This window comes from Enterovibrio gelatinilyticus (genome assembly GCF_028683095.1).
Taxonomy (GTDB): domain Bacteria; phylum Pseudomonadota; class Gammaproteobacteria; order Enterobacterales; family Vibrionaceae; genus Enterovibrio; species Enterovibrio gelatinilyticus.
Genome location: NZ_JAJUBC010000018.1, coordinates 1 through 57,671, shown reverse-complemented (window position 1 = coordinate 57,671; position 57,671 = coordinate 1). Strand labels below are relative to the sequence as shown.

Below are 57,671 nucleotides of genomic sequence, written 5' to 3'. Positions count from 1 at the left end.
TGGACTGTCGAAGAAGTACAGGCCCTTTTTGAAAAACCGTTTATGGATCTGATGTTTGAAGCACAACAGGTTCACCGACAGTATCAAGCGCTCAATCATGTTCAGGTCAGCACATTGTTGTCGATTAAAACTGGAGCTTGCCCTGAGGATTGCAAATACTGCCCTCAAAGCGCGCATTATCGCACTGATGTGGAAAAAGAGCGTCTGCTCGAAGTAGAACGTGTGCTTGATGCCGCAGAAAAAGCAAAACACTCTGGCGCGACACGTTTTTGCATGGGCGCGGCGTGGAAGAATCCGAAAGCTCGTGACATGCCTTACCTGAAAGAAATGATTCAAGGCGTGAAAGGCATGGGTCTTGAAACTTGCATGACACTTGGCATGTTGACGCCTGATCAAGCGGATGAATTGGCGGTAGCGGGTCTCGACTACTACAACCACAACCTTGATACCTCCCCAGAATACTATGGCAATGTGATTACAACTCGCACCTACCAAGACCGTTTAGATACGCTTTCACATGTTCGCGACGCGGGCATGAAAGTGTGTTCTGGCGGGATCATCGGATTGGGCGAAAATGCCCGCGATCGTGCAGGCCTGCTGGTGGAATTGGCTAATTTACCGCATCACCCTGAAAGTGTGCCAATTAACATGTTGGTTAAGGTGAAAGGCACGCCGTTAGAAGAAGTCGAAGATGTTGACCCGTTCGATTTCGTCCGCATTATTGCTGTTGCTCGCATCATCATGCCGGAATCTGCGGTTCGTTTATCGGCAGGGCGCGAAAATATGAATGAACAAATGCAAACGTTGTGCTTTATGGCGGGTGCTAATTCTATTTTCTACGGCTGTAAGCTGCTTACCACCCCTAACCCAGATGAAGATGCAGATATGCAATTGTTCAAAAAGCTGGGTATCAACCGTGAGCAGGCCGTACAAAAACCAGATGAAATTCAAGAAGAAGCGTTGCTATCTCAAGTGGCTGAACGCGTGGCTTCTCGTCCAAATAAAGACGATCTTTTCTACGAAGCCAACGTCTAAGAGCGCGTAAACCATTATGCGTCAAGACAGTCATCTACAACGACGTATCGAGCAAAAGCTCGATACGCGTCGCCAGCAGAAATTGCTCCGAAACGTCAGCGCTTTCCATCATCAAGATGGAAAGCTCTTTGACACCGATAACCAGCCTTACGTGAATTTCTCAGGCAATGACTATTTGGGGTTGGCGCACGATCCTTCCGTGATCAAAGCGTGGCAAGACGGTTTGGAGCAATTTGGTGCGGGCAGCACAGCATCACCATTAGTGACGGGGTTTACCCGCGCTCATCAACATCTAGAACATACGTTGTGCGATTGGTTGGGTTTTGAGCGTGCACTCTTGTTTAACAGCGGCTTTTCGGCTAATCAAGCGGTGATTTTTTCGTTGCTTGAGAAACAAGATGTTTTACTGCAAGACAAACTGAATCATGCGTCGTTGATGGAAGCTGGGATGCTGTGTGACGCAAAAATGCAGCGCTTTCCTCACAACAACATCAATAAACTCAAGTCACTGCTTCAGGCCAATGAGCAAACACCAGCGCGCTTTGTGGTGACAGAGGGTGTATTTAGCATGGATGGAGACTTGTCTCCGTTGGCAGAAATAAGAGCTGCATGCGATGAGCATGATGCGTGGTTAATGGTTGATGATGCACATGGTGTGGGTGTGTTGGGCGACGAAGGGCAAGGAAGTGCGCACCTTGCCAATGTGAAGCCTGATATTTTGGTTGTCACCTTTGGAAAGGCGTTTGGAATGATGGGTGCGGCAGTGTTGTGCAGTGAACAGGTCCATGATTACTTCACTCAATTTGCTCGGCATTACGTTTACTCAACCGCTATGCCGCCCGCTCAGGCACATGCGCTTTCTCATACTCTCTCGATGATTCGCACGCAATCTTGGCGTCGTGAAAAGCTATCTGCATTGTCTGATTGCTTTCACAACGAATTAAAAAACTGTACAGAGGTGGTAGACACCATAACGCCAATCAAACCTGTTGTACTTGGGGACGTCGAAAAAATGCAGTTGGTCGCATCCAATCTAAAAAAGGATGGATTTTTAACTGGGGCGATTCGTCCACCCACCGTACCCGTAAACACAGCACGTCTTCGAATCACTTTATCGGTAAATCAATCTGAAACGCAGGTAAAAGACCTCGCCGTTTTACTCCGTCGTTGTATTGAGGAGGGCGAATGAGCCAAGCAGTATCATTTCAACTCGAGGCTTCTCTCTTGGAGAGTGAAGAAAAATCCGCTATTAAAGACGCGTTCAGCCGCGCGGCCACGACCTACGATAAAAGTGCTGCTTTCCAGCGTCGAGTGGGTCATGAACTCATGGCTCAAGTATCGGAGTGGCAGAATAAGACTGTCCTCGATTTAGGCTGTGGGACGGGCTACTTCAGCGAAAAAATAGCGCTTAAAGGCGCTCATGTCATTGCGCTGGACCTATCAGAGAAAATGTTAGAACAGGCCAGAGTAAGGTGTGGCAATACGCTACAGTACCTTTCTGGTGATGCAGAATCACTTCCGCTTGCTGATGACAGTGTGGATTTGGTGTTCACATCTTTGGCTTTGCAATGGTGCAATGATCTTTCTGTTCCATTACGTGAAATGAGACGGGTCGTAAAACCTGGTGGGACTATATTGTTTTCGACCTTGCTTGACGGTTCGCTGTACGAACTGAAGCAAGCATGGTGTGAAATTGATGCGCGTCAACACGTGAATACTTTTCTAACGCCAAACCAGATAAATATTGCGCTTGCGCAAGCTGGCATCGTAAATCACCACATAGAATGCCAAACGTTAACGGAGAGATATCCGTCTGCACTGGCGCTAATGAAAGACCTCAAAGGTATTGGCGCAACACATTTATCAGAGGGTAGAGAGGCGGGATTGGTTGGCAAGCGAACCTTTATGGCACTAGAGAATGCATACAGACAATTTCAGTTAAGTGAAGGAATCGTACCCGCAACCTATCAAGTTTGCTTTGGAGCGATAAAGAATGACTAAAAGCTATTTCGTGACAGGCACAGACACTGAAGTAGGAAAGACTGTGGCTTCAATGGCCATCATGCAAGCAGTCGCGAAAGCAGGCTATAGCGTGGTTGGTTACAAACCCGTAGCAGCGGGCAGTAAAGAAACTGAAGATGGACCGATGAATTCAGATGCCATTCGTCTTCGTGAATGCACGACGGTTGATGTGGACTATGAAGAAGTTAATCCAAGCCTTTTGCATGCTGCCTGTTCACCGCATATTGCAGCAGAGCTAGAAAATACCACTGTGGATTTTGCTCAGTTGAGCCGAGGGTTGAAGAACATCCAAACCAAAGCTGATTTTACGTTAGTTGAAGGTGCGGGTGGCTGGCGAGTACCTGTGAGTTACGACAGCACGTTGGCAGATTGGGTTGGGCAAGAGAAATTGCCTGTTATTTTGGTTGTAGGGATAAAACTTGGTTGCTTGAACCATGCCTATTTAACGGCAGAAGCCGTTCGACGAGATGGGCTAGAAATTGTTGGATGGGTGGCTAACAGAGTCAATCCAGGAACAGAGCACTACAGCGACATTGTAAAGACATTGGAGCATCACTTGGGCGCTCCTAAATTGGGGGAGATCCCTTACATGCCTGCCATTAAGTCGAGAGATTTAAGCGGCTATATCGACATTAGTCCACTAGGATTGTCGCCTGTTTAAGTGTTCTCGCCAGGCTAAGGGCTGTTACCTGCTGTCAGCATGAAAAAAGCCAGCGTTAGCTGGCTTTTTAAACGTTCTAGTCAAAATTCCGATGACATTACACGTGGTAAGTCATGATCAATTTCGAATTATTTGTCTTCTGACAGCAGTCCCATCAAAGACTCCTGCACATCTGAAATTTGTTTAATCTTTTGGTTCTCGTCATCGGCGAGTCCTAGCTCAGCACAAGCTTCGTCGAAGCTCATCCCTAAGTGACAGCAAAGGATATCGATTGCGACGCGATAATTTTCTTTGTCAGCCATTGTTTTCTCTCCTTAGAAACGCACTCACTATGGAGCACTTAAACGCATCAAATGAGGCACTCACCTTTTGAACACACATTATTCTTGATTGGCTATTATTTCAACTCGACCAAAGTCTAATTTCGTCTTGAAACCTAGACCGTTCACTATCCTTTTTTAAAAATAGCATAAGCAGCCCGTTACAATAATTTACGTTTGAATTTGCTACGCAGGCTTGTTTTTCGACAGTTTGACCCTACTATCACACCCATAGCGCTTCAATCATTCGGAGACAAATTCAGTAATGAAACGCATATCTTTATTTTTGTTAACCAACCTAGCGGTTCTTTTCGTATTCAGCATTGTGCTGAATATCGTTTATGCCGTGACTGGCATGCAACCAGGCAGTTTGTCAGGTTTACTTGTGATGGCAGCTCTGTTTGGTTTCGGTGGCTCGTTGATTTCACTCTTTATGTCGAAATCAATGGCACTGCGCTCTGTAGGCGGTCAGGTCATCGAGCATCCACGCAATGAAACTGAGCATTGGTTGATGAACACAGTGAGTCGCCAAGCACAGACAGTAGGCATTGGTATGCCGACTGTGGCTATCTATTACTCAGATGATATCAACGCATTCGCAACGGGCGCCAAGCGCGATGACTCTCTGGTTGCTGTATCGAGTGGCTTGTTGGAAAACATGACACGCGATGAAGCAGAAGCAGTTCTCGCTCATGAAATTAGCCACATAGCAAATGGTGACATGATCACCATGACGTTAATGCAAGGTGTGGTGAATACCTTCGTTATCTTTATTTCTCGTTTGATTGCAGGTGCAATTAGCGGCATGAATAATAACGACGAAGAAGGGGAGAGCGGTGGTAGCTTTATCACTTACTTCCTTGTGTCATCAGCGCTAGAAATCGTTTTTGGTATGTTGGCGAGCATTCTGACCATGTGGTTTAGTCGTCATCGCGAATTCAAAGCGGACGCAGGATCTGCCCATTTGGTGGGTAAAGAGAAGATGATCGCGGCGCTAGAAAGGCTAAAAGTGAGCCATGAAAGCCGCTTAGAAGGTTCTATGATGGCGTTTGGTATCAATGGCAAAAAGTCTTTGAGCGAACTGTTCATGACTCACCCACCGCTGGATAAGCGCATTGATGCACTTCGTCGTGGTGAGCACTTGTAATTAGACTGTCTTAACGCTAATAAAACGCCTCCATTTACTGGGGGCGTTTGTATTTTTGTCTCGTCGAAAACTATATTGGACTAATGTTACTGATAACAAGATCGGATAATACCTTGATGTACGGGTATAAATCCTTAACAAATCAAAGAGGTAACAATGAATCCTGTAGGATGGTTTGAAATTGCTGTGACTGATATAGAGCGTGCGATTACGTTTTATGAAAATGCGCTTGGAGTGAGTCTGGCTCGCAAGGAAATGGGCGGCACACAGATGGCTTGGTTTCCTGTCGAAGAGGGCAACGCTTATGGTGCAACCGGGACGCTTATACAAAGTGCAGACTGTTCTCCTGGTTCTTCATCCACTGTGATCTATTTTAACGTTAATAGCATCGACGATGTGATAGCGCGTGTGGCAGAGAGCGCTGTTTTACACCCTAAAACCCAGATAGGCGATTCTGGGTTTTATGCGCATATAGAGGACAGTGAAGGTAACAGAGTGGGTATACACTGCCATTGATCTTTTGTTTGTAAAGTTAGGCAAACAAACATAATTGACAGCGAAAGCGCTGTCTTTTGGCGATCTCTGTAACAAATGAGCCTAATTATTGAGCGGTTTTCTCTGGGCACGCGTTAGCATTATCGGATAACGTTCAGTGTACAGATTTGCACGGTTATGCTTTTGCATATGGTGCATTGGCCAACAACCAGGGAGGGGCATGTTAAAAGTCATCAAGTTTTTTTTTACCGCTGTGATTTTGCTTGCTCTTCTCGCTACTGCGTTGGTTTACGGAGCACTTGCTCTCAGTCTTCCTGCATTAACCGGCGTGTCGACGGTTGATGTTCTCTCTGATACCACTTATTTACAACGTGATGACTTAGGCACGGCTATTGTTGTTGCCCAAAATCGAGCGGATGCATCTTATGCGTTGGGTTATGCACACGGCCAGGATCGCTTTTTCCAAATGGATTTGCTCAGGCGAAATGCGGCGGGGGAGTTATCTGAATTTTTTGGTATAGCGGCTCTTCCACGTGATGAATTAACGCGTTTTCATCTTTTTCGAAAACGCAGTCGTGACATTGTGAATCAATTACCTAGTCAGCATCGCCAACAGCTTGAAGCGTATGCGAAAGGGGTTAATGATGCGGTGTCTCATTCCACTTTCCCATCGTTTGAATATCTGGTCACCCAAACTGATCGTGAGCCATGGTTGCCTGAAGATTCACTGCTCGTAATATTTAGTATGTACCTTGATTTGCAAGGACGAAGCTTAAAGCGTGACCTTACCTTTGGTGTGATTGAGAACCATTTTGGACCCGAAATGGTGGCTTTTTTGTCACAGCCCAGTAAATACCAAGCCGCTTTAGATGGCAGTCGGTTCGAACTAAAAAAAGTCGACATTCCTTTACTACCAACTCAAAGCGTTAGTGCCGCACTGGTTCATGATATTGATGAGTCCCCGCTTGTTGGCAGTAACAACTGGGCCGTAGGAGGTTCGCTGACTCGTAATGGGCTAGCGATGCTATCTGATGATATGCATCTAGGTATTAATGTTCCCGTAATTTGGTATCGGGCCCAACTCAATTATCAACAAGACGGAAAACCTCTCCAAATAACAGGTGTCACATTGCCGGGTGCGCCCGCCGTAGTTGTCGGCGCGAATGGTCATATCGCATGGGGATTTACTAATGGGTATATGGATACGGCCGACTGGTATGAGTTGGGAGCCGAAGATAAAACCACTTTTGTCTTGGAAGATATTCCAACTAAGCAAGGTAACCATAAGTACCTCCTTGAAATGAGTGAAATTGGGCCTGTTACCATCTTGGGAGGGAAAAAATATGCACTGTCTTGGGTGGCTTATCAAAAGTATGCCGTTAATTTGAATCTGCTGAATTTAGAAACATCAGAAACGGTAGACGCGGCATTATCCGCGTGTAAAGACGCGGGTATACCCGTGCAAAACATGGTGGTGGCGGACAAAGAAGGCAACATTGGATGGCAAGCGACAGGTGCGATCCCTGACAGGCGTATGCCTGCACAAAGGCCACTACCTGCCTCCCAATATGATCTGGCATGGCATAACCAAGCGAAAGATGTCCCGTTTGTGGTGAACCCCAAACGCTCAATGGTTTGGACAGGAAATAGTCGAGTCGTTAGTACAAAACAAGATGCGCGATTTGGTAATGGAGGATATGCATTGGGGGCTCGCAGCGCTCAAATTAAGCAGCGTTTGTTTGAGAAAGATCTTTTTGACCCTGAAGATTTCTATCGCATTCAATTGGATAACGAAGCATATTTTCTTGACCGCTGGCATACCGTTTTACTGGCCGTGCTGCAAAAAGATACGGCTCGCTTTGCCGAAGATATTAAGGAGGTCGAGAATTGGCAACGCTGTGCATGTGCTGACTCTGTGGGTTATACCCTTGTAAGAAAATATCGAGATGCGTTAATGGATTCGCTTTTTGCGCCACTAGAAACGCAACTGGCAAAAAGTGATCTCAGCTTGGGTGTGTTAGAGCGGCAATTGGAGCCTGCACTCTGGCAGTTGGTTTCAGAAAAACCGGAAAGTTGGCTTCCCAATGGTCAGGGTGATTGGGACGTATTTTTTGCCGATACGTATGAGAAAATGCGCGACGATCTCATGCTGAAAATGACGGACCATGTTGACGGCTCCCTTCAGGCGCTTCGATGGGGCGATGTAAACCAGTTAAACGTTCAGCATCCATTTAGCCGACAAATTCCACTATTGAGCTCGTTATTGGATATGCCTAAAGCACCAGGGTTTGGTGATAGGTATATGCCAGCTGTCCAGGGCCAAAGTTTTGGCGCGTCGCAGCGGTTAATTGTTCAACCGGGAGACGAAGTTAATGGCATCCTGACGTTGCCTGGTGGTCAGAGTGGTCACCCTTTATCTCCTTTTTATCGTAAAGGATTCGATGAGTATATCGAGCAAGCGTCTACACCCTTGTTGCCCGCCCAGCCGATTTACCAAATTGTATTCACACGACATCAGTCATCAAGCATTGATCACTGAGCCTCAGATCCCTCCCTCTTAACGTCTAATATTCTCCTAGTAACAGAAAGCAAAAGTGCAAAGAGAGAAAAGGTATTGTTGCGAGTAGAATATAGGGAATAGCACACAAGTGTCTGATTAGTTAACACTAATCAATATAGATAATTAATATAAATATCATTGTGATGTGAAGGTTTTTGTATGTCCGTATCGACAGTGAGACACAAATATATGCACAAACATAAGTTGCTGTAAATAATCAATATATCAAGTAACGCAAAGATGAGATTGTCACTTTTTTTTAGAGGAGTGACCAATAACTCAGTCATTTTAATTCTTAAGAGTTTAAATTATGAATATTCTTGTTTGCGATTCGGGTGATTCAAAATTGATATTTGGTGCCAATACTAAGTCTCAAGAATGCCCAACCAAACTTCGGGTATTTGATATGCAATTTGACTCCTTTCAACACGCTTCTCGTTGGCTAGATCTTTCGACATTTGGTCCAAAGCCAGCACAAGCTGAAGCACTTAACAATAAATACGCTAAGGCCTGGTTTGACGAGCAAATCGCTCTTCCAATCAGTTCCCATGTGTCTCAATGTGAAAAGCAGTTTATTGCACAAGGCTTTGGCAAAAAACCGTCACGCTCAACACGTATTCGAGCTTGGTTAGATATCGCACTGTATGGTGAAGACCAGCTCAGGCAGCGCGTTGGCTATGCGTTAAGCCAAATTTTTGTAGCGTCAGATCAAGACGCAACCTTGATCAACCAATCAACCGCGGTCGCTAACTATAACGATTTACTGTGTCAGCACGCTTTTGGTAATTATCGCGAATTACTTAAAGCTGTTTCTTTGTCCCCCGTGATGGGTCAATACCTGACTATGGTAGGGAACAAGAAGGGTGACTCTGCAACGGGCAGACGGCCGGACGAGAATTATGCGCGTGAAATTCTACAGCTATTTTCGATAGGGCTTTATCAGCGCGAACTTGATGGTAGCTATGTTTTAGATGGCAGTGGTTCGCCGATGCCGTGTTATGACGAGAAGGATATTCAGGAACTGGCTCGCGTGATGACAGGTTGGAATTTTTCTGATTCTGAATTTATCTCGCCAATGATCAGTCATGAAAACGACCATGATCGCGGTGAAAAATTCATTCTAGGGCATCTCTTTCCGAAGAACATATCGGCAGTAAAGGAAATGGATATGGTGATGGACATTTTGCTTCATCATCCATCAACAGCCCCAAATATTTGCAGGAATATCATTCAAAGGTTGGTCACGTCTAATCCATCATCGGATTATGTTCGCCGAGTCTCCGAAACCTTTGTCGACAATGGAGCGGGTGAAGCCGGCGATTTAAAAGCCGTGATTTGGGCGGTGCTCACCGATGATGAAGTCTATACGGCACCTTCACAATCAATGAGTAAAGTCAGAGAGCCTTGGTTAACTCTTATTGCAGTATATCGTGCTCTTAACGCTCAACCGGGTGGCGGTAGCGAAGTTGTAGAAACAGATTTGGTGTATTTGAAAACCTGCAATCAATACCCACTTGGTTCCCCTTCCGTGTTTAATTTCTATTTGCCGGATTATGCGCCAAAGGGTGTGGTATCTAACAACAACTTGGTGGCGCCCGAACTACAAATCATTGATTGGGCGCACATTATCAATGTCCATAATTTCATATATGGAATATTAAGATTAAACCTTCAGGATGTGAAAAAGCCCTCAAACAAACAGCTGTATATCAATGTGGAAATTTTCAAGAGCCTTATTGTTGAAAAAGACATTGATGGATTCCTACAAGAAACGTCTTTGCGATTTTTTAATGGAAATATGCCAGAACCACTGAAACACGTTATTCGAGAACAATATAACGGGATGAATCTTGACCCAGGTAAATGGGTGCAACGTCTGTTATTCCTTGCATTGTCCTCACCATATTTTCATGTTCAGGAGAATCGCGCATGAAACTGACTCGACGCCACTTCATCAAAACGGTAGGCGCTGCAAGCGCCGCGGCTTCAGCTCCGTTCAGTTTTAGTACTTATGCAGAAAATGCCGACGACTACAAAGCCCTCGTATGTGTTTTCTTAAACGGGGGCAATGATTTTTTCCATCAAGTGCTGCCGCTAGATAGCTCAAACTACAACAAATTCGCTTCGTCACGTAAAGGCATTGCCGTTCCTCAGCAATCCGTATTGCCAACACACATTGTCGATAATCATGGCGTTGGCTTCGGTGTTCACAAAGCGCTGAAGCCACTAATTCCGCTCCTTGAAAAAGGGAAAGCGACGTTTGCCGTCAATGTTGGACCTTTGCTCGAACCTACGAATAAAAATGACATCGTGAGTGGTCAGGCATCATTACCGCCATATCTGTTTGCACATAATAAACAACAAGAGGTTTGGCAGCACAGTTGGTTTGGCGACCATTATGGTGATCACGGCTGGCTGGGCATGTCTATGGATGTCATCGCAGATGAAATGTCCAGCATGCCAAATTGCTTCTATTCGGGGCCAAATACATTGCTTGATGGTTTCAGTAACGACACCATGTTTCTAAATAGGAATGGTTTTGAAGAACTGAATGCACTCACGAGTGCAGTCGTTCGCCCTAGTTATGAATCAATGGCAACACAGCATTATGATTCACCTTTGGTCGCAGGCTACGCGGAAATGGTTAAGCAAGCCATGAGTGCGCAGGAACAAATGGCACCTGTCGTTGACTCGATTCCACAGGACACACGCATTCCGGCTTCTGGTCTTGGGTCGCAATTACGTGCGGTAAAGCAAATGATTGAAGCGGCACAGATGTTGGGACACAACCGACAAGTGTTCTATGTCTCTATTGGAGGCTTTGATACTCACGATAATCAGGTGAATCGACAAGATGAACTGATGAAAGAGTTTTCAGAAGCTATCGCGGGTTTCTATGAAGCACTAGAAGCTGAAGAGCTGACTGACAACGTGATGACATTTACCATGTCAGAATTCGGTCGAAGCATGCACGACAATGCGAGACAAGGCACTGATCATGGTTGGGGTGGTGGGCAGTATATATTTGGTGGTCACACTCACGGCGGACACTGTTTTGGTCATTACCCTGATTTCACTCGCAATGGTCAAGATGATAATGGAGACGGTAGGTTGATACCTGCCATTGCTCATGAGCAATATGCCGCTTATATGGTGCAATGGTTAGGGTTGAGCAACGGTGCTCTCAATACCGTATTTCCATCATTGTCAACGCTTGGTGGACCAATGAAAGTGCAGGGATTGTCTTAGGGCTTTTTGCCCCCAATGATTCACACTGCCCAGAAAGCCAGAGTTGATTTGCTCTGGTTTTTTGTCTTTGGCATTGTGCTCGGCATCTTGAGGTTGCTTAAGTATATTTCTAAGCCGTAAATAGATAAGTTATACGAGTGATGGTGGTGTGTGATTCACCATTGAATCGTTCATTAATCAATCAAGAAAACGGCAATGGCTAGAAGTTGGAAAAGAATTACCCTAATATTTTGTCCTCTTCACCAAGTAGTAAGGATAGTGGCATGAGTGAAAGCTGGGATGATATGGCAGTAGGATGGGACAGTAACAAAGCTGTTATTGCCTATTCGGACAAAGCCACCCACTCATTAGGTGAGGTATTAAAGACGAAAGGTCTCACGATTTTGGATTTTGGTTGTGGTACTGGGCTGATGACAGAAAAATTGTCACCAGACGCAGCGTCGATTACCGCCATCGATCCTGCTCGGAAGATGATCAGCGTGCTTAACGCTAAAGATTTACATAACGTGACAACCATCGTCGGCGTTGTTGATGAAGCTTTTGTCAGAGAGTGCCGTCAGGCTGGAAAACGTTTCGATTTAATTGTTGCGTCTTCTGCATTGGCATTTGTGGCTGACTATCCAGAAACGATTGCTTTGTTAGCTATGCTGTTGGCAGACAAAGGACTGTTAGTGCAATGGGATTGGGAAAAGAGCGAAGATGAAGGCGCCGGCTTTACGACGAGTGAGGTTCAACAGGCGTACAGTGAAGCAGGTTTGAATCTGATTTCGACCACAAACCCTTTCAGTATGGGTGACATGCGGGTGTTAATGGCTGTTGGTCAGCGTACCGATTAAACGAAAAAACCGCCTCAAAGGGCGGTTTTTTTTATGTCTTCTACAACATCGCGTTGTCATTGATTTATTAAGCGGCTTGCGCATTATCTTCAAACGGAACGCGATTTCCATTCCAGCTCAGTGCTAGGCCCAAGCCCACACTTGCAGCCGCGCCCATCATCACTGCAGATACTGTTAGCAGACCGCTGATAGCCAACGCAGACACAATGCCACTTGCAACAAAACAAATCATGGTTTGCAGGAAGTTAAGTAAACCTGCTGCTGTTGCGCTGCAGTGTTTGAACTCTTCCAGTGCTTTGTTAACAACGATTGGGTAAATAGCACCGTTTGCTGCTGCCAAAAAGCAGAATGGGATCAGTACAGGCCAAATGTTTGTTACATCAGTTTGCCAAGACACCACAAAAATAACGGCAACACTTGCGATGAACAAGCCAACAAACCAAGGCAAAATCGTTGCGCCATCAAATTTGTTTAGCAGGGCACGACAGCTATAACCACCAACAATAAAAGCGATAGTCTGTGGTACATAGCTCATACCAATGTCTGCGCCGCTGTAGCCCATTTCCGTCATGACAAACGGAGAACCCGTCAACCATGCAAAGAAAGCCGCTGAACAGCCAGCAAACACCAGCATGTTACCGATAAACTTGCGAGAGCTAACAATGTGCTTGTAGTCGCTGACGAGCTTTGTCGTGATCTTCTCGTCACTGTTGATGACAGGCGCACTTTCTTTTTGGCGTAAAGTGGCAACCACCAACAATGCACCAAGGCCAACCAAAACAATGAAAATGCTACGCCAGCCAAACTGTGCTTCAAGACCGGCACCCAATAATGGTGCAAGTGCTGGAGATAGGGCGACTAACGGCATAATGGTAGCGAAAACACGTTGAGACGTTTTGCTGTCGTAACGGTCGATCACCACGGCTTGCCAGATCACTGACGCACTGCATGCACCCAACGCTTGAACAAAACGTGCTGCAAGGAAAACTTCAATGCTATCAGCCATAAAGCAGGCAATAGTAGCCACGCTGAACAACGCCATGCCACCAACCAACACCTTGATACGACCAATGCGATCAGAGAGCGGTCCGTAAACGATTTGACCCAATGCCATGCCCAACAGGAACACGGTAAGTGACAGGCCAATCATAGATTGCGATGTGCCCATCTCAAGACGGATGTTTTCAAAAGCGGGTAGGTACATATCAGTTGCTAAAAAGCCGAGCATGCTCAGGGCCGCGAACCAAATCATTGTTGTCATTGGAACAGAGTTTTTCATTTCAGTTGTCCGTTCATGTTTCTTGGGTTTACTTTGTTTCGAAGTGTAACGGTAGCGAAAAGCGGTGTGAAACGTTAATATTTACACATTGCTATCAAAAAATTTGATTCGAATACTTGGCAAGCAATCTTTGTCAGTCTCAGTGGGATGTGAAAAGGTAAATATTATGTTTTCTTATCAAGATCTTCAGGTCGTCGATGCAGTAGCGCGCCGAGGGAGCTTTTCAGCAGCTGCCGAAGAATTGCACAAAGTACCGAGTGCCGTTAGCTACACCATTCGGCAAATGGAAGACAAACTTGCTGTGAATTTATTTGAGCGATTGCATCGCGCTGTCCGTTTGACGCCCGCTGGCGAATTTTTTGTGATTGAAGCGCGTGAATTAATGAAGCGTATGGAAGAAGTTCGAGAGCAGACTCAGCGTGTTGCCAATGGCTGGACGCGGAGTGTGTCGCTCGCGCTTGATAATGTGGTGCGTGAAGACCGCGTCGATTCATTGGTTCGCGATTTCTATGATGCATTCCCTGATGTTGAGCTTCTGCTAACGATGGAAGTGTTCAATGGGGTATGGGATGCCTTGGCTTATGACAGAGCAGACATTGCCATTGGAGCCACGGCTGCCGTGCCTGTTAGCGGTAACTTAAGCTATCGCGACATGGGTATTCTAACGTGGCGTTTTGTTGTCTCTAAAGATCACCCGTTAGCCAATATGAAAGAGCCACTCAAGAGTGACGTGCTTCTTACCTATCCAGCAATTTGTTTGGAAGATACCTCTCGCATACTCCCAAAACGTGCGACGTGGTTGCTGGATAACCAAAGGCGTTTAACTGTTCCTAATTGGCATAGTGCAATTCAGTGCTTTCGAAGCGGGTTAGGGATAGGAGCTATGCCATCTCATATGGCAGAACCTTACTTGGCTTCCGGCGAGTTGGTTGAGAAAACCTTGGTGGAACCGCCCGCTAAGAGTCCTTGTTGCATTGCTTGGCGTTCAGACAAAGAGAGCCCAGCAGTAAACTGGATCCTTGATTACCTTGGTGATGCAGATAAAGCGCATAAGGAGTGGCTTGAGTAGAATGCACTGCATTAGTATCTGTGAATCTGGTGATCATGCTTGACATTGTTACAGTCGGTCGCGTGTTTGAGTCATTAAAATTAGGGTCTGGCTAGTTGTTCGGGTAGTTTGCCTCATGATTGTCTCTAATAAAGAGTTTCACGCCTTGGTCGTTAATATCTACGAAGCGGCCGCAGAGCCTGATAAGTGGCCACAGCTTGCCGCAGCAATAGCGGAGTCAGTTGAAAGGTCGGCTTATAAAGATCTTGAGAATCAACCAGATAAACTGTACGGCAATATCTCTTCACCCCATCAGTCCTCCCAACTTGCGTCACTCCAGAAAACACTTCACCAGATTTCACCATTGGCATTACCTAGTGATCAGGAAGTGGTGGATTACAGTCAGCCGGAGTTTGATGCCATCCTGCTTCGATATTTTCAGAGCGCCATTGGTATCGCTCAAAAACTGAATGCGCAGGAAGCCTACCGTCAGGTAATGTCGTCAGTACTCGACCAGTTACCCATTGCATTAATGATAATTACGAGGGAGGGAGAGATTCTAGAAAGTAATGTTCTGGCCACAGAAATGCAACACTCAGAGAGTTTGTTGGCAGTCAGAGAAGGAAAAGTAGACATTCGTGATAGTGACAGCAGAGCCAACTTGTTCCGAGCAATACGGAATGTTGCAGCGGGTGTCAGTGAGAGCTCAAGCGAAGTATTAATGCTGGGTTCTCAGAGTCATCCTCTTGATAAATTGATGGTGCTACTTAGTGCAATTCAAGGGGCAAATGATGAAGGTGGCGCTCAAAATATCGCCCTGTTTCTTTCTAGCCCGAGGAACCAACCTGTATCAATACCCTTATCGATTGCCAAATACTACGGATTGACTAGAAAGGAGAGTGAAGTGGCCTCTTATTTGGTAAGAGGTTTCTCAGTAAAAGAAATCGCCGATGAAATATTTGTTTCAGAGCACACTGTCAGAAGTCACCTGAAAGCATTGCTGACGAAAACGGAAACACAGCGACAGACAGAATTGGTTCGCATGTTATTGGTGGGGCCGACCCCCCTTTTTGATGAAGTCACGCGTTTCGCCAGTGACAAAGAGCGATTCAACACTCAGGGCCTTAAAAAATTCTTAGTAGATAAAGAACGAGTGATTGCGTACCGAGAGTATGGTCCGGCAGATGGGCCTCCTTTACTCTATCTTCATTGTGTCATTGGCTCGGGTAATGAGCTGGAAATGATGCTAAGCGAGGCGGAAATGCAAGAGTTGGGATTTCGCATCATTGCGCCTGATCGCCCTGGATATGGCAAATCAAGCATGAGTAAGTCCATTTCTTTTGAAGCGTTTGCGCATGATCTGAACCGATTACTCGATCATCTCGGTATCCGCTCTGTTTCAATCTTAGGTTTCTCTATGGGCGCTTTGTATGGATGTGCTCTGGGCGTTTATTACCCGGGACGTGTTAATAAAATTGTCGCAGTCAGTGCAGGATTGGCATCGACGGAAAAAGAAGAGTTTGACCAAATGAATTCGTTGTGGCGAATGAGTAATTTAATGGCCAGGGATATTCCCAAAGCCTATCGCATCATTGCCAATTTAATGTTCATTGCTATTCGAAAGAACCCCGAAAAAGTTTACGAACTTATCGCGACAGATACTGTTGGTAGAGAGGCTGAACTCTTTGCAAACGAATGTTTCAAACAACGCTATTGCCAATATTTGGAATATTCTCTGCAGCAAGGCTTATATGCATTGTGTCGTGAGGTAGAGCAGCTGATGCGCGAATTGAATTTCGACCCATCGGAGATTGCTGCGCCCGTGGTGCTTTGGCATGGATCAAGTGACATGCATGTGCCCATTTCCGTTGCGAGACGTTTTGAGCAACGACTTCTTAATGTGGAGTTTCGTGTTGAGCATGGCGCTAGTCATTTCTTTATTTTCTACAAATTACGAGAGATTTTGGAGTTGGAGTTCAAATAGCACGCCAGTGAGGTAGATGGCGCCGATCAGTGCATCAGAATTAAGAACAGTGAGAGCGAAGAAGCAAGATCACCGAAAAATACCTCAAATGGGGGAGGTATTGAACCTTGTTCCTTAACACAGTGTTGTTTCCAGCTAATGGAAATCAAAATGCTGTTGTAAGGAGACGCAAAATGAAATTCGCGAATACACTGACTTTCAGTGTCATTGCAATACTTGTTCTTTCAGTATCAGGGTGTTCTGATAGTGATTCAGGCTCATCGAATTCACCACCCCAGTCCCCGAAACAGAACTCGGTAACAGGGAAAGTCGCTGACGGATATCTGCAAGGCGCCACAGTTTGTTTTGATATGAACCGTAACTTTGTTTGTGATGGAGATGAAACAACTGTTACGACCGACGAAAGTGGCAGCTATACGCTTTCGGTACCCGAAGATGTTAGCCAAACTTATCCTATCATTGCCACTGTGTCGCAAGCGACCATTGACCAAGATACAAATGCCCCCGTTCGCAACGCTTACACGCTGGTTTCGCCACCAGGAAGACACGCTTTTGTTAGCCCAATAACGACGTTGTTGGCTTTACAAAGTAACGGTTCGTCTGACGAAGCGCTGAGTCCTAGAGTCAGTTTTTTATTGAACCAACTTGGATTATCTTCTGATGTTGATCTGTTTGCTGACTACATCGAAAAGCGCGATGACGAAAGCTATCGAACCGTTCATCAAGCCGCTCAATTGGTAGCACGTGAACTTGGGGCAGCATTGACAACATTACACCAAGGCGAGCGCGGTGCCGTTGCATCCCCAGAGGAACTGACAGTTGTTACTGGAATATTGGCGACAGACCTAGATGACTACTATGAGCTCTTCACGCTGTCCGACGACGATTTTGATGCCGATGCATTTGCGCTGAGCCTAGAGGGAGAGTGGCAAGAATTCTATTCGGGCATTCGTGATGACTTTGACACCGTCCATAAGAGTATTGTGTCATACATTGGTAAGCCTATATTGATTGACGTAGGGGTGTATCGAGAGCGTACTGCAAATGGCGAAGTGACGGAAAAAATTGAAGTGCTTTTTGCTGCTGATGTTGCGCTAGGAAGGGACTACAACCTCATTGTAAGGTCGGGAAGCGGCTTAGAGCACAAGTTCTCACAAGCCGATATAAAGGAGCAATCCTCTTCTTATCTCTTATATTCCTTGTCATTTCCTGCGGGTGAAATTGCAGATGGTTACTATGATTTCTATCTCGAAAACAGCAATGACATGTCAGAGCAAACTGCCATTGCAAGCATCTATTTTTCGTCTAGCGAGTATTTTCCTGAAGCGCAAAAAGAAAATTGGTTACCCGATGGCAATTTACAGTTGGTTAAAACGCCTTATGGCGAGTCACAAATTAGCTTCCCGACGGTAAATGATGAACTATTTGTTCGGATCTCACTTCAAAATCCACAAGGAGACATGTATTACCAATCTGATTTTGAAAGGGGCATGTCTTTCTATCTTAAACCAACATCAGACGTCGATGTTGTGGCAGGTAGCACACTGGATGTAGAGGTATCAGACAGTGACGAACGGTTTGGGCGCACTTTTGTTTCTCACCTATATTCCGCTCCGATAGTCAACGCAACATCGCAATCAAGCGTGACGTTCTCCCGTATCTATAAACGTTGGCGTGAGCGGGACACTGAAACCACGTCCAGCTATGTCTGGCAGTTTAATGCGTCGCCAATGGTACAGGATGAAAAAGCATCGCCACTCGTCCCACTCGCTCGCAGTATCGAGATCGATTACTTCGATAGCATGGATCAGCAGTACAAACGAGCCACCATGCATGATTTGGACTACAACCAAATCATGGCGCTGGGTGATGATTACTATGTGGACGATGAAGAAAATGGATTGACCTTGTCGAACTCACTAGATGCAGAGCTTTATCAGGATCTTGAAGTGAATTTCCTCGATGCCTTCTATCAGTCCTCTAGCGAGATTCCATACGCCATGTACCGAATCCGTGTAGTTGATGGCCAAGGTGAAACATCGGATCACTATGACTACTTCCGCGGAGGAGAAAGCGGTTTTGATCAAATGATAGCCGAGAATATCAAACATTCTAAGAGTGATGATGGGGAATGGTTGATACTGGAAGCGCCCGATCTGGAGCTCTATGACGAGGTCTACTATCAGTTCAATCTTTATGTGAATTACACGAAAGATGGCGATAGCCGGGAATTGTTTGTTATCAATACACCGAGAACAGCATTGCACCGCGTTTTTTGGCGCTTTGACGATATTGATGCAGCAATGGCGAGCTTTGCCGACGAGTATGAACCTGACTCTGTCGAGTCAGTCGTTTTAAGAGCAAGTGCTTGGGATAGCAAGTCTAACTCCCTTATCGACACGCGTTCAGAGTCCAAATCCATCAACGTGTCGAATTTGTTTGATTTACAGGATCTCTAGATCTAAATCAGTAAAGTCGCGTTGTCTGCACAGCAATGTCTGCACAGTAATGTCAGCGCGCGCTTTACTACCGATAGTATTTCTTTTCACCAAATTGAAGTTATTCATGTGTATGGAGTAAGGTGATTTCGCATATTTGAATCAAATGTAAATCGTGTTTTTTAACCAGTATTTAAATTCAGGTTTTATTTTAATAATTAATTTAAAAAGGCTGGATTTCTATTTTAATCGCTAAGTTGTCCTATTACGTTTACACGAAAGTAACGTTCATCAATGTGTTAAGAATTTTTGATACGTTTCTACCAAGCGCCAGCATATCGAGCGTGTAGTATTTAATTGTCCGGACACTCTTCAATGCTTTATCAAGTCACGCCGTGCCAATGGTTTACCCTGCAAATACACCGAAGGATAGGAGGAACGGGATCATGTTGGAAATCAGACCGAACTGCGAGTGCTGCGATAAAGATCTACCGTCTGATTCAACCGAGGCGATGGTCTGTACCTACGAATGTACTTTCTGTGTTATATGTGTGGAGGACATTCTTTCTAACGTTTGTCCTAATTGCGGTGGTGGTTTTATGCTAAGGCCGGTGCGCCCCAAAACGGCGAGACGAGAAGGGGTGAGTATTCTTCACCAACCGCCATCGACCAATCGCATTCATACCCCTTACAGCATTGAAGAGCTAAAGGCTTTTGGTGAAACGCATAAGCTTATAAAACCTGAAAATCGCTAAATGGTTGGTCAATAGAAACGGTAAAAACAGGGAGTGTTAATATGGTTACGTGTTATCTCAGGTATGTCATCGATCCTGCGAAAACCGCAGAGTTTGAACAATACGCCAAGATGTGGATCCCTTTAGTGAACAAATTTGGCGGTAAGCACAACGGTTATTTTCTGCCATCTGAAGGGGCAAACAATATCGCTCTAGCGCTGTTTACATTTAAAAGCCTTGCTGAATACGAAGCTTACCGTAACAAATCCTTTGATGATGATGACTGTAAAGCTGCGTTTCAGTTCGCTCAAGAGACCAATTGCATTGTCAGTTACGAACGTAGTTTTTTTCGTCCCGTTTTTGAATGATCCGCCGTATGAAAGTAAAAAAGCAGCCTAATAAGGCTGCAAAATGTTGGACTCGGTGCCGCATGTCAAACGCAGTGTTGTTCTGCGGTTCTTGTTATAGTGTTCGCTTATCCGATTCCTCCCAGTGAGGATACGGTAGAAAGAAAACTTTTCGCGCCTAAAAAGATCGTAATCAGGCTGATTAGAATGCCAAAGGCGAGAGAAACCTTGCTGTTAACGTATTCACGCATGAACTTTGCTTGGCTCGTTATCATGACCAGTAAAATAACGGCAATGGGCAGGATAATGCCGTTCAATACCTGCGCGGAGATGATGACGAAAACAGGGTTTAAACCCGTCGCGGAAATGAAAATACCAAAAATCAAAATAGACAGATTGGTAAAGAAGAAACGCTTATCTGATTTGTCGTACTTCCAACCAAACAGGCCAGCCAGCACATACGAAGCGCCAAGCGGTGTCACAATAGCTGACGATAACCCCGCTGCAATCAACCCCACACTAAGAAACGGGCTCGCGAAATCGCCAAGTACGGGTTCGAGCGCTTTCGCCATTGACGCGATACTTTCTACTGACGTGCCCTTGATAACAGTACCTGCGGTGATCATGACAGCGGCAGTGATAAAGCCCCCCACGGTGATCGCGACGATGATATCGAGTTTGGACAACTCTAACTGATCGGTACTGGTAAACGCCTTTTTGGCATTAATGGCATGAACAAAGAAGTTGTAAGGCACAATCGTTGTACCAATCAACCCCAGAACCAAAAACATGCCGCCATCAGGAATAGAAGGAATAAGCCCGCTGGCAACGTCAGACCAGTTGGGACCAACCGCGAAGACAGCGACAAGAAACACGACCGCCATGGTGGCCACTAACACCATGAGTAGCTTTTCTATCAGCGCAAACGGGCCGAAGTTGATAAGCACCAAAATAGTAATGCCGACCAGTGGACCAAGTATTTGCGTAGACACGCCAGTGAGTGTCGATAACCCGGCGGCGGAGCCGGTGAGATCGCCGCCCATGTAAGCGATACAGCCAAGGGGAATGGCGACACCGACAAGGCCTCTCGCTAAGTTTTTAAGCGCATTGTTTTCGAAGGTTTTCGAAATGGCTTCAGACAAACCTTGTCGCGTGACGACCCCTAAACGTGCCGCCATTTCTTGTAAAACGATGGTCGCGACGATGGCAAAAAGGATGGTCCAGAGTAAGTCGTAGCCGAAGTCTGCGCCAGTTCGTGTTGCCGTGGTGATGGTGCCTGGGCCAATGAACGAGCCGGTGATGACAACCGCAGGGCCAATGGCTTTCACTTTATCTAAAAATGTGTATTTTGTTGCTGATGATGTGGTGTTTGAGGCCGACATATAATCCCTCCTTGGGCGTACTGCATATGTTCTCGCTAAAGTCTGGTGTCGCTTTTAGTAAGCGGACCCCTCTGGGTTATTGAGATCGTGTTTTTCGGTGCCTGAAAGGGGAGGGTTGAACACACTCACCAAAATCAGATCTTCTGATTGGCCTCCGCGCAAGAAGTGGGGGTCGTGTTGATCCAGCACATATATGTCACCCGTTTTGATTGGGTACACATTGCCATTCATGTCCTCAACTTCCCCAGTGCCTGCAATGCAGTAACATGCTTCAAGATGGTTTCGATAGTGCAGCTTAGATTCAGTGCCTGCGCGAACCACGGTGTGACAAACCGTAAAACCGACGCCGTCTTGCTGGGTCAAGAGTCGGTGGCTTGTACCGTTGCCCCAGTTCACAAATCTGTCTGTTGATTCAACGTCATTGAGTGATCGAATAAACATGGTGCCTCCAAGTGTTAGAAAATTTAGAAAGAAGACGTTCAGATGCTTTGTCACCATCGTTGAGATTGCGACACACCTGAGTGCATGAGGCTGCTAACCTTAGAGAAGATGATGAATTGAAGTGTCACACTGAACAATTGATCTAATTTCAACCAATCTGTTAGATATTCTCACAATGAAGTTACCGCCCTTATCTGCAATAAAAGCGTTTGAAGCCACCGCGAGGCACCTTTCTTTCTCTCGGGCTGCTGAAGAGTTGTTTGTCACTCATGCTGCCGTGAGCCATCAAATCAAAAACCTTGAAGAATGGTTTGGAACCAAATTGTTTGTTCGAGAGGGAAGGGGCATTCGTCTTTCTCGCTCCGGTGAGTTGCTGTATCGAAAGGTGTCGCCAGCATTGTTTGATATTGCCGATGCGTGTCGAACCGTGAAAATGTTGGTGAATAAGGAATCGCTCACCGTGGGCTGTATTCCGTCTATTGCGAATCGTTGGCTTGTGCCAAACCTGAATACATTTACTTCTTTTCGCCCTGATTTAGACGTGAAAATTGTGTATGCCACCGTTGATGACACATTAGAAGACAATGAGTTGGATGTGTTGATTACAACAGGGCAGGCAAAAGGGCATCACATTGTCTCGCGCTGGCTATTTTCACGTGCCAATAAGCCAGTATGCAGCAAAGCATTTCTTCAATCTCATGACCCATTGAATACCCCTCAACAATTGCTCACTGCGCCACTCATTCATGATGAGAATCGAAAAGGGTGGCAGGAATGGTTTGAAGCGGCAGGTGTCCCATGGAAAGCCACGGACAGTTGGCCGCTCTATCAAGATTTCAATTTACTCGCGACGGCAGTCATAGCAGGCCACGGCATTGCGCTTTGCCCTGTCGAGGTATTTCGTTTGGAAATTGAGCGAGGGGATTTGATTATCTTGTCTGATATTTCAACCAAAAATGATATGGGTTACTACGCTAGCTATAGAGAGAATACCAGTGATGTTGCCATTCATTTTGTTGAATGGTTTGCGCAGTTTGTTGCTGAACATTAAGGCGATAGTGAAAAAGGATCACGGAAAAAATGGAGAGCGATGCCAGCGAAGGGCAAGAATTGGGGTAGCATTTTGATAACTCATGGTTTGGGGCTTCGTTGTCAGAATCTGCCCGCATGACGCTCTACGGGCGATTGGTTTAGTCTCGAATACAGAGGTAAAATCGCCACGTGTGCGTGGCGTTTTTCAATGATCCCGCTGTGTATTGAGCTTCAGTAAATTTGTCATCAAGTCAGCACATAACTTAACCTAGTGTGCTGTTGTCTTAGTGCAGATACATCCTTTGCAATGTCTCTGTTATCTCTTCGTTCCAGCAAGCAGTCAGCGACTAGCGTCGCCACGACAGGCATGTCTTTCGCAGTGAATCCTGCTCTTACAATTTCAGGTGTTCCGAATCGCAACCCATTCATATCGCCATCTACAGGGGCAATGGGTAATCCAATACCACAGGTCAGAATGTTGGCCTTTCTCAGTTGTTTAGCCATTGTTTGTCCACCACCAAAGGGCGCGGCGATAATGGCAAATTGGTGGGAGAGAGAAGGTGTTTTTCTGTTTTTAGTCTCGACTTCAAATACGGGGAGTCCTTCATTTTGACAGGAGATAGCTAGAGCGTAGTTAGTGCTGATCATCGCCTCAGAATAGGATTCGCCATAGGTTTTCCAGTCGAGTAATGATACGGCAAGCGCAGCAGATTTTGCCGCATCAAAGTTGGCGGTCAGGCCGGGAAACGCGATGGTATCAATCTGTCCCATTAGCTCAGCATCATTAGAAACAATTAAGCCTCCAGGTGGCCCTCCAAGGCTTTTATAAGTGCTCATTGTTATCAAATGGGCGCCTTCTTTGAGCGGGTTAGGCCAGCTTTTTCCCGCAATAATCCCGCATTGGTGTGCAGCATCAAAAAGTACTTTTGCGCCAATTTCGTCAGCAATCTCGCGTATCTGAGCGATGGGGTGTGGCAACAAATTTAGGCTACCACCAATGGTGATCAGCTTGGGCTTCAATGCGTGGGCTTGTTTGCGTAATGCGTAAAGATCGACGGTGTAGTGCGCGGGATCTGCTGCCATTTCTACGATATTTAATCCGTACAAGCCTGCTGCGCCAGCATTGTGATGGGTAACATGCCCGCCAATCGATGCGGGTGGCACTAAGACGGTATCGCCAGCCTGACATGTCGCCATGAAGGCATATAAGTTTGCCATTGCACCTGATGCAACGCGGATTTCAGCGTATTTGGCGTCAAACACCTCACAAGCAAGTTGCGCCGCAACCAACTCTATTTGCTCAATGGCTTCGAGCCCCATTTCGTATTTGTCTCCGGGGTAGCCCAGAGAAGGTCGAGAGCCAATACCTGACGAGAGTAATGCTTCCGCTTTGGGATTCATGATGTTGGTAGCAGGGTTGAGGTTGATACATTGTTTTTCATGAATGGTGCGGCTTTCCTCAGCTAACGCGTAGATAGAAGAGACCAGTCCCTGACTGTCGGTCATATCGAATTGGCGAAGTGAGTGTTCGGCAAATTGATTGAGGGTGTCGTTTATCCAAGGTTTAGTGTGAAATGCCATTGGCTTTGTTCCTTGCTCTCGTTTTTTTGATATTTCTATCAAAACGCGTCAGCAGGTTTATCTCAAATGGATTATTTTTTGTATAAGGCATAATTTAATTTGGGCTAAATGATCATGCGTTCTCAACGTTTCCCCAACCTTCCGCCACTTGATTCACTGATTGCTTTTGAGTCAGCTGCCGAGCATGAAAGCTTCGCGAGAGCGGGTGAAGAGCTTTTTCTCACTGCTTCTGCAATTGCTTATCAAATCAAAAAACTCGAAAGTACCCTCGGTGAATCATTGTTTGCGCGACATGGGAAAGGTGTTTCTCTCACGCCAAAAGGCCAAGAATTTTTGCTGCTTGTTCGCGAGTCTCTCATCGGATTGGAAAGCCATGTAGATAGGATCAGGCATGGGCGGTTGTCGCCATTGAAACTCGCCACGCAACACGCATTTGCACAGCTTTGGCTCCAAAAAAGGCTAGGTGCATATCAACACAATTTTCCAGAACACGATTTGGAAATCACTGCAGTGTCGTCTATTTCAGGAAACCCCAAAGACACGGATATTGCGATAGGGTACTTTCACCACGATCCTGGTAAGCATTGGAAGTGCTTATGGAAAGAAACACTGCTCCCTGTTGCGTCAAATGGCTACCAATCAGATATTCCTGCTCTCTATCAAGATATGAATTGGCACGATGATTGGCGTTTTTGGCAGGACGAAAAAGTCTTCAAAAAGGGAATGGCGAAAATGCGTCGTTCCAGCCTCTATGCACTGATTTTGCAGTCAGTGTTAGATGGACATGGTGTGATGGTCGGACGAGTTTCTTTGATCCAAGAATACTTGAAAAGGGGAGAGCTCGTACCTTGGCCGACAAGCGACATTCAAGCGATTGAAAGTGGTGGTTACTACCTGTATCAATCTCCGTCTTGTGAAGATCATTTGGTCGCCAAGCATTTTTGTCAGTGGCTGATTGCGTTGTGTTCAGGCGAGGTGAATCGATAGTAAGAAAGCCATCAAGTTAGGATGGCTTTCGTCTATAAAACGTTAACTGACTCTGTCTAACTATCCGTTAGAAGTGAGCGGTGGCTTCACGTGCTTCTATTTCCATTGGTGCGTTGAAGTAACCGTACACATACATCTGCAATAAATACTGTCGCGTTTGCTCGGTTAGCCCTAGCTCTTCAGCTTGTTTTACATGAACGAATTCATGAGGAAGCAGGTCGCGCTGTGTTTTGTAACGGTGTTGAATCCACACACCATAACCATAGGTATAACCCGCCATATTAGGATTGGTGTATCCGACACTTTTCGCTACGCCAAGCAGTTCAGGGTCTGTTGGTGCAGGGAGTTTATCGACGTAATAGACTCTTACTTTCTCGGGATGCTGTACACCCATTTCTTTGGCAACAACAATCTGAGCCTCCGTTAGTGGAATGCCATTTTCCAGTGCTTCTTGCTGGGCTTCATGCACAAACTCACTTGCAGCAGGCATAAGCTGTTCCACGCCATCTATCAGTTTTTGTGGTGGGTTTGCATAAATCTCATCTCGATTTACACATCCGGTCAAAACGAGCAAACCCAGACAAAGGGAAAATACCTTCTTAATCATAACAATACCTCAGAAATCTAGTTTTAGTTCAGGCTAAAGTTATCATCATATTGCTGGGGAGGAGCGCTGTTGGAACGCTTCTTGGAGGCAAGGCGCAGTGAAAAATGGTTTCAATGAAACGTTTGATTGGCGTTCTTCAAATATTGGCTGGTCCGTAGGGGCGTTTGTATTGGGGATCTGGGGTTTTAAATCGAAAGCAGCCACTTCTCGACAGCGTCATGCTATGAAAAAGTGGCTGATGTTTGAGAGCCTAAGCCTTATTTTGTCGCAGACAAATCTTTATAAGCAGCTGGTACATTTAGCGCTGGGTGAACCCAATCGCGGAGTGCATAGCCTCTAAATTCTGGCATTTGAACTTTCGCAACGGTTTCTTCAAGGGTGAGGCCCTCATCAATTGCCGCTTGTACCTGCGTTTTTATCGTGTCGAGGTAATCAATGTGCCATTGAATATCATCCGGTGTCATTGGCGAACCGTGGCCCGGTACGACGGTTGCATCGTCTGGCAAAAATGCGCGTACTTTTTTGAGCGAGGCCAGTGTTTCAACCAAATGACCATCTAGCAACCAAGGCAGTGAAGGTTTGACGGTAATGATTGGGTTACCTGACCACATTGTTTTCGATTGCGGTTCCCAAACAAACAAGTCGCCGCCAGTTTGTGCGAAACCAAAGTCGATGATTTCAACAAGTTTGCCACCCAAATCTAAGGTGATGTTGCCGCCTGCACCCACAAGAATATCCGCATCAGTCGGCACGATATCTTCGATGCCGCGACCTTTGCCGAAGTTATGCATCATGAACTGCGTATCATGCTCGAAGTGGTTATCGATGTAATCTTGTGCCACTTCATGTTGGATGATCTTGGTGTCTTTGGGCAGATACATATTGCCGTATGAGTGGTCGCCATGGAAACTGGTATTCACAGCGTAAATAATAGGTTTGTTTGCTTCTTTTTCTACCATTCCTTGAACTTGCTTGTTCAAGCGTTCGTTAAGCATGGTGTCGATGATCAGCACGCCTTTATCACCCACGATAAATCCGCCGCTGGTGGCAACAGGTAATCCTTTTACCTCAAGCTCTTTCGCGTCAGACGGGTAGTAAGCGTATACGCCATTATCAAGTTTCTCGGCGATGAGCTGAACTTTGTTTGCATCCCAAACGGGTTCATTGGCGTTGGCGGTAAAACCGAAGAGCGAGGTTGTCGCGACAATCGAAGCCGCAATCATTGTTTTTTTCATGATGTGATCCTATCTCGTTAATTGCTTCCGTGAATTTCGCATTCACTGTACGAATGCTGGAGTGGATAATAAACTGCATCTGACGTAATTTAGTGTTCTCTGATTGAGAACAATCTAAATTGTAAGCATGAAATTGGTGGAGTGAATGGACAAATTCGCAAACATGGAAACGTTTGTACGTGTGGTTGATGTAGGAAGCATTAGCGGTGCCGCGGAGCGTATGAATTTGGCGAAGTCTGCAGTGAGTCGTCGCTTGAAAGAGCTAGAAAACCACCTCAATGCGCAGCTATTTCATCGCTCTACACGTAGCATGAAGCCCACAGAAACAGGGCTTGCCTTCTATGAACATTGCCAGCGCATATTGGAAGATATTCGTGAAGCAGAAGCGGCGACATCTCATGCCCATTGTGTATTGCAAGGCCCACTAAAAGTTGCCATGCCCTCTACGTTTGGTGTGTTGCACATGGGGTCTGCTGTGAATGACTTTTTAAAACTACACCCAAATGTTGAATTCGAACTCGACTTTAATGATCGGCAAGTCTCGTTGATTGACGATGGCTACGATCTTGCTATTCGTATCGCCGAGTTGCCAGATTCCACCTTATTGGCACGAAAAATTGCACCCATTAAGCATGTATTGTGTGCCAGCCCTGATTATTTGGCCCTGCATGGTACGCCTACCAAAGCGGAAGATCTGGCTGAGCATCAATGCCTCATTTATAGCCTGAGTAAAGATGTTGGCCATTGGCATATTGAAACCCCAGACGGCAAGTCTAAAAAAGTGAAGATAAACCCTGTGCTCAAATCCAGTAGCGGTGAATATCTGATCTCTGCTGCGGCAAATGGGCTGGGTATTGTTCATTTGCCAACGTTTGTCGCGCAAGAAAAAATCAATGACGGGTCGGTGGTTGAAGTCTTGCCTGGTTGCCGTTTCAGAACGATAAATGCCTATGCGGTTTATCCCCAAACACGTCATCTATCTAGACGTGTTAGAACATTTATTGATTTCCTCGTTGAACGTTTTGACGGCACACCTTATTGGGATAGAGCCACATGAAAACAAAGCGTTCGATGTTATCTAAATCAAATTTACGGCATATAAGATAAATCGGGTTCGATGTGAATGTGCACGGTATCGGTGTATCTACCGCCAGCCTTTCGCTCGGTATTGCCGATGATGATCTGAATCGGAAGTGGAGTACCATCAGTGGAATAGCTGCTCTTCCACTCATTGTTTGAGTCATCCAGCGCAATCTGCTCGTTAGCAATACGCATGGTGTAATCAAGATCCCATTTAGCGTTTTGAGATTGGTGCCTGAGTTTACCCTTGAATTGTGATTCAGCAGAGAGTGAATAGGGGGCGGTACTTTCCACCCAGAGGCGCGGTGCATAATTGATAATTTTGTTAGTTTTCAGCGATCCCAAATCAAGATTGTAGTGGCGCTGTGTTAAACCATAGAATTGTATTCTTGCACTGGGAAGCACGTTAGACGCAATGGGTAGAGTGATTTGGTCTAGTTCCATTATGCTGTTTATTGGAAATAGTGTCGCTTTCAGTAAACCACGGTATTTACCTGCTTCAAGCCATTGTGCATCAGGATAACGCAGCTCAAATATTGCTTCCGCCATGTTAGCGTCTAGCTGCATTCGCCACTTTCCTGCTATCAGGTTTCCAGTCTCAGCAAAGTATTCAAAGCGCATTTCCGCGTTTTTACTGCTTTTAAGCCATGTTGTTCCCTCATCCACTTCGATAACCACCTCCACAACACACCCCTCAGGGATATCTGACTGCAGATGATACTGTTTAATCAAAGGAAAACTGGAAGAGGAAAATACATCATAGGTGTTAGCGCTGAGCATGGGTTTCAAGTTAAGCAGAGAAGCGCTGCAACTGTCAGCTAAAGCTGTGGCGCTGAAAAACGTCATGAATAATGCAGGTAAGCTATTAATCCACATACAGTTCTCCTAGGCGAACAAACGTGTCACTACCGTTTGGAATGGTAATAGACAAAGTTTGCTCCGGATTGGTTTTGAGTACGACGTGGTAGTCTCCGGGGCGCAAGCCCGAAATGGCAAAGCGCCCTTGTCGGTTGGTGAAAAACTCCAAGGGTGCGGTCTCCTCATCGTCAAGGAAGTTTGCGACGCCAACAACCAAAGCGAGTGGTTCTGAGCGACTGACAGTGAGTAATGTTCCGATGGCGGTAATCACCGCATCGGAACCAATTTCCAATGCGTATCCTTGGCGGTAGCCGGGGTACAGTGCAAAACCACCTTCACCAAGATCATAGCCTGGCGGGAGATTTTCAACATCGTAGCTAATGAGTTGATCGCTATATGCAGCGAGATCGGATACCAGAACATTGTAAGGGGTGTCGATAAAGACCCTCGCAAATTGGTCATCTATAGAGGGGTCAACGGCGATGTCATTGTCATTGAGGTTGGCGTGTTTGCTTATTACGGCAAATGCTTCTCCCACTTTTCTCCCTACCGCGAATTCAGAACCGGAAAAAGCCAACGCACTTGAAACTTCAAAACGAGTATTGTGGCTTCTCATATTGTCGTCAAAATTACTCACTCTCGTCGCATGATCTGCACTTATCTGATAGCGATTTGCTGCATAGTCGATAGCGGCGTTGAGATTGGCATCTTGATTCTCAGATGTTTCGATTGAGGCGAAAGCGGAAATCCCGCCAGTGTTACCCACGCCGTTTTGATAGGTTAGGTCGAGCCCTGCTTGTCGGTTTTCCGTTTGTACCCGGCTAACTAGTCGAGTTGTGTTTCCTAGAGGCCAACTTAGCGTTAATGTGCCGGACACTTCATTATCACTGCTGTCAAAATGTTGGTAATCCACACGGGCGCTCCATGTGGCTTTGGTACTAAACAGAGGGCCAGATAGACTTGGGCTCGCTGACCAATAATTATTGCTCGCTGTGTTTCCTTCGCTATAGCTGGCTGAGAGAGAGGCTTTGTATCCAGAGGCTTCAGGAAATGAGGCAAAAAGCGACCAAAACGTGCCAACACTATTGAGTGGTGATTGATGGCTATCGATATCGTTGGCGGCAGAGAAATTGGGGCTTATCTGGTCATACAATAAACTGAATTGGCTAAGCCATGGATTGGATTCTGAGATGTTAGCGTCAAAAGCCACACGAAGGGCGTTGCCTGCCCCTAAAATAGGGTGCTTGCTTTGGCTCGCTTGAACTTCCGTCACGCCGAGACCGCTGGCGAACAGAATACTTCCACCGTACTGATACAAATCTTCTTGTTGTTGCCCGTTAATACCAAGCGTTAGCCATGGGAAAACGCCTAATTGAGCGTCACCCATGATGACTCGCTGTTCAGTGTTATAACGAAACTCGTCAAATTCAAAGGTACGTGGCGCACCAACCATCATGGTGTATTCATATTCGCCAGCTGCGAGTAATTGGTTACCCGTGGCCACTGAAAAATTGATTTCCTCTTGCTGTCCATTGGCGTCGGTGATGAGAAGAGAGATATTGTTAAGACCCTGAGCAATTGGAATGTCGTTTAAGCTATACGTCCCTGCGTTTAGGGTAAAACGTTGGACGATGACATCATCAATGACAACGTCGACACTAGACGTTCTTGTTAGTGTGAACGTTTGTGCGGCTTTGGGTCTCACGTTTTTTGTGGGAATGAGTGAGAAGTTGCGGGTGAAACCCAATCCGATAACGTCGATACCATCTTGAAAGAGCGTGCCATTGTTAAACATGTCACCCAATACCAAACGGGACCCCATGTCAGGGATATCCAGGTTAAGGCGTGTTCCTTCTCGTAGATAGTTAGGCGTTAATCCATCAATGTTGCTGTAGGACGACTCATATTCCAGAGATAACCTTTTGTAATTTAACGCCCCATCGAAACGGTGATTATAGTGGCTAAGGTTGTCAGATTTGCCTTCATAGGATTGGATCTGCGTATTGGATAGTGTCACATTAAGAAAACCATTAAAGGGTCTAGGTTGAATGTAATCGGTAAAAACGGGACGTCTGGCAATGGATATTTGCTGAGCGATCATTTTGTCAGGGGGAATGGTGAGCACGCACTCTAGACTCGAAAATTCAAAGGTTAACCCTAAACCTATGTATTCGAAATCTAGTGTCGATAAGGTATCTCCGTCGTTTCGGCGGGCTAATTCGTCGATATCGTGCTCACTAATCAGTGGCTTCAGCACAGCGATGGTAGATTGTTTATCAAGCAGAATGTCGTCATCGGCGGTGATGGTGATGTCTGTCTCGCCGATGACGCTATCACTCACACGAAGTAACGATGTCAGGGTGATATCGCGGCCAGTGGGATTAATTTTTTGTTGCGCTACGGCGACAGGTGCTCCCCATAAAGAGACGAACAAAAATACGGGAACTAAACGATGGAGCAGGGTGCTCACCGTGCCTCGCTGTCGTAATGACCAGAGTGGATCTCACTGGGTGTAGAAAGCTTGATCGTACTGTGTGGCGGTACGAAATGCTCACCAAAGACATTTTCGGGTTTATCAATACGTATATTGGGACTCTGCAGGAAGCGTATTCGACTCAGGAAGGTATAACGACTTCCGTGATTTGATAACGTTGTCACTCCGTCATCACTGACATCCAAAGATAAACGAGCGCTTTGCGAGCGAGTAGAAAGATGTACTAGAGCATTGTAGTGAATTTCAATAGCGACGCCTGAAGGTGAATCGCTCATATTGCTCTCAATCGGCGGCTGAGTGAACCGAACAAAATAGCTTTGTGATGTTGGCAGTGTGTCGTTTCCTAACCATTGGATACGGAAAATCTGAATGCCGCCAGCGGGCAATACGACTGCCGGTGGGAATACCATTAGCTCTGAGCCATCAGTTTCCATTGCATCATAACTACCGTCTGCGTCAAAGGTTAAACGCCTCAATGATGCTTCGATTGGAATACTAAATGTGTTGTGGTTTTCCAGTCGAATCTGCGCAGAACTTCGTGAAGATATAGACATTTCTAATACGGTGGGAGAAATCGTCAAACCTTTAGACACACTGATAGAGCCAATGAATAGGCAGGCAATGAATAACCATGTGACGGTCTTACCGTGAGCTTTCAGTGCTAAGTTCAATTGTTGTATTACTGGCATTGAAACCCTCTACTGGCTTCATCACAAATATACGCGTGGATTTTGGTAATACGAATGTGGATTGGATGTAGTCACCAATATCGATTCCTTCGATAACGTGAGTTTTTCCACCACTCTTTACTGTCCATTTCATTTCGTTGATTCGACCATAGTTAGTGCCAATATTTTCAACCTCAACTAGCCAGTCCTTGTTGTTTTTCGAGACGTTAGCGACTCTCAATTTGGCATCTGTATTATCGGGCTTAACATTCATTAAAGTGTCAAACCGCATTAGCAAGCCTACATTCATGACGTCATTTTCATTTCTCAGTACATTTAGCTGTCTGACTGAGATTCTATAGGCTTGAGATTCTGTAATATCCGGCGCGCCTAAATAACGAACTGTCACCGACTGAGATTTACCTGGGGCGATGATTGCAGTGACGGGAATAACAAGAAGATCATTGTCAGCAGGAGTCAGCGTCTCTTTTCCTTGTTTGTTCATTTTAAGTTTGAGTGGAAGTACCTCGACGGTAAGAGGGAAGTCATTGGTGTTGTCGATACGCATCGAGATCTGCGCACCTCTTCCAGTTGGCGTCATTTCTGCAATCATGGGCTGAACTTTGTAGGCGTAGGAAGGACTTCCTGCCAGTAAGCCGAATAATACTAGAACAGAACGGATCACTATCTGCATAGACATGGACCTCTTTTCGAAAAGAATGGGAGGCGAAACCTCCCATTCGAATTGACACGATTCGATGTACTTAGTTCTGCGCGATGGTAACTGTCAGTGTGTCAGTGTAATCACCGGCAAAAGTTGCATCGTCAAGAATCTCAATTTGTAGTGTCGATGGTACCCCTGCAGCGAGCGTTGCTCCGCTGAAGACACCAGCAGCTGTGCCGCCTGCACCTAAACTACTCGTATTTAGTGCGAACGCACCAAGAGCACCAGCGGTGAGAGTCGCTTTGTAGTCAACCACTTCTCCTGTTGCTTCAGCACTCGTAAGGCCGCCGTTGAGCGTAGCTAAGGTGATGACCGCACCTGATTTGTAGTTACATTTGACGTCAATCGGCAGTGCAGAGCTTGATAGGGATAAACCTTGATCGAGAGGGCCTGCGTTATAAGAGACCGTACTAAGGCCAGTGACTTCGCAAACAGGGTCTACGTTACCTGTGATGAGCAGTGAAATAGGATCTGCAGAAACGGAAGCTGCAAATGAGGCCGCGAAGAGTGTTGATAGAGTGATTGAACCGATACCTAACTTTGTCATGATAATATTGTCCTTTTATAATGGGTTAGCACCATTTATTTCTGTGAACACTTGAGAATGTTGCAACGCTATTAACTGCTTTTCGTTTGCAACCGTGGTGGATTAACAATACTGAGATATCAATAAATTCCACCGTTTATTGATGGGGATACGTCAATAGTTATGACGTCTTTATATTCTCCAGAGAATACGAAATCCTCCTCCATGATTATGCGAATTGAACCTTTGGCATTAAAAGGTATGTCATTGTTTCCTGTGACACGCTGAACCGACGATATGTCTTTACTGCTAAAGGTTTTGTTTATTCCAATACTTGAAACCAATAAGTGTAAAAAATACTCATTCGGTTGTTGTTGAAATTTGTCATCCAACACTAACCCACCAGATGAAGACCAAATTGAAATGGTAAGTGGTTGATTGCAATCTATTTCAAATGGTGTGCTATTACTGATTCGGTTCGAGATATTTAAAGTTCCACCCGAACTGAAGTCAATAAAGCAATATGTGTCGACCTCACCAAACATTGTCATGGAGACTGAGTCCATAGCAACGCTATTAAATGACAATAAGCATAGTAGAAAATTTGTTGCATAGGTTTTGACTGTGCTTTTTGTCAATTTAATGGCCTGTTTGGAAGTTAGAAATTCACCGTGCATTAGTGATGATAAATATTGAAATTAAAGAGTGTCGATTAAATTAGAACCAAATCGATATGTGATACTTATTTAAATCAAAAGTATCATTGAATATTTTTTAATCTCGTTTTTATTTTTTATGAGACAGCGATACTCTCATTGACTAAATAACAATGCACAATGTCTTGTGAATTAATCATTATGGCTAACCTGTTATTTTAATTGAATGGAGGGGGGTTATTCTGTATTAATTTACATTGTAGTTTATAAAATGGAACACCAAAATATATTTGGATTTCCATCTTCGGTTTTCAGTCATCGTTGGGGATGAGCTTCTAGCCGAGAGTTTCTGTGGGGTCATGCATTTGATTTCGGTTTTTATAAAGTGTGAGTGTTTATTTTTGAGAAACCATATAAATAATAGTGTTTATAATTTAATTATTTATTTTTCAATGTATTGCATTTAAATTTTGACGTGTCATCAGTTTCTTAGTTGCATTCGTGATTGAAATGTCATGTGCGATCTAAAACCTAGTCTTCATTAAGTTTCGTAAATTATATAACCTTCATTCTGAATTATGTCATCACTGTGTGTATTTTTTCTTCAGTGCACGAGGTGAATCCCCAACGTCTCTTGGTGCATTTTTCTATCTGACCAGAGAGCAATCACAGAAAAAATGCAGTGGGTAAGCATTTTCTCCGTGAGATTTAGGGGCAGCCGTATTGATCTTTAAAACAAGAAGGATTGCGCAGGTGATTAGATGTTCTGGAAGATGGGGGAGCGTCATAAAGATGTTGAACGCCCATATAACAGAATCTAGTAAGCAATATTATTTTCGGACCATCAACCTTACTTCATTAGTATTTGAATCGGTTAAGATCAGCATTGCTCTCTCTTGACCACAGCAGTTTTAAATAGGTTTCAGGGCTACTTTTGTAAACTTTCCAGTTATTGTAGGCAAAGTTCAATGCGATTCTCTCTTCCTCATTGTCATCAGCACTGCCAAAAGTATATACACTCTTCATGTAATTGATTTGCTCGTTAGGGCTTTCAGCATCGGCAATAGATGACGCAAAGGTTACAGCGGGTACCAATAGACTTACAGCAAAATCAAAACGATCGATCTTGGCATATTCGTCGTCAGATAATTCTGGGTTGTTGTCAAAATCATAGTTTTCGTAAGGGCGGTGATGATCATCCCAAGGGTAATCTTTATCTTCGGGCAGATGCGCTCACAGGTATACAAGCAATACTCAATGAATGGACTGCTGACAGGTTTATAGCGTCGTGACTTAAAATGGGTCGATGTTCGTGCTACATCAGTCTTTTTGACATTGGATGGTCTGTATTAAGCTGGAGTAAATCCCAACGGTTACCGTATAAATCTTCGAACACTGCCACTGTGCCATAGTCTTGCTCCGCTGGTGGTCGAACGAAATGGATGCCAATAGACACCATGCGCTCGTAATCCCGCCAAAAGTCATCAGTGTTTAAGAAAAGAAAGACGCGCCCGCCAGCTTGATTACCTATGAAATCTAACTGTTCTGGCTTGGAAGCCTTAGCCAGTAGTAATGCCACGCCTTGTGAATTGGGTGGAGCAACAATAACCCAACGTTTGTCCTGCTCTGGCTGATAAGTATCTTCGATAACTTCAAACTTCAGCTTGTTGACGTAAAAATCTAACGCCTCGTCGTAGTCTTTAACGACTAACGCAATATGAACAATATTTTGTTTCATTGGCTGACTGCCATGGGAAATGCGGGTGAATGAAAGAGCCTTCATCATTACGTCTCAGTCCCACAATAACAACCTTTTTCAGCCAATAATATGATCATCAGTAACATTAACAAGGAACGAGATTATCTATGTACGTGTTGTTGAAATTGGCGTTAACTAAGGTATGTTTCATTTCTTGTACTTCATGCAAATTTCATCTCAATACGCCTATTTTCATATGGTTGCTTCAATTTCAACGGGTAACCTGCACATCAAGTATGCGTTTTTAGTTTGTTTGGGTATTTGGACAGGCATGTTCAGTGACACGAAGCAAAGCGAAGCGAAGCGCAAAGAGACGAATGCGGACTGAAATGATGAATGAAAAGTTGAAACGACTGCTAGAGAACAAGAAAAACATCACCGCTATTGCATTGGTGTTGGGCTGTTTTGTTTTCATAGGAAGCTTGCTGCCCGAAGAGTTGACCTTACAACGTTGGGTGGCGGCGTTTTTTGCTGCAAATGCTCTGGTAGCAATGGCATTGGCTTTTGTGCTTTCGACCCGGCTGGAGATCCTTGAGACCATTTTCAGAGGGTTAGATCGCGTTTACAAAGTCCATCGATGGGCTGGAATGTGGGCAGTATTCTCTATCTTTATGCATTGGTGGTTGGTGCCGCAGTCTAACGCGCCACGTGACGATTCAAGTTTGATGGAAATTGGCTCTGATACAGGAGAATGGGCGACCTGGTTATTGCTCGGATTGGTGGTTATCAGTTTCATGCGGATTTTGCCTTACCACTTATGGAAATGGAGTCATCGCCTGATGGGTTTGGTGTTCTTTATTTCTGTTTTTCACTATCTGTTTGCGATACGTCCTTTTCAATTGTTCTCTCCAGCAGGCATCGCAATGAATCTCACGTCGATCGTGGGGTTTGTGGCGTGGTGGTATTACGCTTTCAGCAAGTCGACAAGTAAACATCATCTCGCTAAGGTGCAGAACGTTAAAAAAGAAAACGGTGTTGTGAGCTTTGAAGCCAAACCCATTCAAGGCCGACCGTCATGGAATGCAGGGCAGTTTGCCTTTATCTCGGTGCTTCACCACCAGAAAATAGGCGGTGAACCGCATCCGTTTACTATCGCGAGTAGCGACCACCAAGGCATTCCTCGTTTTTCGGTTGCAGGGCTTGGGGATTACACCAAAACCTTGTTCGATCATTTGAGCAACGGCGACATGTTACGCCTTGATTTACCTTATGGGCGCTTCAAACTGAATCGTCAGCCTTCTCCGCAAGTTTGGATGGGGTCAGGAATAGGTATCACGCCTTTCGTCGCCTGGCTCCAAGAGCTTAATGAAACCAGTTTATCTCGTTCAACATCTTGTCCAAATGTGGTGCTGTATTACTTGGTGAAAAATGCAGATGCCGCCATTTTTGCTGAGGAACTGCAGCAGTTAACTGAGAATCTTCCAACTGTGTCGCTGAAGGTCATCTTCTCGGCAGAGGGGCGTATTACGCCGGATCGAATTGCTGATGATCTAAACGGGAACGTTGAACGTGCAGAACTGTACTTTTGTGGTAACCCAGAAGTGCGAAAAATGATGCAAGAAGGACTAGAAGCGTTAGGAATGCCAAAGAACAATACGCATTATGAGTTGTTCGATTTTCGCGGTGCGATATAAAGCCCCCCCAAACCGAATGAGTGATCAGGGCTTTCTGGCCGGTTTTGCCAGTAAGCCCCATGGGCAATTCGACAATTACTGAGATGACACATTGACCGTTAGGCCATGCTTGAGTTCTTCACTGTCTGGCACTTCAAACCTCGGTTCCATAAAGTTGAACATCATGTCGGTCACTTCAAATGAATAAACTGCGGGGTCTTTTTCCATATTGCGTTTATTGACGCGAGTTTTACGGACGTCTGTAGGCGCATCCAAATAATGGACTTCAGCATCGATATTCAGTGCTTGGGCTTTTTTCACGAAAATCTCTCTTTGCGATTTGGCAGTAAAACCTAAATCCAACAGTACGTTTCCGTCTAGCGCCAATATTTGTTTACTGACTTCCCAAATCTGGTCGTAGCATCGGTTAACTCGCTCAATCATCCAAGCGTAATTCAGTGACGTCATATCTTTGGAGAACAAAGTTTGCATCCATGGATCAATCGAAAACTTCACGGCACCGATGTCTTTGCAAAGGCCAATTGAGTACGTTGTTTTCCCTGCTCCGGTGGGGCCGCACACTAAAATGAGTCTTGCCATTTACGTTATTCCTTTATTGTTTGTCGTCGCCGCTAACCGTTGGTCAAAGTTGTTTTTCCATCAGGACATCAATGATGGTTTCACCATTGAATTCTCCTGAAAGAAAATCCGAACCAAAGGTGAACCCGTGCTTAGTGTAGAAGGATATTGCCGCGTCATTTTTGTCCAAGACGTAAAGCGTAATGTTTTGAATATTTGAGGCTTTCGCCACGTCTTCAAGAGTCTCCATCAACAAAGAACCGACGCGTTTGCCGTAGATGCTGGGACAAAGGTAGAGCTTGCTGAGACCGAAAGTGTGCTTGTCTGTTTTACTTTGGCTGTATGACAAGAAACCCACGACTTGATTGTTTGCTTCTGCAACGAAGACGTTTTCTTTCTGGCTTTCCAGTATGTGTCGCCATTCATCGGTTCTTGTTTCTTCTGTATAGCCGCGGATATATGCGTCAGGCATCAAGCCCGAAAACGCAGTTTTCCATGAGTTAACATGTATTAAAGCAATGGCTTTAGCGTCTGTTAACTGCGCTTGTCGTATTCTGATTTCCATTCATTCCTCTTTGACACAGCGCCACATCTTCAGTTACTTGGTTTACGCTACTTGGGGATAAGGTTTATTCGTATCGCCGAAAACTAGCAGTGCTTTAGCATTTTTGTATGCGGAACCCCTGTACTGGCTGCGATGAAAGTGTCCCCAATTGTTTCGAACCCATATTTCTCGTACATCGGCACCGCATGCAATCGCGCGTTGAGACTGATTTCTTTTGCGTTGTGTTTCGCGGCTAACTGTATGAGCTCATTCAGCACTGCAGAACCCAAGCCTTTGCCTTGCATGTCAGGGCGAACCACCATTTGAGATATTTTAAATGCATGGGGTTGCTCTTCACTTAATCGACCGTAGGCAAGTAAACCTTCTTCATTCGTCATCGCCAAGTGAAAGCTTTGCGCTTCGAGCGAATCGAAGAGGATGCTTCGAGGTAGTTTCGGCTCACGGAAGAAAAGGTCATAACGGAGCGCTAAGGCATCTTGATATAGGTCATCCGTGGTTTGTAATTGAATCAATTCCATTTTCTCTCCGTCTTAAATTCATGCCTAGATGGGGGTGGTGTGATACTACAAATCAATAGTCTTCTCGGCCTTCCAGCTCACTAAAATCACTCATTATCCACTTCTGGTACGCCGGTCTTTGACGTTGTTCTTCCCAGTATCTTCATTAACAGACTCTCAATTGAAGTATGTGCTCATCTCTCTAGCGGTAACTATCGTTTTAGCGTACTGAGTTTGACGGTCTGCTTTCCATGCCTAAAAATGCGACGAAGAGAGTGTTTTGCTTATCGGGGAAAGGGGGGATGGGAGGCGTGATGTCGCATATTGACGCTTGTTCGGCGTTGACCGCTTACCGGAAGGTTATAGCGGTACATTTCCATTTAGAATCTGACTTCGGATACTTGCTAAGGTTTCTAAGACTTCGGCTCTTCCTCCGTGAGCGGCTTGAATGAGTTGTTCATTCACCCATCGAATATGCCGAGCTGTGTGAATTTTTGAATGAATTTGTCCTGTATTGATATTGCGCGTTTCAAATACATCGGAAAGCCAAACACCGTTTCTCTCAGAGTTAATACTAATATTAAACCGTTCTAGAATGTCCCTTGCTGGTTGTGCTTGCTGCATTCTCTTCGGGATTATGTGGTGGGCATGATGCCCAGGTGGCCTAGTTCCCATTGTCCGCTCTAGATTTCTAGCAAGCAGATTGGCATCACCTCGTACTGCAGTTCTCGGGATCGTTGTTCGACCGGGACCTACTGCATTCGTGCCTTCAGGTACAACGTCGGGGCGACGATGACCAGACTGCGCGTCGGCAAATTCTTCCAATATTTCAAGACGCCTTGCCTCATCACGGGTGAGTTCGGGCGGTGTTTCTGGCTCAGTGGTTCTTCTTCTGCGTGTTGATGATGATCCTGATGTACTGGATGACGATCCAGCTTCCTCTGCCACTTCTCGCGCTGCACGATTACCGCTGCCAAGTTGTGCTGAGTGTGCGGCCATTTGTGCACTTTGTTGAGCGAATGGCCCTAATCGACCCAGATCTAACGCTATGGCTCCGCCTCCACTCATTGCGGCTGCGCCTCGGCCTGAGGCTACTACAGCACGTGCAGGGAGAGGGGCTAATACGCTCGATGCTCTTGCAGGGGCAGCGGCTCCGCCTGCTCCCATTGTAGCGATGAAAATTTCAGCCTCACCAAACAGCCGTCCGATGTACCTTGCTTGTTCTTCCGGTGAAGCAGCCATAAAGGTGTTTAAGATCTGACGTCGATTCCGCCAGAATGACGCAATGGTTTGAGGCAATTCACCAATGCCACGAATAAAGCCGACAGGGTCTCTCACAAGATTAATCATGGATTCAGCCATCGCGACACCGGCCTGTCCCATTCCATGGAAGTAGGCGAAAATCTGATCGCGAATTTGACCTTCGGACAAATCTGTCCAGAAGCTTTGTCCGAAGGTTAATTCCTCGGGAGCCTCGAAATCGCGATAGTTTCGGGTACGGTTACGAAGAAGATAACGAAAGCGTCGTCCTCGAGAACCTTCAAGCTCATGGATCACGGCGGTAATACCACTGCGAAACTTGTAGCCACCAAACGCACCGGCAAAGTAGTGACGATTGTCTAGGGCACGGAGAAACAATTCGAATCGATAACGCGATGTGGCATAGCGTTCAATCGTCATCAGAATGACGGTTTCCTCTGTATCGCTCACGTGTGTTTCCTGAACCAAATCCATGATGCGCTGAATATCTCGCCGCATGGTTTCAGGGTTCGGTGTTTCTAGTCGTCTTCTTCTCGCTCTGCGCTCTTGTGGTGTGGGTTCTGGCTCGGGCTCTGAGGTCGTCATTCTTGCCAATGCTTCTGATGCCGTGTTTAGGTTTTCTTGTAATGCATCGCGATCGACCGAGCCCTCTGGAAAGTTCTCTATGTACACAACCAGTGCCTCTACCAATCGCTCGACAGTATCGACGTTCAGCCCTTCAAAGTCGGACGGTAAGAGTTGCTGTGTGAGTGATTTGTCGAAAATATCCGCTCGAAGGGTTGGCGGAGCGCCAGCTTGCCATTGCAGTACGTGAGAAAGTTCGTGGGCAAGGGTGACATTCGGCTGAGTATTCACTCGCGAGCCTAGCCAAATGTGGTTTTCAATCGCAAAGGCCTGTGCGCCCAAGGCGCGAGTGGTGAGATCTGACGTGTGGTCACGATGAATTTTCACGCTGCTTAGGTCTTTCCCCATACGAGACTCATAGAAGTTTTTTGTTGTTGGGGGAATTTCAATACCACCAGACGTTAATGACCCTACAGACATTTGACGACGCCTTGGTTCAGTCGGGTAGTGGGTATGGCTGTCGCTTGGCTTGCAGATGGGTGCCATTTGATGAGTGGTCTGAGCTATCTGATCAGCTTGGTGTTCATAGTCATACTTAGTGTTCCCCTGACCCAAAAAACGAGGTGATGCCGCAGACGTTCTGGGCGAATTCGGTAGTGACCTGCTTCTAATGATAGGGCGTTGTTTCGGCGTTAGGGGGCGAATATCTTGTGTTTGATAAGAAAGTGAACGCGAAGAGTGACTCCCTGCGATTATCGCAGGTTTCGTGGTCTCACGACCGTGTTGTTTCGATTGCGGTTTCGAATGTGGTTTTGGTTGAAAGGCTAACACCTAAAAGTCCAAAGCTGCGGGCGTTATACTAAGCGTATGCCATACGCTAAAAGGGCGTGTCTCATTTATCGGGTTTTAACATTCAGTGTTCTCTAAAATGGATGGCGATATAACTCCAATCCCCTATAGCAGGGGATTGTTGTCATATTAGAGAGACGATCAGGCTGAGTAAAAGAATTCAAAGTCATTGGCACTAACGTCAGTGGCGTCTATCCCTTTGAGAAGCACGTTGACGTGGTCAGCTGTTACTAATTCGTCCCAAACGGTGTATTCGCGGAACATCTGCACCAGAGTGTCACCTCCTTGTTGGGTGATGATGAAGTCATTGAAGTCCATTTGTTTGTGGAAGTAATCATCAAACGCGATTTTGTCTTCGCCGATGACGAAATCGGTGATGATGTCGGTTTCTACGCCGCTGGTGTAGTTGGCTCGTTCGTCACTCACCACGAAAGTATCGGCACCTTCACCGCCAGTGAGCGTATCTTCGCCAGCGTCGCCTTGAAGCCAATCATTGCCCTTGCCTCCTTCCAACGTATCATTGCCGCTACGGCCCATGAGTGTGTCGTTACCATCCCAACCGATGATGTGATTGGCGCTGTTTCGTCCGACGAGTGAAAAGTTGAATTGGTCACCAGAAATATCCGCCAGGTCGATGTTCTCGAGGGTCACTGTCACGTTCTGCGAAGCGTCTAGTAAGACCTCATCACCCACTTGCTCGAGAAAACTACTTGCTCGGAAAATGCCTTCGTCATCCAGGTATCTGGAAAGCGTGGTATTGTCTAGCACGTGCGTCATATTGATGGTGTCGCTACCTGCTTGAAAGTCAGTGATGGTGGCGTCGTAAATGATGTTTTGGTCAGCGTAGTTGTAGGCTCCAATTTCAAACGTATCTTCACCATCTCCTCCTGTTAGGGTGTGATTTCCTTGTTTTGTCACAAGAAGGTCGTTACCTGCACCACCGTCGAGTTCGTTGTAGCCACCTCCGGTATCGTAGATCTTGTCATCGCCATCGCCACCATAGAGCTTATCGCTGCCTGAGTTGCCCCATATTTGGTCGTTACCTGCACCACCAAAAACCGTGTCATTTCCACGTCCGCCATCGATAATGTCATCACCACCGTAGCCATGAATCGTGTCCTGGCCATCGCGCGCCTCTATTTCGTTAGCTGCATCGTTTCCTAAAATCTCCTCGCTCCCGGAATTGCCGATTATGCCGAAAGAGATTTGCTCGTTTGAGATAGAGGAAATATCGGTGTTTTTCAGTACGACCTGGAAATAATCACTAAATGTAAACACAGTCGAAGAGCCGACTTGCTCAGGCGTGATGGTAGACAGATCGATGCCTTTTCGGTCAAACGAATAGAAGTTGATCGTTAGCGTGTCTACGCCAGCAGAATAATCTTCGACTTGCGTAATTTGTGTGTCATGCGAATCGCCATATTTTTCGATGCCGAACCTTTCTGAGATGACAAAGGCATCATTTCCTTCACCACCTACGAGTATGTCGTTTCCGCCTGTGGACACTAAATAATCGTTGCCTGCGCCCCCATCCAAGTATTCGCTACTATGGGTGCCGCTCGATAAACGATTGTCCTGATGGTTACCGAACAGCTTTTCCCCTTGGCTATGACCCAATGAAATATCTTGTTTGTTTGCGGTGGCGTAGTGCCAGTTTTCTTCCAAGTGAGTTTGCCAACCCGCGAGCAGATCGCTGTAAGTCGCAGTGGCTGTAAAGGCGAATGCAGAAGCACTAAGGTCAGTGGCGTCGGTATTGTTTAGGGTGATGGTTGAACCGTCACTCAGGGTAATGCGTGTTGTGGCGCCATATTGCTCAATGGCAAGATCATCCATACTTTGCGCTAGGCGGGTATGAATGCTGATGGTATCGACACCTAGCTCAAAATCGACAATTCGATCATCGCCGATGACAGGGGTTTGCGTTGTGGTTGTTTGGTCGGCGCGAAAGAGAGAATGGCCGAAATGAAACGTATCGGCGCCGCTGCCACCAAACATAAGCTGATCACCGCTGTTTCCTGAAAGGTAATCATTGCCTGTACCACCATAAAGGCGGGAGTTGCCCCCAACGGAGCCATCTGCTTGTAAGACATCGTTACCAGCGCCGCCGCGCAGTGTGTCGTCACCTCCCAAGCTGATCAGGACATCGTCGCCACTGCCGCCGCGAAGTTGGTCATTGCCATGACCTTCAAGCCAGTCATTACCCGTGCCACCAATCCCAATGTCTGCCGATTCTGAGTTTGTTGAGATGATGTCATTACCGCCACCACCGATGGCGAGTTCAGTTTCGCTGATGGTATCTTGACCTGACGAGCCATAAGCGAGATCGTCGCCAGAGCCTCCAATCAATATGTTCGTGCCTTTGCTCGCATAGAGAATATCATTGCCTTGGTCACCAAAAAGCACGTTATCCCCGCCTTGCCCATCAAGACTGTCATTTCCTTTGCCGCCATAGAGCCTATCAGTGCCATTGCCACCAAAGAGTGAATCGTTCCCGTCTTCGCCAAGCAATCTGTCGTTACCGTCGCCGCCGTAGAGCGTATCGTTTCCGGTTCCACCTTGGAGGCGGTCATTTCCTGTGCCTCCATCGAGATGATCATTACCCGCTTCGCCTAAAAGTGAATCATTTCCATCATCACCCCATAAAGAATCATCGCCGTCGCCTCCTTCCAATAAATCGCCATCGGAACCGCCATGTAATTCATCTGCGCCTTCGCCGCCGTACATATCGTCATAACCGCCGCCGCCGTGCAGGATGTCATCGCCTTCATTTCCATAGAGGTCGTCGCTTCCTTCTTCACCATAAAGCGTGTCGTTGTCTTCACCGCCGTGCAGGTAGTCGGTTTCTGTACCACCATAGAGGGTATCGTCGCCAGCTTCGCCATAGAGTCTGTCATTGCCATAGTAGCCATACAGCTCATCGTTGCCATTGCCGCCGTAAAGAGAATCGCCGTAGTTATAAACGTCGGAGGGGGAGTTTTCGTCATCGCCATAGAGCTTGTCATTGCCGTCGCCGCCATACAGGTAATCTCGCCGATTTCCTCCATATAGCTCGTCATCTCCTCCGTATCCATAGAGCTTGTCATTGCCCCCTAAGGCAAGAATGCGATCGTTTCCCTCTGTTCCTTCTAAGGTGTCAGGTTGAATTGTTCCGATGATCTCGTTGAACGATGCGCTTGTCGTGCTCACTGACGTTGAATGTGTTTCTGTTGAACCTTCGTTTTCGTTGGACATACCTTTCTCCATGTGACGAGTTCCGCGCTGCGCGAGATGGGAAGCTGAAGACGCGAAAATAAATGCTGGAAATCGTGACTGACAATTCTTGTTATGTTTACCACTCATTCTATTTGACGAAAGCAGAGGGTGTAGGTCTGTACTATTTATTGGACAAAGACTGATCGCACTGTATGACTTCACAAAATGAAGTCAATGGGTAGCACGAGAGGTGCAAATCAAAACGGGCAGTTTGCTGCCCGTTTGTCAGAGAAATTACTGTGTAGTTTTGTTGACGACGCTTTCTACTCTGTCGATTTGTGAAGGTGAACATCGTGTTGAGGATAGGGGATAGTAATGCCTTTTTTCTCAAACTCTTCTTTTACCTCCCACGTGATATCCCAAAGAACATCCCAGTAGTCATCGGTTTTTACCCATGGTCTGACAATGAATTCGACAGAAGATGCGCCGAGCTTTTCTAGTTTGATGATGGCCTTAGGTGACCGGAGTATTGATGGGTGATTGTCCACAATGTCTTGTAGGGTTTGCTTAACGAAAGCAGATGAGTCGCCATAGCCTGCATTGAATGTCATGTCGACACGTCTAACACGTTCATGTGTCATGTTCTTGATGACGTTTCCCCAGATGCTGTTGTTGGGAATAATGATGATTTGGTTGTCAAATGTGCGGATAGTCGTATTTACCAAACTCATGTGGCCCACTTTCCCTTCAACACCTCCCGCAGAGACAAAATCACCGACATCGAAGGGGCGATAAATCAATAACATCATGCCTGAAGCGAAGTTAGACAGTGTATCTTGTAATGCAAACCCTACAATCACGCCCGCAATACCAAACCCTGTGAGAATGGGCAGAAAATCTATTCCTAATTGAGACAATGCCACGACAAAACCAATCAGGAAGATAAGTCTTCCGGTCATCGATACGAGGAAATCTTTCATCAGTTGAGGTATGTCGATGTTGTCTGAGGCAACCAACTTTGTCATGGATCGTTTAGCAATCAGTGACAAGTAGTACGTTAGAACGACGATGAAGACGATTATTAATATTTGAATGAAAAGTTTGGCTAGGTGTTCGGTAAAAAACTCTGAGATCGCGTCGAGTGAGTGCTGGAAGATGACTTTGATTACAGAGATAGAGAAAAGCTCTTTGGTGATTTCTCTTGTGGTTTCGAAGTGAAAAACGCGAAACGCGGTGGTGTCGATGTGTTGTTTGTCTGCCACCTTAATTATTTTATTGAGGCTTTTTGCGAGCATTTCTACTCGATACGTCAAGATCACTTTCTCGACTTCGATTAAGCTCTTTTCTTTGTCTGGTGCGACATCGAATTTTACGTCATAGATTCTTCTTTCCTGTTCAAGAAATTTAAGCGTTGTTGTAATGCTATTTAAACGTTTTAGCAAAACTTGATTGAACGCCAATGTTTCTTGAGCTGTGTCTTCACCGAGTCGTTGTAACCAGATGATATTTTCCGATGTGTCGACAAAAATACTATCGAATAAGGTCAAAATTTCGTTGTACTCGCCGAGAAAAGAAAGCTTATCTTGGCTTTCTGCGGCGTAAAGGTCGTCTGCAATTTCGTTGAGGAGTGAGGGCGCTTCGGCAAAAGCGTCTGCTGAATCTGCTTGCTGGAAGGCGATTGCATCAAGCAAAATCTGTTTGTCTGCTAGCTCTAAAGTGATTGCTTTCTCAATTGCATCTCTTAGTTTTTCATTGACCGCATTCGCGTCTAAATACTTTTTTATCTGTTCCTCACCTGCCAGTGCTTCTTCTGCATCTAGTGTATCAAGTAGTTGCTGTTGTAGGGTTTCAATTTCAGTGATGATTGGATGCGATTCAGAAGGCGGAACAGTGGATTCTTCGCTGAATGCGAATAAAGGAAAAAAAGAAAGAAGAGACAATAAACAAACAAATAAACACCACTTGTTCGCTAAATAACTAGGCATAGGGTTCGCCTCCTTTACTTTGAGAGGAATACACAAAGAGCGTCAGCTCTTAGGTGAGACTTCACTGATTGCTGAGAATGATTTTGCCGAGATTGTAATTTTTGAGGTGAAACTCTTCGATACAGAATGTATCGCGTTCAATGCCTTTTAGTTCTTTATCCATAATGAAGGTGTACTTCTCTGGATCGCTACCGTAAATCAGACAGAGTGACTGGGTGTATCGTTGATAATCCAAGCTGTGCTCACCCCAAAGGTCGAGATCCGCTATCGTCTCTGTTTTTGTGTCTAACAATGCGTAAAAATCGACAGCAATATATGCCATGTCAGGGTCGTCAAAGACATTAAGCATGAAAAGTGTTGCGAATACGTCTGCAGCATCTTCTTCTTTCCCCAACAGGGGGACATCCCAATTTGCGAAGTATGCATGAGCATATTCGTGGAGCAAGACATGCACGAATATGTTCATTACCGTTTCGTCGAAAGTGGTTTCCTCGATTGCGAGCTCTTCGTTTTCGAAGGTATCAGAAATGAAGAAAAAGAATGAATAGGGGAAGTAAATCTTGTTTTCTTGAGGGTCAAACAGTGGGCCATCATCACCACCAATGACAATGGTGACATCTTGTTTTATCGGCACTTCGCTGTTGAGTAACTCGATCATGTCTTTCACGAGTGGCTCAAAGAGTATCCTAGCCTGTTTTTCTTCTTCTGTTGCTGGTTCAAATTGATAGAAGGTTTTTGCGGAAATGTGAAGAGAAAAGAGAAAAATGAACAAGGTGATAGCGGCAGTAAGAACTTGATTTAATAGCCTCATAGCAGTGCCTCTAATCCTTGAGTATCGGAATCCCACATGACTGGAATGATGGGTTCCTAATTTATTGCATGATAATTAACGGGTTGTTTTTGCCATTTATTTCTGAGTTTACGACTTATCGATACTGGCGAGAAAGGAAATGTTATGTGTGTAAATGCATTTTCTCATTAAAGACACCATTGGCCGCCAATAAGACAAAAACCACTCATAAATGAAGGGTTTTCTGTATCTTATTGTCTGAAAAAATGATTCTAGGCGGAATTATCCCCACTGCGAGTCAGTGATAGTTGAAATATCATATTCATTTACAGTATGAGATGAAAAAAATGCAACGTGTCAGTATTTTGAGATGGCATATACCTTCTCTCAAGTTTGTTGACCTGTTAATAGACTGGCATACGGTTTGACCAGGCCAAAGCGACATACCCAGACAACCAATATCTCACATCTTCAAGTCGTTTGGGCATAACCCCCGAACGAGGGGGCTTTGTCGATCAGGAGTTCAACGCAGCCTGATGTCACACCGATTGAAGAAAGTGACATCGGAGGTGGCGACGCTAGGCAACATCGTCCTTTTTGTTCAGCATGTCTTCACGAAATGATTTGAAATGTGTGCTTTTGTCTTGTTTTGCTGCGTACATGGCGACATCAGCGTACTTAACCAATTCATCACTATCTGTTGTGTTGTCAGGAGAAACGGCTACACCAATGCTGGTTGATATATCTATTGCGTTACCGTTAATCATTGCTGGGGGTTCAAATGCACTGAGGATATTTTGGATAACGCCTTCGGCATCTTTGGCACTTTTGATATTTCGAACGATCACAACAAACTCATCGCCACCGAGACGGAATACCGAATCGCTTGAGCGCACTGAATCGTTTAGTCGGTCTGCGGTTATTTTTAGCACTTCATCACCGACATCGTGACCCAATGTATCGTTGATGTGTTTGAATAGGTTCAGATCTAAGAAGAGAACGGCCAGTTTATCTCCATATCTTTTTGCATCGCCAATGGATGAGTCGAGTTCATCATAGATAGACAAACGATTTTTTAAGCCAGTTAACTCGTCATGGTGCGCTTTGTATTCAAGCGTTTTTTCTCTGTGATGTACCTTTTCGCTCATGCTAAAGAAAGTTGTGAGCAGGTGGCCCATTTCGTTATTTTCAACAATGTTTTTCACCTCTAGGCGTTTGCCTCTTTCAACAAGTTGAGTGCTGGCAACGAGTAACTGTAAAGGTACGAAGAAGTTACGCTGTAGAAACAAGAGGGTAAATATGGCAAGGCCGACAAAAAATGATATTTCTACTGTGACCAATGTTGTTATCTGTGCTCTGTTCTCTCTGAAGTCACCTTTTCTTTGCTCTAGAAAGATTTGCTCTGTTTTGGTGAACTCATGGAGATTGCGACGAATGTTGTCCATGTATTGTTTACCAATATCCTGATTGACAAGAGCAATAGCTTTGTCTTTTTCATTGCTCTGTGCCAACTTGATGGTCTGTTCCATCTCTTTGAATTTTGAGGAGATATCTTTTGAAACAAGATCCAAAATTTTCTGTTGTTCAGGGTTACTTGTCGTTAGCGATTTGAGTGACTCTAGGTTTTCTTTTACCTGTGATATTCCGTTATGATACGGCTCCAAATAAGAGAGATTAGACGTGAGAAGGTAACCACGCTGGCCAGTTTCCACATCTTTCATTGCGCTCAGCAGGTCGTGTGTTTGATCCAGCACATCGTGAGTGTGTACAACCCAGTTTAATTTTTCCTCTCCAAGATTTTCTAACCTGAAAATAAATGCGGAGTTTGCTATTGCAGTTATAAATAAAAACGATAACAAGAGTGTGAGTTTAAACCGAATGCTCAACTGTATTCTCCTTTTATATTTTCACTTGATGCGTGACTGTGTTCTATTACAAGCATTATCTTGCTCTGCCCACCCACCACTAAGTGGCTTTCTATTGGCTGGAAATAAATATATTTATGTAATAAATCAATGACAAAGCGGGTCTGCGCCTCTTGGGTATAGTTTAGTTTATAGTGCGCAATTTGTGCGGGGTATTATAAAAAACAGATTCCAGTCACATATTTATATGTGAATCCAACCTAGATGCTACGACTAGAGCTGTTCTGATCTCACATGGCAACTATCATTATTATTATCCAACCAAAATTGCCAGACGCCATACGCTAAATATAGTTCAAGCTGAGTGCGGTTTAATGTTGTTATACGCTGTTTCTCGGATGTGTTTCGGCATGTTCCAAAACGTATTCTCTTGCTGTTTATTTCTCATGCTGACCAATGATAATTTTTAGAGATGTGCTTGGGTATCATTCTATATTTCATCGCCTTACCGTTGAGTTTCTAACCTGTTATACCCGCCATTCCAAATCCGATTTGTGTTAATTAGATTTAAATTCAAAACTAACAGTGTCGAATTACATAAAGGAACAATCATGATTAATTTAAACTCTTTGGTTTCAGCCGTTCATCTGAGCGTGACTAAAGCCAATCAGGCTCTACAAAACGAAAACCAAGAGTTGATGAATCGTTTCTTTGACGCGGTACCAAGCGAGGATTCAGGAAGGGTTGGTGATATTGAAGGCTCTGAAAGTAATAATAAAAATGTCTATCGCCCTAAATATGTCACCATCGAATATCCGACAGAAACATCTGATGGCATTCAGACAATTAGTGTCGATGTTCCCTTGCTCACTCTTGTTCCTTTGGCTAGCCCTCGAGTGAGTGAGGTGAAATTTAAAACGAATTTGGAAGTGAATGTGAATGAAGATAATGGGCTTGATGTTTCATTCTCTGGAAATAACAAAGGTGGTTTATTTAAATCGGGAGAGAATAAAAGTCCCACGGCTGAGTTGGAAATTACCATTAACGCCGATGAGCCGCCTGAAGGCCTGAAGAAATTAATTGAAGGCTATGAAAGAGCACTAAGAGCGCAGATCCCCGGTTAAATGGGGAAGGGCTTCATTTTGTAAATATCATCAATCAGGAGAAATATCATGCCAGACGTCAGCACAGGACCAGCACTAGTCTCCATGGCGCAGCAATTCGCAGGATTGCCAATGCGTTCATTAATCGGTGGCCCACTCAATGCCGCGGCACAAGCCAATAGCATGATGGCCGTAACCCAAACCAAGTTCATGTTGGACACTTGTTTCAATAAGAAATCCGATACCGATGGCAAAGGTAATGACTCGCTTGAACCCATTATGGTGACAATGCAAATTACTCGAGGAGTGATCTCCGAAGGTGAAGCGAAAGAGGGAGAACCGCCGGAAGTTAACGTAACAGAAGTCACTACCCAATTCGATGTGCCTCTTTTGACAATTGTTCCGCTTAACTCTTTAGGTGTCGATAATGTGCAGGTCGATTTTGAGATGGAAGTGAAATCGAGCTACTCAGACGAATCGTCTCAATCAACGTCCAGTAAAACCAGTGAACAAGGCAGTTTCTCCGCCAAACTGGGTGAGGGATGGTGGTCTGTGGAAGTGAAAGGCAGCATCAGTCATGACAGTCAGTCTGCTTCTGCCCAAAAGTCATCCTACCAAAAGAGCAACAACGCAAAATACACAGTGAGCGTTCATGCAGGACAGCTTTCGCTGCCTCAAGGCGTCACAACCATAATTCAAGCATTCACCAATAGTATCAGTCCTATCACGCTGGGTTCAGCAAAACCAGCAGAAAAATCGTCGTAATCTCGTCTTTATTTAATTGAATTCACTGTGTGATTTTATCCCCCGGCTGACCTCCGGACCGAGTATTACGCTCTTTTGTCAGCCGGGCTTTTTCTTCATAGGAGCATCATCGATGAAAAGCCAATTACCTTGCCCTGATTGCCGCACTAGCATCTCCTTTGATGTCAGCATGTTGTTGTCAGGCACTGCATTCTCATGTCCTTGTTGCGAATTGAGTTTTAGTTTGGACCCTAGTAGCAAACCACAATTGAGCAAAGCGGTGGAAGGGTTCGCGGAACTAAAGCGACTAAACCATGAAGCAAAACACTCGTCCGCTAGCGTGATGGGAGGCTGATATGAAACGTTCTTGTACTTCAAATCTACTCATTTTTGTCGCACCTGTTTTTGCCCTGGTGGTTTCGGGTTGTATCAAACAGGAAAGTGACGTTGAAAATATGGTGCTCGGTGCGAATCCGTCCTTGAAAACGGGATTGGTGATTCGGGCTGGGCAATGTTCAGCAACAGCGTTTAAAAACGGGAGTGGTGTTCATGTATCTAGCGATGGCGATACCATCTCTGGTTTGAGTGTTAACTGCACGACAAATACGAGCAATAAAAGCGTCTACTCCAATTACCTGACGGGTATTGGCGGATATAGCCAATATTGTGTTTCAACCGTGGCGGGGTTAAACGGGGTCGGTGCAAAGGTGGTGAAAGATCCAATAAAAGGAAATTCGGAGCACTGCTTGTTATCAGGAAAAGCGAGTAAAATTGCGGGCAAACTAACTAAGTACCCCTAATCCGAATGTCGAGTTATCAAACGACGTTTAATCCTTTGGGTTAAACGTCGTTTGCGTTACGTCAGTAAACCTCGCTGAATCCTGCATTTTCAGGTTGTTTGAGTATATTGGTTTGTTCACCGGCAATCGCGGCCCAACTCATCATCACGCTGTTAAAACTGCTGTAAAAGCCACAGCGCTTATAAATGATGCCAGACCAATTACCACGAACAACATCCGATATTGGTAGGCCTGAAGCCGTGTGGGTCACAACGATAGGATCAGAAACATTTCGAATAAACGCATAACTGATGCCTGCTTGCTCAGCTTGGTGCGCTATCACTGCGTCATCCATTTCCAAAAAACAATAGGGTTTGCTCGGCTCTTTCCCTTCAATGAAATAAAAGTCAGTGGTCAACAACGCTTGGTCTTTACATACCTTTATCTGTGCTTGCTGAAGGTTTTCCGGATTAAGCGGTGCATTGATCAAATCATCATATGTGTAGGGTTTGGTCTCAGCAGTTTGATCGTTTTGAGAAGATTGATTCAGCTCGTTGATCGCTTCGTTGATGGTCGAATCGTTCCACACTTTGTCCATTGAAAACATCAAAGCATTCTGCGTTGCTTGGTACAAACTCTCTGAGGGAAACCAGCTATTGCATGTGAAAGTTTGGTGGTTGTAACCGCAATCTTCATTTTCTGGTTTCGCCAACAGGATATGGGCTTTGTTGGTCACAATTGCTGCGCCCAGCATGTCTGTGATGGCTCCCCCGCCAGCGGTACCAGTCGAAAGAATGTACTTTGCGCCCACATTTTTCAGCAGTATGCCGATGGCAGCCTCCAAACCTGAAATCCAAGGAGGGTGGGCGAGATGAACCTGAGATTTAACCAACAGCACGCGTTGTTGGTGACCGTTTGTGCTGCCAATCCCTACCAATTGGAAATAAAAAAGAGGGTCGATCTCAGGGTTTTCGCAATACGGTGTAATTTCTTGACTATCCGTGTAGCTATGCCAGTTGTTTCGCCAATCAATGTCTTCCGGATAGCGCGGTTTAGCGCTGTTCAGCATGACGTGATCCAGCGCTGACCACTCTGCGGATGTCCAAGTCATCAAGATAAAGTCGGCGTGTGGGAGTTTGCCATCTTCAATAGAGAGTGGCACAGGCGCTTCATGGCTAATGGTATGCCAGTCAATGACCGGCAGGGGCAGCGAGTGGGTTGTTGTCGCGAGCAATTGGGGGGAGCTTATGTCGATGTCGTCAAAACGGTTCACTGTGTTATCTCCCTATTGGAGTTTATGGATGGTTCAGTTTTGGAGTAGCAGGATCAACGTTCGGCTGCTGAGCTGAACGTTGTGTATTAGCGTAACGTCCTCAGCCTGCTGGGTTGATAGCGCCAACTTCCAGTCTTCGCAATTACCGTCAAAGCGATTGAATGTCATGACACCATCTGGCTGATACGTGAAGAAAAATGGGTTTTGGTTTGCATCATAAAAGGTTTGAACGTCAGACTGAGCTAGCATGGTAGGGGACGCAGCTTCGTTCAATACCGGATGTGAGCCCAACTCTATGCTGTCCATAAAGTGGTCGATGTTGACTTTGAGGTACTTCTCGTTGGTTTTGATAAAGAAGTTTTCAGCGCCAAGACGGAAAAAAGCAAACCGAGTCCAGCCTTGAGCCCATGTAGCGGACCATACTTGTTGCGCATAGAGCGGCGAGTAGGCTGGGGCGACAATTTGGAACTTCACCACGTCGCCCGACGTTTTGTTGTAGGCAACAAAGAAGACATCGTTTCGGTAGTAGAGTGGCTGCACTGTCGTGAAGCCTTTTCCTATACGTATGGCGGTAACGGGCGTGATCGTTTTGCCATCAAAACGGTAAAACTGAACATAGTCAGAATTTTGGTGATACGAGAGCAACCAAGGTTGCCCGCCAAAATAAAAGCTATGTAAAGTATCAATGGGGTATTCGCATGGGATAGAGATTTGATGCGAAAAGTAGGATTGTGACTTTGCGTCAAATGTTTTGCTGACAATGAGAACGCTTGGATTCTGCAACGAAAAAATGGAATACGAACACTCGTTAATGTCGACACTGGTACTTGCAGTCACGGTTTGATCCTGAGACGCAATCTTAACTTGCGGTAACGGGGTCAACTCTAGTGTGTTGTCGGGCTTTACCTTAACCTCTATCAGCGTACTTGCTTTCATGATTCACTCCTTTTCCTCTTGGTGGAGATACCTATTGTGGAACGGTGATTAGCGGGTGCAGCCCTTAAGAAGAGCAGAGCCCTTAAGAAGAACAGAGCATTTAGCAGCGCACTTTTTTAGCTTGAATACTCACTCAAAGGACTGCACTCAAGAGGACAGGCGTACATCCAGTGCTTGCCCTGCAGACACCTGAATACCGCTATCATCTTCACTAAATAGTGGTGAAATATTTGTCGTGTCGTGAAATGCCTGCATCACTACTGAGCATTGATTATCAGTAAGGGCTTGAATAATCGTGTCTGGCCAACTCAGTACGTCGGACGCGAACCAAATAATGCCGTAATTTTCCTGCATGACCGCGATCACTTCGAACAGATGATGGTTACTTGATATCGCTTTATCACAGGCGTTTAAAATTGTTGTGCTGCTTCGATAGGGGTCACACTTGCCGTCTTCTGGCCATGTCCACACAATCACGCCGACATACAGATCGTGCCAATCGATCGCTTCGCCAGAGAAGTAGTAGGGTGTTTTCCACTGAGATTGGGTGTGGTTGGAATAGGCCATGGGGAAACTGGAAAAACTGGACGGGACATCGCCTGGCGTAAAGTTAAAAACGGTTTCATGAAGGGAGGAGTAGGCTCGGCCTGCAACGGTTTGGTGGCTCGCTTCCTGGTAAGTTTCTTGCGAAGGATACCCAACCAAGGCGATTTCATCTGGGAGCTTTACAGTGTGAGAGACGTTAGGCGAAGAAACGACGGCGGGGTAATACATTCTTAGCCCCATCGGAGTCATAAGTTGTACGGTAATGGGAATGAATATTTGCCCCAACTTATTTAAGAATCCCTCTGTATTATCAATGAACTCTGGACGTCGATAGCCTTGCCAAACACGGATACCATTCGGTGTGATGAGGTTTGTTTTCATATTTAATTTCCGTGTTTTATCCAAAAAACGCACGTCCAAGTATTGTTAGCATGCGAGTTGGAAAGCAAATCCGATTTGTTATAACCCCTATAACCCCTGAGTGCCGACTTACTAAGCCAAATCCATACAAAGATTCATTACAAGGATCGATTACAAAGGTACCAATTCGCTTTCAGGCTGCACCGAAATTTAGAAAATGTATCTCTTTAGCGACACTGAGTGTATTGAGTAAATACTACACTCAGGTGAGGTGTTGCTTGGTGTCGATGTGATATAGCTTCTTTGTATTGCTAGATGTATATCGAGGCACACAAAATGCTCAGTGGCGCTCTTATATGAAAGCATATGAAGGAAGAGAAAATGATGCATTTAGACCCACGGCTTTTTCGCGCATTTAAAGCGGTGGCAGAATCTCGCAGTTTTAATGATGCAGCTGAAATGGCGGCAATGACACAGGCAAACATCAGCAAGCACATCCGCAGCTTGGAAGAGCAAGTGGGTTATGAGCTGTTTATCCGAACCCCTAAGTGCCCAATAATGACGGATGCGGGTAAGAAGCTCCTACTGCACATAAAAAATATTGAAGACCTCAATAGTGATTTTTCACTCGAAGTGCAAAGTGACTTTAGCCAAATCGAAGGCGTCGTCGGCTATGCCATGCCACCATCTTGCTTGTTGTCGCCACACTTTTCGATGCTGCTTGAACGGCGGTTGGATTACCCAAAACTGGAGATCGATTTAACACTGATCCATAACAGTCAGGTTTTCGACAAAGTCTTAATGAGTCAGGTTGATTTTGGCTTTGTCACAGAGAAAGTGGATCACCCTCGGCTAGAGTATTTTAGCTTTTGTCAGGAAGAATACATCATGGTGGCAGCGCCCAATTGTGGTGTGTCTGAAGTTAATGAAGACAATATTCTTGAATACAATTACATCGAATATCCCGGCATGGATGTGTACTTTAATTTTTGGCGTCGCCATTTCTTTCCTAGTCTTCACTCGGTCAGCGACTTATCTGTGCATTTTGCGGGGCGAATCAATAGCATCGAAGGGGCTATTTTAATGGCGTTAGGGGGGCTGGGAGTGTCCGTTTTCCCCCGTCATTGTGTGCAGCAATATATTGATAGTGGTCGATTGGAAGAGTGCAAAATACAATCAGCCGTTTCTGATCCAGTTTTCAATCATATTTACATCATCAAATTGAATACCTGCAGCCAACCAAAGCGCGTTGATAAAGTGATTTCGTGGTTTATGGAGATTGCAGAGGATAAGCATCACTGATTCATCAGCGTACATCATTTAAAGGCACATAATGGGTAACAAGATGCTGACCAAAAGCTGTTTCTTGAACTTCTAGCAGCATCAAATCGCCTTGATCATGTGCTGCCCATATTGATTTTGGCACCACCATTCTGAGCGTGCCAAACGATTCATGTTTTAAGTGTAATATGTACGATTGCCCTCTACTGAATGCACTCGTACGCTTCTCTTCTATGGGGACAATGACTTCAAATGGCTCACTTGTCGGTGAATAGAGAGAAAGAGATCCTACGAAAATAAGGGACACGCAAGCGTGCAAGTGCGGTTTTTGTCTTCTAAAAAAGCGCCTGTCATCATCAAACCTTGTGTAAAACTTGAGTGGGTCTTTTCGTTGATACAAACAAAAGCCAACGAAAAACCCCACGCTAACTGCCGTAAATACAACTTCAAATCCATTAAACAACGTGTTGTCCACAGTGACGCCTATCCAAGTAGTGAGGACAAAAAGCACGGAAAATAGCAGTAATTTCAGATTATCAGACAAAATAGCCACGATGTTATAAACGCACTTTAGTCGGTGACGATTAACGGTTGGTAGATGCGCAAAGGATATGGCTTAAAGGCTAGTCATTCACCTTTAATCCGTATCTTTGAGTCTGGGAACACTAACAGCATGCAATTGATAATATTGTTTTTTTCTTGGGG

The 57,671-nt window shown here is 45.4% G+C and carries 51 protein-coding genes (1 of these 51 running past the window's edge); 25 read left to right on the top strand and 26 right to left on the bottom strand.

All coding sequences use genetic code 11. The features are described from left to right. The 4 genes in view from bioB to bioD are tightly spaced (at most 16 nt apart) and all read left to right on the top strand, a layout consistent with a single transcriptional unit that may run on beyond the window. Positions 1-1,035, top strand: partial view of a biotin synthase BioB gene (gene bioB / locus LRP50_RS15685; RefSeq protein ID WP_274165400.1) — the 3' portion only. 18 nt of this gene lie to the left of the window's left edge; 1,035 of the gene's 1,053 nt are visible here — the last part of the coding sequence; the start codon falls outside the window, past its left edge; it ends in the stop codon at positions 1,033-1,035. A gap of 16 nt (positions 1,036-1,051) precedes the next feature. Then, positions 1,052-2,224: an 8-amino-7-oxononanoate synthase gene (bioF, locus tag LRP50_RS15680; RefSeq protein WP_274165399.1), complete on the top strand. Its 1,173-nt coding sequence runs from the start codon at positions 1,052-1,054 to the stop codon at positions 2,222-2,224. Next, positions 2,221-3,036: a malonyl-ACP O-methyltransferase BioC gene (gene bioC, locus LRP50_RS15675; protein ID WP_274165398.1), complete on the top strand. Its 816-nt coding sequence runs from the start codon at positions 2,221-2,223 to the stop codon at positions 3,034-3,036. Before bioF ends, bioC begins: the two co-directional genes overlap by 4 nt. Beyond that, entirely contained in the window at positions 3,029-3,718 is a 690-nt protein-coding gene (gene bioD, locus LRP50_RS15670; protein WP_274165397.1) for a dethiobiotin synthase, read from the top strand. The genes bioC and bioD overlap by 8 nt, the downstream gene beginning before the upstream one ends. Positions 3,719-3,846: 128 nt before the next feature. Here the strand turns inward: bioD and LRP50_RS15665 are convergent, their stop codons facing one another. Further along, positions 3,847-4,020: a hypothetical protein gene (locus LRP50_RS15665; protein WP_028025297.1), complete on the bottom strand. Its 174-nt coding sequence runs from the start codon at positions 4,018-4,020 to the stop codon at positions 3,847-3,849. 283 nt (positions 4,021-4,303) lie between these two features. Between LRP50_RS15665 and htpX the strand changes: the two genes are divergently transcribed. The 6 genes from htpX (at position 4,304) to LRP50_RS15635 (ending at position 12,325) form a co-directional block, all read left to right on the top strand. Next, positions 4,304-5,185: a protease HtpX gene (htpX, locus tag LRP50_RS15660; protein ID WP_274165396.1), complete on the top strand. Its 882-nt coding sequence runs from the start codon at positions 4,304-4,306 to the stop codon at positions 5,183-5,185. A 156-nt stretch (positions 5,186-5,341) separates the two neighbouring features. Next, a complete protein-coding gene (locus LRP50_RS15655; protein ID WP_274165395.1) occupies positions 5,342-5,701 on the top strand; it encodes a VOC family protein in 360 nt (119 codons plus the stop codon). Between the two features lie 199 nt (positions 5,702-5,900). After that, positions 5,901-8,219: a penicillin acylase family protein gene (locus LRP50_RS15650; protein ID WP_274165394.1), complete on the top strand. Its 2,319-nt coding sequence runs from the start codon at positions 5,901-5,903 to the stop codon at positions 8,217-8,219. A 331-nt stretch (positions 8,220-8,550) separates the two neighbouring features. Then, the gene (locus LRP50_RS15645) at positions 8,551-10,173 is read left to right on the top strand and encodes a DUF1800 domain-containing protein (protein ID WP_274165393.1); all 1,623 of its coding nucleotides are present in this window, start codon (positions 8,551-8,553) and stop codon (positions 10,171-10,173) included. After that, complete coding sequence (locus tag LRP50_RS15640) at positions 10,170-11,489, top strand: DUF1501 domain-containing protein (RefSeq protein ID WP_274165392.1); 1,320 nt, start codon at positions 10,170-10,172, stop codon at positions 11,487-11,489. The genes LRP50_RS15645 and LRP50_RS15640 overlap by 4 nt, the downstream gene beginning before the upstream one ends. Positions 11,490-11,752: 263 nt before the next feature. Next, complete coding sequence (locus LRP50_RS15635) at positions 11,753-12,325, top strand: class I SAM-dependent DNA methyltransferase (RefSeq protein ID WP_274165391.1); 573 nt, start codon at positions 11,753-11,755, stop codon at positions 12,323-12,325. A gap of 67 nt (positions 12,326-12,392) precedes the next feature. On the opposite strand, the gene punC is transcribed toward LRP50_RS15635, so the two are convergent. Then, positions 12,393-13,685 carry a purine nucleoside transporter PunC gene (gene punC / locus LRP50_RS15630; RefSeq protein ID WP_274165450.1) on the bottom strand — a complete coding sequence of 431 codons (1,293 nt, stop codon included), beginning with the start codon at positions 13,683-13,685 and terminating at the stop codon, positions 12,393-12,395. 85 nt (positions 13,686-13,770) lie between these two features. On the opposite strand from punC, the gene punR reads away from it, so the two are divergent. The 5 genes from punR (at position 13,771) to LRP50_RS15605 (ending at position 20,176) form a co-directional block, all read left to right on the top strand. After that, positions 13,771-14,673: a DNA-binding transcriptional activator PunR gene (gene punR / locus LRP50_RS15625; RefSeq protein ID WP_274165390.1), complete on the top strand. Its 903-nt coding sequence runs from the start codon at positions 13,771-13,773 to the stop codon at positions 14,671-14,673. A gap of 115 nt (positions 14,674-14,788) precedes the next feature. After that, on the top strand, positions 14,789-16,636 hold the full coding sequence (locus tag LRP50_RS15620) for a bifunctional helix-turn-helix transcriptional regulator/alpha/beta hydrolase (protein WP_274165389.1): 1,848 nt from the start codon (positions 14,789-14,791) through the stop codon (positions 16,634-16,636). 173 nt (positions 16,637-16,809) lie between these two features. Next, positions 16,810-19,095, top strand: a complete 2,286-nt coding sequence (locus LRP50_RS15615; RefSeq protein ID WP_274165388.1) for a hypothetical protein — start codon at positions 16,810-16,812, stop codon at positions 19,093-19,095. A gap of 425 nt (positions 19,096-19,520) precedes the next feature. Next, the gene (locus LRP50_RS15610) at positions 19,521-19,829 is read left to right on the top strand and encodes a DUF1272 domain-containing protein (protein WP_274165387.1); all 309 of its coding nucleotides are present in this window, start codon (positions 19,521-19,523) and stop codon (positions 19,827-19,829) included. 41 nt (positions 19,830-19,870) lie between these two features. After that, positions 19,871-20,176, top strand: a complete 306-nt coding sequence (locus LRP50_RS15605) for an NIPSNAP family protein (RefSeq protein WP_274165386.1) — start codon at positions 19,871-19,873, stop codon at positions 20,174-20,176. A gap of 107 nt (positions 20,177-20,283) precedes the next feature. Here LRP50_RS15605 and LRP50_RS15600 read toward each other — a convergent pair whose 3' ends face one another. Then, complete coding sequence (locus tag LRP50_RS15600) at positions 20,284-21,537, bottom strand: Nramp family divalent metal transporter (protein WP_274165385.1); 1,254 nt, start codon at positions 21,535-21,537, stop codon at positions 20,284-20,286. 54 nt (positions 21,538-21,591) lie between these two features. Beyond that, a complete protein-coding gene (locus LRP50_RS15595; RefSeq protein WP_102391006.1) occupies positions 21,592-21,978 on the bottom strand; it encodes an ectoine synthase in 387 nt (128 codons plus the stop codon). A gap of 175 nt (positions 21,979-22,153) precedes the next feature. On the opposite strand from LRP50_RS15595, the gene LRP50_RS15590 reads away from it, so the two are divergent. After that, positions 22,154-23,029, top strand: coding sequence for a LysR substrate-binding domain-containing protein (locus tag LRP50_RS15590; protein ID WP_274165384.1), 876 nt, complete (start codon positions 22,154-22,156; stop codon positions 23,027-23,029). Positions 23,030-23,256: 227 nt separating this feature from the next. Here LRP50_RS15590 and LRP50_RS15585 read toward each other — a convergent pair whose 3' ends face one another. Next, positions 23,257-24,591: a serine hydroxymethyltransferase gene (locus tag LRP50_RS15585; protein ID WP_274165383.1), complete on the bottom strand. Its 1,335-nt coding sequence runs from the start codon at positions 24,589-24,591 to the stop codon at positions 23,257-23,259. A gap of 114 nt (positions 24,592-24,705) precedes the next feature. Here LRP50_RS15585 and LRP50_RS15580 point away from each other — a divergent pair, with 114 nt between their 5' ends. Further along, complete coding sequence (locus LRP50_RS15580; RefSeq protein WP_274165382.1) at positions 24,706-25,578, top strand: LysR family transcriptional regulator; 873 nt, start codon at positions 24,706-24,708, stop codon at positions 25,576-25,578. Between the two features lie 67 nt (positions 25,579-25,645). Here the strand turns inward: LRP50_RS15580 and LRP50_RS15575 are convergent, their stop codons facing one another. Both LRP50_RS15575 and LRP50_RS15570 read right to left on the bottom strand, forming a co-directional pair. After that, positions 25,646-26,185 (bottom strand): hypothetical protein, encoded by a 540-nt coding sequence (locus LRP50_RS15575; protein ID WP_274165381.1) that lies wholly within the window; start codon positions 26,183-26,185, stop codon positions 25,646-25,648. Between the two features lie 257 nt (positions 26,186-26,442). Further along, a complete protein-coding gene (locus LRP50_RS15570; protein ID WP_274165380.1) occupies positions 26,443-27,420 on the bottom strand; it encodes an MBL fold metallo-hydrolase in 978 nt (325 codons plus the stop codon). A 145-nt stretch (positions 27,421-27,565) separates the two neighbouring features. Between LRP50_RS15570 and LRP50_RS15565 the strand changes: the two genes are divergently transcribed. Continuing rightward, a complete protein-coding gene (locus tag LRP50_RS15565; RefSeq protein ID WP_274165379.1) occupies positions 27,566-28,477 on the top strand; it encodes a LysR family transcriptional regulator in 912 nt (303 codons plus the stop codon). Between the two features lie 32 nt (positions 28,478-28,509). Here the strand turns inward: LRP50_RS15565 and LRP50_RS15560 are convergent, their stop codons facing one another. From LRP50_RS15560 to LRP50_RS15530, 7 genes are all read right to left on the bottom strand, one after another. Next, positions 28,510-29,376: a hypothetical protein gene (locus LRP50_RS15560; RefSeq protein WP_274165378.1), complete on the bottom strand. Its 867-nt coding sequence runs from the start codon at positions 29,374-29,376 to the stop codon at positions 28,510-28,512. Then, positions 29,366-31,828: a fimbria/pilus outer membrane usher protein gene (locus LRP50_RS15555; protein WP_274165377.1), complete on the bottom strand. Its 2,463-nt coding sequence runs from the start codon at positions 31,826-31,828 to the stop codon at positions 29,366-29,368. The genes LRP50_RS15560 and LRP50_RS15555 overlap by 11 nt, the downstream gene beginning before the upstream one ends. After that, positions 31,825-32,541 carry a fimbrial biogenesis chaperone gene (locus tag LRP50_RS15550; RefSeq protein ID WP_274165376.1) on the bottom strand — a complete coding sequence of 239 codons (717 nt, stop codon included), beginning with the start codon at positions 32,539-32,541 and terminating at the stop codon, positions 31,825-31,827. The genes LRP50_RS15555 and LRP50_RS15550 overlap by 4 nt, the downstream gene beginning before the upstream one ends. Beyond that, on the bottom strand, positions 32,495-33,220 hold the full coding sequence (locus tag LRP50_RS15545) for a fimbrial biogenesis chaperone (protein ID WP_274165375.1): 726 nt from the start codon (positions 33,218-33,220) through the stop codon (positions 32,495-32,497). Before LRP50_RS15545 ends, LRP50_RS15550 begins: the two co-directional genes overlap by 47 nt. Positions 33,221-33,284: 64 nt before the next feature. Then, positions 33,285-33,791: a hypothetical protein gene (locus LRP50_RS15540; RefSeq protein ID WP_274165374.1), complete on the bottom strand. Its 507-nt coding sequence runs from the start codon at positions 33,789-33,791 to the stop codon at positions 33,285-33,287. A gap of 119 nt (positions 33,792-33,910) precedes the next feature. Then, positions 33,911-34,321 (bottom strand): hypothetical protein, encoded by a 411-nt coding sequence (locus LRP50_RS15535; RefSeq protein WP_274165373.1) that lies wholly within the window; start codon positions 34,319-34,321, stop codon positions 33,911-33,913. A 1,420-nt stretch (positions 34,322-35,741) separates the two neighbouring features. Beyond that, on the bottom strand, positions 35,742-36,164 hold the full coding sequence (locus tag LRP50_RS15530; protein WP_274165449.1) for a VOC family protein: 423 nt from the start codon (positions 36,162-36,164) through the stop codon (positions 35,742-35,744). A 184-nt stretch (positions 36,165-36,348) separates the two neighbouring features. Between LRP50_RS15530 and LRP50_RS15525 the strand changes: the two genes are divergently transcribed. Together LRP50_RS15525 and LRP50_RS15520 are read left to right on the top strand one after the other, a co-directional pair. Then, complete coding sequence (locus tag LRP50_RS15525) at positions 36,349-36,513, top strand: hypothetical protein (protein WP_274165372.1); 165 nt, start codon at positions 36,349-36,351, stop codon at positions 36,511-36,513. A gap of 1 nt (position 36,514) precedes the next feature. Then, positions 36,515-37,819 (top strand): ferredoxin reductase family protein, encoded by a 1,305-nt coding sequence (locus tag LRP50_RS15520; RefSeq protein WP_274165371.1) that lies wholly within the window; start codon positions 36,515-36,517, stop codon positions 37,817-37,819. 75 nt (positions 37,820-37,894) lie between these two features. Here the strand turns inward: LRP50_RS15520 and LRP50_RS15515 are convergent, their stop codons facing one another. From LRP50_RS15515 to LRP50_RS15480, 8 genes are all read right to left on the bottom strand, one after another. After that, positions 37,895-38,398: a P-loop nucleotide/nucleoside kinase family protein gene (locus tag LRP50_RS15515; RefSeq protein WP_274165370.1), complete on the bottom strand. Its 504-nt coding sequence runs from the start codon at positions 38,396-38,398 to the stop codon at positions 37,895-37,897. 43 nt (positions 38,399-38,441) lie between these two features. Next, positions 38,442-38,942: a GNAT family N-acetyltransferase gene (locus tag LRP50_RS15510; RefSeq protein ID WP_274165369.1), complete on the bottom strand. Its 501-nt coding sequence runs from the start codon at positions 38,940-38,942 to the stop codon at positions 38,442-38,444. Positions 38,943-39,025: 83 nt separating this feature from the next. Next, positions 39,026-39,460: a GNAT family N-acetyltransferase gene (locus LRP50_RS15505; protein WP_274165368.1), complete on the bottom strand. Its 435-nt coding sequence runs from the start codon at positions 39,458-39,460 to the stop codon at positions 39,026-39,028. 339 nt (positions 39,461-39,799) lie between these two features. After that, positions 39,800-41,743 (bottom strand): eCIS core domain-containing protein, encoded by a 1,944-nt coding sequence (locus LRP50_RS15500; RefSeq protein ID WP_274165367.1) that lies wholly within the window; start codon positions 41,741-41,743, stop codon positions 39,800-39,802. A 510-nt stretch (positions 41,744-42,253) separates the two neighbouring features. Beyond that, positions 42,254-45,343: a calcium-binding protein gene (locus LRP50_RS15495; RefSeq protein WP_274165366.1), complete on the bottom strand. Its 3,090-nt coding sequence runs from the start codon at positions 45,341-45,343 to the stop codon at positions 42,254-42,256. A 284-nt stretch (positions 45,344-45,627) separates the two neighbouring features. After that, positions 45,628-47,289 (bottom strand): mechanosensitive ion channel family protein, encoded by a 1,662-nt coding sequence (locus LRP50_RS15490; RefSeq protein WP_274165365.1) that lies wholly within the window; start codon positions 47,287-47,289, stop codon positions 45,628-45,630. 61 nt (positions 47,290-47,350) lie between these two features. After that, positions 47,351-48,100, bottom strand: coding sequence for a DUF4344 domain-containing metallopeptidase (locus tag LRP50_RS15485; RefSeq protein ID WP_274165364.1), 750 nt, complete (start codon positions 48,098-48,100; stop codon positions 47,351-47,353). A gap of 557 nt (positions 48,101-48,657) precedes the next feature. Further along, complete coding sequence (locus LRP50_RS15480) at positions 48,658-49,938, bottom strand: diguanylate cyclase domain-containing protein (protein WP_274165448.1); 1,281 nt, start codon at positions 49,936-49,938, stop codon at positions 48,658-48,660. Between the two features lie 617 nt (positions 49,939-50,555). On the opposite strand from LRP50_RS15480, the gene LRP50_RS15475 reads away from it, so the two are divergent. From LRP50_RS15475 to LRP50_RS15460, 4 genes are all read left to right on the top strand, one after another. Continuing rightward, positions 50,556-51,068 (top strand): DUF2589 domain-containing protein, encoded by a 513-nt coding sequence (locus LRP50_RS15475; RefSeq protein WP_274165363.1) that lies wholly within the window; start codon positions 50,556-50,558, stop codon positions 51,066-51,068. A gap of 48 nt (positions 51,069-51,116) precedes the next feature. Beyond that, complete coding sequence (locus LRP50_RS15470; RefSeq protein ID WP_274165362.1) at positions 51,117-51,812, top strand: DUF2589 domain-containing protein; 696 nt, start codon at positions 51,117-51,119, stop codon at positions 51,810-51,812. A 112-nt stretch (positions 51,813-51,924) separates the two neighbouring features. Further along, complete coding sequence (locus LRP50_RS15465; RefSeq protein WP_274165361.1) at positions 51,925-52,146, top strand: hypothetical protein; 222 nt, start codon at positions 51,925-51,927, stop codon at positions 52,144-52,146. 1 nt (position 52,147) lies between these two features. Continuing rightward, entirely contained in the window at positions 52,148-52,591 is a 444-nt protein-coding gene (locus LRP50_RS15460; RefSeq protein WP_274165360.1) for a hypothetical protein, read from the top strand. A gap of 61 nt (positions 52,592-52,652) precedes the next feature. Here LRP50_RS15460 and LRP50_RS15455 read toward each other — a convergent pair whose 3' ends face one another. The 3 genes from LRP50_RS15455 to LRP50_RS15445 form a co-directional block, all read right to left on the bottom strand. Next, positions 52,653-53,843 carry a hypothetical protein gene (locus LRP50_RS15455; RefSeq protein WP_274165359.1) on the bottom strand — a complete coding sequence of 397 codons (1,191 nt, stop codon included), beginning with the start codon at positions 53,841-53,843 and terminating at the stop codon, positions 52,653-52,655. A gap of 33 nt (positions 53,844-53,876) precedes the next feature. Then, entirely contained in the window at positions 53,877-54,779 is a 903-nt protein-coding gene (locus LRP50_RS15450; RefSeq protein ID WP_274165358.1) for a hypothetical protein, read from the bottom strand. A 147-nt stretch (positions 54,780-54,926) separates the two neighbouring features. Continuing rightward, positions 54,927-55,706 carry a hypothetical protein gene (locus LRP50_RS15445; protein WP_274165357.1) on the bottom strand — a complete coding sequence of 260 codons (780 nt, stop codon included), beginning with the start codon at positions 55,704-55,706 and terminating at the stop codon, positions 54,927-54,929. A gap of 360 nt (positions 55,707-56,066) precedes the next feature. Here LRP50_RS15445 and LRP50_RS15440 point away from each other — a divergent pair, with 360 nt between their 5' ends. Continuing rightward, positions 56,067-56,987 carry a LysR family transcriptional regulator gene (locus LRP50_RS15440; protein ID WP_274165356.1) on the top strand — a complete coding sequence of 307 codons (921 nt, stop codon included), beginning with the start codon at positions 56,067-56,069 and terminating at the stop codon, positions 56,985-56,987. Between the two features lie 4 nt (positions 56,988-56,991). Here the strand turns inward: LRP50_RS15440 and LRP50_RS15435 are convergent, their stop codons facing one another. Further along, positions 56,992-57,441 (bottom strand): hypothetical protein, encoded by a 450-nt coding sequence (locus tag LRP50_RS15435; RefSeq protein ID WP_274165355.1) that lies wholly within the window; start codon positions 57,439-57,441, stop codon positions 56,992-56,994. Positions 57,442-57,671: the final 230 nt, after the last annotated feature.

Excerpts from the sequence above, each read along its gene's own strand:
- bioF (WP_274165399.1), top strand. The coding sequence starts at position 1,052 with ATGCGTCAAGACAGTCATCTACAACGACGTATCGAGCAAAAGCTCGAT.
- bioC (WP_274165398.1), top strand. The coding sequence starts at position 2,221 with ATGAGCCAAGCAGTATCATTTCAACTCGAGGCTTCTCTCTTGGAGAGT.
- bioD (WP_274165397.1), top strand. The coding sequence starts at position 3,029 with ATGACTAAAAGCTATTTCGTGACAGGCACAGACACTGAAGTAGGAAAG.
- LRP50_RS15665 (WP_028025297.1), bottom strand. The coding sequence starts at position 4,020 with ATGGCTGACAAAGAAAATTATCGCGTCGCAATCGATATCCTTTGCTGT.
- htpX (WP_274165396.1), top strand. The coding sequence starts at position 4,304 with ATGAAACGCATATCTTTATTTTTGTTAACCAACCTAGCGGTTCTTTTC.
- LRP50_RS15655 (WP_274165395.1), top strand. The coding sequence starts at position 5,342 with ATGAATCCTGTAGGATGGTTTGAAATTGCTGTGACTGATATAGAGCGT.
- LRP50_RS15650 (WP_274165394.1), top strand. The coding sequence starts at position 5,901 with ATGTTAAAAGTCATCAAGTTTTTTTTTACCGCTGTGATTTTGCTTGCT.
- LRP50_RS15645 (WP_274165393.1), top strand. The coding sequence starts at position 8,551 with ATGAATATTCTTGTTTGCGATTCGGGTGATTCAAAATTGATATTTGGT.
- LRP50_RS15640 (WP_274165392.1), top strand. The coding sequence starts at position 10,170 with ATGAAACTGACTCGACGCCACTTCATCAAAACGGTAGGCGCTGCAAGC.
- LRP50_RS15635 (WP_274165391.1), top strand. The coding sequence starts at position 11,753 with ATGAGTGAAAGCTGGGATGATATGGCAGTAGGATGGGACAGTAACAAA.
- punR (WP_274165390.1), top strand. The coding sequence starts at position 13,771 with ATGTTTTCTTATCAAGATCTTCAGGTCGTCGATGCAGTAGCGCGCCGA.
- LRP50_RS15620 (WP_274165389.1), top strand. The coding sequence starts at position 14,789 with ATGATTGTCTCTAATAAAGAGTTTCACGCCTTGGTCGTTAATATCTAC.
- LRP50_RS15615 (WP_274165388.1), top strand. The coding sequence starts at position 16,810 with ATGAAATTCGCGAATACACTGACTTTCAGTGTCATTGCAATACTTGTT.
- LRP50_RS15610 (WP_274165387.1), top strand. The coding sequence starts at position 19,521 with ATGTTGGAAATCAGACCGAACTGCGAGTGCTGCGATAAAGATCTACCG.
- LRP50_RS15605 (WP_274165386.1), top strand. The coding sequence starts at position 19,871 with ATGGTTACGTGTTATCTCAGGTATGTCATCGATCCTGCGAAAACCGCA.
- LRP50_RS15600 (WP_274165385.1), bottom strand. The coding sequence starts at position 21,537 with ATGTCGGCCTCAAACACCACATCATCAGCAACAAAATACACATTTTTA.
- LRP50_RS15595 (WP_102391006.1), bottom strand. The coding sequence starts at position 21,978 with ATGTTTATTCGATCACTCAATGACGTTGAATCAACAGACAGATTTGTG.
- LRP50_RS15590 (WP_274165384.1), top strand. The coding sequence starts at position 22,154 with ATGAAGTTACCGCCCTTATCTGCAATAAAAGCGTTTGAAGCCACCGCG.
- LRP50_RS15585 (WP_274165383.1), bottom strand. The coding sequence starts at position 24,591 with ATGGCATTTCACACTAAACCTTGGATAAACGACACCCTCAATCAATTT.
- LRP50_RS15580 (WP_274165382.1), top strand. The coding sequence starts at position 24,706 with ATGCGTTCTCAACGTTTCCCCAACCTTCCGCCACTTGATTCACTGATT.
- LRP50_RS15575 (WP_274165381.1), bottom strand. The coding sequence starts at position 26,185 with ATGATTAAGAAGGTATTTTCCCTTTGTCTGGGTTTGCTCGTTTTGACC.
- LRP50_RS15570 (WP_274165380.1), bottom strand. The coding sequence starts at position 27,420 with ATGAAAAAAACAATGATTGCGGCTTCGATTGTCGCGACAACCTCGCTC.
- LRP50_RS15565 (WP_274165379.1), top strand. The coding sequence starts at position 27,566 with ATGGACAAATTCGCAAACATGGAAACGTTTGTACGTGTGGTTGATGTA.
- LRP50_RS15560 (WP_274165378.1), bottom strand. The coding sequence starts at position 29,376 with ATGTGGATTAATAGCTTACCTGCATTATTCATGACGTTTTTCAGCGCC.
- LRP50_RS15550 (WP_274165376.1), bottom strand. The coding sequence starts at position 32,541 with ATGCCAGTAATACAACAATTGAACTTAGCACTGAAAGCTCACGGTAAG.
- LRP50_RS15545 (WP_274165375.1), bottom strand. The coding sequence starts at position 33,220 with ATGTCTATGCAGATAGTGATCCGTTCTGTTCTAGTATTATTCGGCTTA.
- LRP50_RS15540 (WP_274165374.1), bottom strand. The coding sequence starts at position 33,791 with ATGACAAAGTTAGGTATCGGTTCAATCACTCTATCAACACTCTTCGCG.
- LRP50_RS15535 (WP_274165373.1), bottom strand. The coding sequence starts at position 34,321 with ATGACAATGTTTGGTGAGGTCGACACATATTGCTTTATTGACTTCAGT.
- LRP50_RS15530 (WP_274165449.1), bottom strand. The coding sequence starts at position 36,164 with ATGAAACAAAATATTGTTCATATTGCGTTAGTCGTTAAAGACTACGAC.
- LRP50_RS15525 (WP_274165372.1), top strand. The coding sequence starts at position 36,349 with ATGCAAATTTCATCTCAATACGCCTATTTTCATATGGTTGCTTCAATT.
- LRP50_RS15520 (WP_274165371.1), top strand. The coding sequence starts at position 36,515 with ATGATGAATGAAAAGTTGAAACGACTGCTAGAGAACAAGAAAAACATC.
- LRP50_RS15515 (WP_274165370.1), bottom strand. The coding sequence starts at position 38,398 with ATGGCAAGACTCATTTTAGTGTGCGGCCCCACCGGAGCAGGGAAAACA.
- LRP50_RS15510 (WP_274165369.1), bottom strand. The coding sequence starts at position 38,942 with ATGGAAATCAGAATACGACAAGCGCAGTTAACAGACGCTAAAGCCATT.
- LRP50_RS15505 (WP_274165368.1), bottom strand. The coding sequence starts at position 39,460 with ATGGAATTGATTCAATTACAAACCACGGATGACCTATATCAAGATGCC.
- LRP50_RS15500 (WP_274165367.1), bottom strand. The coding sequence starts at position 41,743 with ATGTCTGTAGGGTCATTAACGTCTGGTGGTATTGAAATTCCCCCAACA.
- LRP50_RS15495 (WP_274165366.1), bottom strand. The coding sequence starts at position 45,343 with ATGTCCAACGAAAACGAAGGTTCAACAGAAACACATTCAACGTCAGTG.
- LRP50_RS15490 (WP_274165365.1), bottom strand. The coding sequence starts at position 47,289 with ATGCCTAGTTATTTAGCGAACAAGTGGTGTTTATTTGTTTGTTTATTG.
- LRP50_RS15485 (WP_274165364.1), bottom strand. The coding sequence starts at position 48,100 with ATGAGGCTATTAAATCAAGTTCTTACTGCCGCTATCACCTTGTTCATT.
- LRP50_RS15475 (WP_274165363.1), top strand. The coding sequence starts at position 50,556 with ATGATTAATTTAAACTCTTTGGTTTCAGCCGTTCATCTGAGCGTGACT.
- LRP50_RS15470 (WP_274165362.1), top strand. The coding sequence starts at position 51,117 with ATGCCAGACGTCAGCACAGGACCAGCACTAGTCTCCATGGCGCAGCAA.
- LRP50_RS15465 (WP_274165361.1), top strand. The coding sequence starts at position 51,925 with ATGAAAAGCCAATTACCTTGCCCTGATTGCCGCACTAGCATCTCCTTT.
- LRP50_RS15460 (WP_274165360.1), top strand. The coding sequence starts at position 52,148 with ATGAAACGTTCTTGTACTTCAAATCTACTCATTTTTGTCGCACCTGTT.
- LRP50_RS15450 (WP_274165358.1), bottom strand. The coding sequence starts at position 54,779 with ATGAAAGCAAGTACGCTGATAGAGGTTAAGGTAAAGCCCGACAACACA.
- LRP50_RS15445 (WP_274165357.1), bottom strand. The coding sequence starts at position 55,706 with ATGAAAACAAACCTCATCACACCGAATGGTATCCGTGTTTGGCAAGGC.
- LRP50_RS15440 (WP_274165356.1), top strand. The coding sequence starts at position 56,067 with ATGATGCATTTAGACCCACGGCTTTTTCGCGCATTTAAAGCGGTGGCA.